Origin of the sequence: Tateyamaria sp. (genome assembly GCF_039940735.1) — a bacterium.
Classification (GTDB): domain Bacteria; phylum Pseudomonadota; class Alphaproteobacteria; order Rhodobacterales; family Rhodobacteraceae; genus Tateyamaria.
The window spans coordinates 1-48634 of sequence record NZ_JBDVGB010000021.1; the positions used below are offsets into that span (position 1 = coordinate 1).

General features: G+C 53.8%; 49 protein-coding genes, 2 tRNA genes and 1 pseudogene. 36 read left to right on the top strand and 16 right to left on the bottom strand.

The features are described 5' to 3' along the window. Positions 1 to 1560, bottom strand: a 1560-nt coding sequence (locus ABJF76_RS04300) for a hypothetical protein (protein WP_413822516.1), incomplete at its 3' end; no start/stop codon positions are given. Positions 1561 to 1577: 17 nt separating this feature from the next. Next, positions 1578 to 2111 (bottom strand): hypothetical protein, encoded by a 534-nt coding sequence (locus tag ABJF76_RS04305; protein ID WP_413821174.1) that lies wholly within the window; start codon positions 2109 to 2111, stop codon positions 1578 to 1580. Between the two features lie 486 nt (positions 2112 to 2597). Here ABJF76_RS04305 and ABJF76_RS04310 point away from each other — a divergent pair, with 486 nt between their 5' ends. The 3 genes from ABJF76_RS04310 to ABJF76_RS04320 all read left to right on the top strand — a co-directional run bounded on the left by ABJF76_RS04310 (position 2598) and on the right by ABJF76_RS04320 (position 6581). Next, on the top strand, positions 2598 to 3902 hold the full coding sequence (locus ABJF76_RS04310) for a tyrosine-type recombinase/integrase (RefSeq protein WP_413821589.1): 1305 nt from the start codon (positions 2598 to 2600) through the stop codon (positions 3900 to 3902). Between the two features lie 417 nt (positions 3903 to 4319). Next, on the top strand, positions 4320 to 4637 hold the full coding sequence (locus tag ABJF76_RS04315; protein WP_413821175.1) for a hypothetical protein: 318 nt from the start codon (positions 4320 to 4322) through the stop codon (positions 4635 to 4637). A 3-nt stretch (positions 4638 to 4640) separates the two neighbouring features. Next, on the top strand, positions 4641 to 6581 hold the full coding sequence (locus ABJF76_RS04320; protein WP_413821176.1) for a VapE domain-containing protein: 1941 nt from the start codon (positions 4641 to 4643) through the stop codon (positions 6579 to 6581). Positions 6582 to 7097: 516 nt separating this feature from the next. Here ABJF76_RS04320 and ABJF76_RS04325 read toward each other — a convergent pair. The 3 genes from ABJF76_RS04325 to ABJF76_RS04335 form a co-directional block, all read right to left on the bottom strand. Beyond that, a complete protein-coding gene (locus ABJF76_RS04325) occupies positions 7098 to 7676 on the bottom strand; it encodes a hypothetical protein (RefSeq protein ID WP_413821177.1) in 579 nt (192 codons plus the stop codon). Between the two features lie 463 nt (positions 7677 to 8139). Further along, positions 8140 to 8583, bottom strand: coding sequence for a hypothetical protein (locus ABJF76_RS04330; protein WP_413821178.1), 444 nt, complete (start codon positions 8581 to 8583; stop codon positions 8140 to 8142). A 129-nt stretch (positions 8584 to 8712) separates the two neighbouring features. Next, on the bottom strand, positions 8713 to 9864 hold the full coding sequence (locus tag ABJF76_RS04335; RefSeq protein WP_413821179.1) for a DUF2130 domain-containing protein: 1152 nt from the start codon (positions 9862 to 9864) through the stop codon (positions 8713 to 8715). Positions 9865 to 10147: 283 nt separating this feature from the next. Here ABJF76_RS04335 and ABJF76_RS04340 point away from each other — a divergent pair, with 283 nt between their 5' ends. After that, positions 10148 to 11977 (top strand): P-loop NTPase fold protein, encoded by a 1830-nt coding sequence (locus ABJF76_RS04340; protein ID WP_413821180.1) that lies wholly within the window; start codon positions 10148 to 10150, stop codon positions 11975 to 11977. 348 nt (positions 11978 to 12325) lie between these two features. Here the strand turns inward: ABJF76_RS04340 and ABJF76_RS04345 are convergent, their stop codons facing one another. Beyond that, positions 12326 to 13696, bottom strand: coding sequence for a PLP-dependent aminotransferase family protein (locus ABJF76_RS04345; protein WP_413821181.1), 1371 nt, complete (start codon positions 13694 to 13696; stop codon positions 12326 to 12328). A 264-nt stretch (positions 13697 to 13960) separates the two neighbouring features. Between ABJF76_RS04345 and ABJF76_RS04350 the strand changes: the two genes are divergently transcribed. From ABJF76_RS04350 to ABJF76_RS04385, 8 genes are all read left to right on the top strand, one after another. After that, positions 13961 to 14443 carry an MSMEG_0572/Sll0783 family nitrogen starvation response protein gene (locus ABJF76_RS04350; RefSeq protein ID WP_413821182.1) on the top strand — a complete coding sequence of 161 codons (483 nt, stop codon included), beginning with the start codon at positions 13961 to 13963 and terminating at the stop codon, positions 14441 to 14443. Between the two features lie 62 nt (positions 14444 to 14505). Continuing rightward, a complete protein-coding gene (locus tag ABJF76_RS04355) occupies positions 14506 to 15504 on the top strand; it encodes a Nit6803 family nitrilase (protein WP_413821183.1) in 999 nt (332 codons plus the stop codon). After that, positions 15494 to 16606 (top strand): MSMEG_0568 family radical SAM protein, encoded by a 1113-nt coding sequence (locus ABJF76_RS04360; RefSeq protein ID WP_413821184.1) that lies wholly within the window; start codon positions 15494 to 15496, stop codon positions 16604 to 16606. The genes ABJF76_RS04355 and ABJF76_RS04360 overlap by 11 nt, the downstream gene beginning before the upstream one ends. Beyond that, positions 16603 to 17118: an MSMEG_0567/Sll0786 family nitrogen starvation N-acetyltransferase gene (locus tag ABJF76_RS04365; protein ID WP_413821185.1), complete on the top strand. Its 516-nt coding sequence runs from the start codon at positions 16603 to 16605 to the stop codon at positions 17116 to 17118. Before ABJF76_RS04360 ends, ABJF76_RS04365 begins: the two co-directional genes overlap by 4 nt. Beyond that, the gene (locus ABJF76_RS04370) at positions 17115 to 18110 is read left to right on the top strand and encodes a sll0787 family AIR synthase-like protein (RefSeq protein WP_413821186.1); all 996 of its coding nucleotides are present in this window, start codon (positions 17115 to 17117) and stop codon (positions 18108 to 18110) included. The genes ABJF76_RS04365 and ABJF76_RS04370 overlap by 4 nt, the downstream gene beginning before the upstream one ends. After that, a complete protein-coding gene (locus tag ABJF76_RS04375; protein WP_413821187.1) occupies positions 18103 to 18414 on the top strand; it encodes an MSMEG_0570 family nitrogen starvation response protein in 312 nt (103 codons plus the stop codon). The genes ABJF76_RS04370 and ABJF76_RS04375 overlap by 8 nt, the downstream gene beginning before the upstream one ends. Next, positions 18411 to 19670, top strand: coding sequence for an MSMEG_0569 family flavin-dependent oxidoreductase (locus tag ABJF76_RS04380; RefSeq protein WP_413821188.1), 1260 nt, complete (start codon positions 18411 to 18413; stop codon positions 19668 to 19670). The genes ABJF76_RS04375 and ABJF76_RS04380 overlap by 4 nt, the downstream gene beginning before the upstream one ends. An 87-nt stretch (positions 19671 to 19757) precedes the next feature. Next, positions 19758 to 20240 (top strand): DUF1348 family protein, encoded by a 483-nt coding sequence (locus tag ABJF76_RS04385; RefSeq protein WP_413821189.1) that lies wholly within the window; start codon positions 19758 to 19760, stop codon positions 20238 to 20240. A 315-nt stretch (positions 20241 to 20555) separates the two neighbouring features. Here the strand turns inward: ABJF76_RS04385 and ABJF76_RS04390 are convergent, their stop codons facing one another. Next, a complete protein-coding gene (locus ABJF76_RS04390; protein WP_413821190.1) occupies positions 20556 to 21263 on the bottom strand; it encodes a GntR family transcriptional regulator in 708 nt (235 codons plus the stop codon). Positions 21264 to 21484: 221 nt separating this feature from the next. On the opposite strand from ABJF76_RS04390, the gene ABJF76_RS04395 reads away from it, so the two are divergent. From ABJF76_RS04395 to ABJF76_RS04415, 5 genes are read left to right on the top strand one after another with little or no spacing between them, the layout of a single operon-like run. Further along, complete coding sequence (locus ABJF76_RS04395) at positions 21485 to 22468, top strand: ABC transporter ATP-binding protein (protein ID WP_413821191.1); 984 nt, start codon at positions 21485 to 21487, stop codon at positions 22466 to 22468. A gap of 34 nt (positions 22469 to 22502) precedes the next feature. Then, the gene (locus tag ABJF76_RS04400) at positions 22503 to 23789 is read left to right on the top strand and encodes an ABC transporter substrate-binding protein (protein WP_413821192.1); all 1287 of its coding nucleotides are present in this window, start codon (positions 22503 to 22505) and stop codon (positions 23787 to 23789) included. A 58-nt stretch (positions 23790 to 23847) separates the two neighbouring features. Beyond that, positions 23848 to 24711, top strand: coding sequence for an ABC transporter permease (locus tag ABJF76_RS04405; protein ID WP_413821193.1), 864 nt, complete (start codon positions 23848 to 23850; stop codon positions 24709 to 24711). Next, positions 24711 to 25547: an ABC transporter permease gene (locus ABJF76_RS04410; RefSeq protein WP_413821194.1), complete on the top strand. Its 837-nt coding sequence runs from the start codon at positions 24711 to 24713 to the stop codon at positions 25545 to 25547. The genes ABJF76_RS04405 and ABJF76_RS04410 overlap by 1 nt, the downstream gene beginning before the upstream one ends. Beyond that, positions 25547 to 26182: an aspartate/glutamate racemase family protein gene (locus ABJF76_RS04415; protein ID WP_413821195.1), complete on the top strand. Its 636-nt coding sequence runs from the start codon at positions 25547 to 25549 to the stop codon at positions 26180 to 26182. Before ABJF76_RS04410 ends, ABJF76_RS04415 begins: the two co-directional genes overlap by 1 nt. A 305-nt stretch (positions 26183 to 26487) precedes the next feature. On the opposite strand, the gene ABJF76_RS04420 is transcribed toward ABJF76_RS04415, so the two are convergent. Both ABJF76_RS04420 and ABJF76_RS04425 read right to left on the bottom strand, forming a co-directional pair. After that, on the bottom strand, positions 26488 to 27873 hold the full coding sequence (locus tag ABJF76_RS04420) for a transposase (RefSeq protein WP_413821196.1): 1386 nt from the start codon (positions 27871 to 27873) through the stop codon (positions 26488 to 26490). A gap of 225 nt (positions 27874 to 28098) precedes the next feature. Further along, positions 28099 to 28182, bottom strand: a tRNA-Tyr gene (locus ABJF76_RS04425). A 122-nt stretch (positions 28183 to 28304) separates the two neighbouring features. Here ABJF76_RS04425 and rlmB point away from each other — a divergent pair. The 3 genes from rlmB to ABJF76_RS04440 all read left to right on the top strand — a co-directional run bounded on the left by rlmB (position 28305) and on the right by ABJF76_RS04440 (position 30090). Further along, complete coding sequence (gene rlmB, locus ABJF76_RS04430; RefSeq protein WP_413821197.1) at positions 28305 to 29081, top strand: 23S rRNA (guanosine(2251)-2'-O)-methyltransferase RlmB; 777 nt, start codon at positions 28305 to 28307, stop codon at positions 29079 to 29081. Between the two features lie 71 nt (positions 29082 to 29152). After that, positions 29153 to 29392, top strand: coding sequence for a hypothetical protein (locus ABJF76_RS04435; protein WP_413822517.1), 240 nt, complete (start codon positions 29153 to 29155; stop codon positions 29390 to 29392). Positions 29393 to 29616: 224 nt separating this feature from the next. Then, the gene (locus tag ABJF76_RS04440; protein WP_413821198.1) at positions 29617 to 30090 is read left to right on the top strand and encodes a CoA-binding protein; all 474 of its coding nucleotides are present in this window, start codon (positions 29617 to 29619) and stop codon (positions 30088 to 30090) included. Between the two features lie 73 nt (positions 30091 to 30163). Here the strand turns inward: ABJF76_RS04440 and ABJF76_RS04445 are convergent, their stop codons facing one another. Continuing rightward, on the bottom strand, positions 30164 to 30544 hold the full coding sequence (locus ABJF76_RS04445) for a DUF2147 domain-containing protein (RefSeq protein WP_413821199.1): 381 nt from the start codon (positions 30542 to 30544) through the stop codon (positions 30164 to 30166). Between the two features lie 134 nt (positions 30545 to 30678). On the opposite strand from ABJF76_RS04445, the gene hisA reads away from it, so the two are divergent. Beyond that, positions 30679 to 31398 (top strand): 1-(5-phosphoribosyl)-5-[(5-phosphoribosylamino)methylideneamino]imidazole-4-carboxamide isomerase, encoded by a 720-nt coding sequence (gene hisA / locus ABJF76_RS04450; RefSeq protein ID WP_413821200.1) that lies wholly within the window; start codon positions 30679 to 30681, stop codon positions 31396 to 31398. A 3-nt stretch (positions 31399 to 31401) separates the two neighbouring features. On the opposite strand, the gene ABJF76_RS04455 is transcribed toward hisA, so the two are convergent. Continuing rightward, entirely contained in the window at positions 31402 to 31860 is a 459-nt protein-coding gene (locus tag ABJF76_RS04455; RefSeq protein WP_413821201.1) for a DUF302 domain-containing protein, read from the bottom strand. A gap of 241 nt (positions 31861 to 32101) precedes the next feature. Here ABJF76_RS04455 and hisF point away from each other — a divergent pair, with 241 nt between their 5' ends. The 7 genes from hisF (at position 32102) to ABJF76_RS04490 (ending at position 39688) form a co-directional block, all read left to right on the top strand. Continuing rightward, positions 32102 to 32863, top strand: a complete 762-nt coding sequence (gene hisF, locus ABJF76_RS04460) for an imidazole glycerol phosphate synthase subunit HisF (RefSeq protein WP_413821202.1) — start codon at positions 32102 to 32104, stop codon at positions 32861 to 32863. After that, the gene (locus ABJF76_RS04465) at positions 32860 to 33279 is read left to right on the top strand and encodes a hypothetical protein (protein ID WP_413821203.1); all 420 of its coding nucleotides are present in this window, start codon (positions 32860 to 32862) and stop codon (positions 33277 to 33279) included. The genes hisF and ABJF76_RS04465 overlap by 4 nt, the downstream gene beginning before the upstream one ends. Then, a complete protein-coding gene (locus tag ABJF76_RS04470) occupies positions 33276 to 33581 on the top strand; it encodes a phosphoribosyl-ATP diphosphatase (RefSeq protein WP_413821204.1) in 306 nt (101 codons plus the stop codon). Before ABJF76_RS04465 ends, ABJF76_RS04470 begins: the two co-directional genes overlap by 4 nt. 127 nt (positions 33582 to 33708) lie before the next feature. Then, on the top strand, positions 33709 to 37155 hold the full coding sequence (locus ABJF76_RS04475; RefSeq protein ID WP_413821205.1) for a pyruvate carboxylase: 3447 nt from the start codon (positions 33709 to 33711) through the stop codon (positions 37153 to 37155). 67 nt (positions 37156 to 37222) lie between these two features. Further along, positions 37223 to 37945, top strand: a complete 723-nt coding sequence (locus tag ABJF76_RS04480) for an SH3 domain-containing protein (RefSeq protein WP_413821206.1) — start codon at positions 37223 to 37225, stop codon at positions 37943 to 37945. Between the two features lie 157 nt (positions 37946 to 38102). Then, positions 38103 to 39251 (top strand): MFS transporter, encoded by a 1149-nt coding sequence (locus tag ABJF76_RS04485; protein ID WP_413821207.1) that lies wholly within the window; start codon positions 38103 to 38105, stop codon positions 39249 to 39251. 44 nt (positions 39252 to 39295) lie between these two features. Further along, positions 39296 to 39688, top strand: a complete 393-nt coding sequence (locus tag ABJF76_RS04490; protein ID WP_413821208.1) for a VOC family protein — start codon at positions 39296 to 39298, stop codon at positions 39686 to 39688. Between the two features lie 78 nt (positions 39689 to 39766). Here the strand turns inward: ABJF76_RS04490 and ABJF76_RS04495 are convergent, their stop codons facing one another. Continuing rightward, positions 39767 to 40129 carry a hypothetical protein gene (locus ABJF76_RS04495; protein ID WP_413821209.1) on the bottom strand — a complete coding sequence of 121 codons (363 nt, stop codon included), beginning with the start codon at positions 40127 to 40129 and terminating at the stop codon, positions 39767 to 39769. 138 nt (positions 40130 to 40267) lie between these two features. On the opposite strand from ABJF76_RS04495, the gene ABJF76_RS04500 reads away from it, so the two are divergent. Both ABJF76_RS04500 and ABJF76_RS04505 read left to right on the top strand, forming a co-directional pair. Then, a tRNA-Gly gene (locus ABJF76_RS04500) sits at positions 40268 to 40342 on the top strand. A 517-nt stretch (positions 40343 to 40859) separates the two neighbouring features. Then, positions 40860 to 41408 carry a YaeQ family protein gene (locus ABJF76_RS04505; protein WP_413821210.1) on the top strand — a complete coding sequence of 183 codons (549 nt, stop codon included), beginning with the start codon at positions 40860 to 40862 and terminating at the stop codon, positions 41406 to 41408. 52 nt (positions 41409 to 41460) lie between these two features. On the opposite strand, the gene ABJF76_RS04510 is transcribed toward ABJF76_RS04505, so the two are convergent. Next, positions 41461 to 41775, bottom strand: coding sequence for a DUF4387 family protein (locus ABJF76_RS04510; RefSeq protein ID WP_413821211.1), 315 nt, complete (start codon positions 41773 to 41775; stop codon positions 41461 to 41463). Further along, a complete protein-coding gene (locus ABJF76_RS04515) occupies positions 41768 to 43126 on the bottom strand; it encodes an acyclic terpene utilization AtuA family protein (RefSeq protein ID WP_413821212.1) in 1359 nt (452 codons plus the stop codon). Before ABJF76_RS04515 ends, ABJF76_RS04510 begins: the two co-directional genes overlap by 8 nt. A gap of 150 nt (positions 43127 to 43276) precedes the next feature. Here ABJF76_RS04515 and ABJF76_RS04520 point away from each other — a divergent pair, with 150 nt between their 5' ends. The 3 genes from ABJF76_RS04520 to ABJF76_RS04530 are packed head-to-tail and all read left to right on the top strand — an operon-like array spanning position 43277 to position 46254. Continuing rightward, entirely contained in the window at positions 43277 to 44257 is a 981-nt protein-coding gene (locus ABJF76_RS04520) for a Bug family tripartite tricarboxylate transporter substrate binding protein (RefSeq protein WP_413821213.1), read from the top strand. Beyond that, positions 44257 to 44745, top strand: coding sequence for a tripartite tricarboxylate transporter TctB family protein (locus ABJF76_RS04525; protein ID WP_413821214.1), 489 nt, complete (start codon positions 44257 to 44259; stop codon positions 44743 to 44745). The genes ABJF76_RS04520 and ABJF76_RS04525 overlap by 1 nt, the downstream gene beginning before the upstream one ends. A 3-nt stretch (positions 44746 to 44748) precedes the next feature. Continuing rightward, positions 44749 to 46254 (top strand): tripartite tricarboxylate transporter permease, encoded by a 1506-nt coding sequence (locus ABJF76_RS04530; RefSeq protein ID WP_413821215.1) that lies wholly within the window; start codon positions 44749 to 44751, stop codon positions 46252 to 46254. Between the two features lie 86 nt (positions 46255 to 46340). Here ABJF76_RS04530 and ABJF76_RS04535 read toward each other — a convergent pair whose 3' ends face one another. Continuing rightward, on the bottom strand, positions 46341 to 46916 hold the full coding sequence (locus tag ABJF76_RS04535; protein WP_413821216.1) for a YceI family protein: 576 nt from the start codon (positions 46914 to 46916) through the stop codon (positions 46341 to 46343). A gap of 90 nt (positions 46917 to 47006) precedes the next feature. Between ABJF76_RS04535 and ABJF76_RS04540 the strand changes: the two genes are divergently transcribed. Next, on the top strand, positions 47007 to 47261 hold the full coding sequence (locus ABJF76_RS04540; protein ID WP_413821217.1) for a hypothetical protein: 255 nt from the start codon (positions 47007 to 47009) through the stop codon (positions 47259 to 47261). A 240-nt stretch (positions 47262 to 47501) separates the two neighbouring features. Here the strand turns inward: ABJF76_RS04540 and ABJF76_RS04545 are convergent, their stop codons facing one another. Beyond that, positions 47502 to 47741, bottom strand: coding sequence for an Lrp/AsnC family transcriptional regulator (locus ABJF76_RS04545; protein ID WP_413821218.1), 240 nt, complete (start codon positions 47739 to 47741; stop codon positions 47502 to 47504). Between the two features lie 138 nt (positions 47742 to 47879). Between ABJF76_RS04545 and hisB the strand changes: the two genes are divergently transcribed. Together hisB and ABJF76_RS04555 are read left to right on the top strand one after the other, a co-directional pair. Further along, on the top strand, positions 47880 to 48467 hold the full coding sequence (gene hisB, locus ABJF76_RS04550) for an imidazoleglycerol-phosphate dehydratase HisB (RefSeq protein ID WP_413821219.1): 588 nt from the start codon (positions 47880 to 47882) through the stop codon (positions 48465 to 48467). Further along, positions 48464 to 48634: pseudogene (locus ABJF76_RS04555) on the top strand (imidazole glycerol phosphate synthase subunit HisH); the annotation flags it as partial. The gene hisB and the pseudogene ABJF76_RS04555, both read left to right, overlap by 4 nt.

The window sequence follows — 48634 nt, forward strand, 5'->3', positions numbered from 1 at the left end:
ACTTTTGAGTGCGGCCCGTAGTTCGGTCGCAGCCTCGTCATCATCCGCTTCTTTATTAAGAACATGCCTCGCCGCATCGGTCAGGTTGTTATCCATTTCGTTATCAAATGCGATCGCTTCTGGCGTTCCTGCCAGCCCAAGCTTGAGCCGTTCACGCCCATAGCGTCGCTTTATCTTGTCATAAAGGTTCCGGCTGACGGCCAGGATCAGTTTTTGCAGTGGGTGACGGTCGCTGGGAATTGGTACTGGCTCGCCAAAGTTCTCCCATCGGACACGCGTTTCAACACCAAGATCCACGCCAAAAAGCTCGTTTCCCTCACCACGTTGAGTCGGAGAGCCGATGCCTTGATGCGGCGAGGTAGGGTATTTCAAAACCGGTGATGCATCCGGTGGCGATTCCGTCATTTCTTTAAGCATTGCGCGAAATTCTTTCAACTTGTCACGGGTTCTGAGAACTTCGGTTTTTACGATATCCAAACGTTTGATCAGATGATGACCATTTGCTAGGATAAGCTTTTGATTTGATACGGTTTCCTCCCAAATCCCCCCCTCAAAGAGAGCTTCGGTAATGATTAAATGTGCCTCGATCGCAGTCGACATTGCACCAGCCGGATGGTTACGCTTTTTGATTTCATCGTCTCTTAATTTGTGCATCGCGGCCTGGCCTGATGTCGCCCAAGCACCACGACGTTCTCTATGCAGACTACCTGTATGGCCGCTAATGGTATCGACTTGCGCGCTGGCCCAGATGATCATGTCAGTCGACGCGCGTACGCTTCTTTGCGCGTCCATCCAGTCGACGTCTTGACCATCAATTTTTGACGTTGCCCATTTGCCATCTGGGGGATCAAACGACCATTCCAGAAAAGTCATTGTCTCGGAAGTCTTGAGAAGTTCGTCGAGGCCAGTCCCCGAGCTCATCTTAGGTCGCTGCTCGGCCTTCACGCGGACGGCAGCGTCGATTTTTTTCTTTAGTGCGGGGTACAATTTATAGCCCGCGATGAGGTCCCCAAGGGTTTTCCGGGCATCTTCGAAGCCTGAATTGGTGGGATCGCGTGCGATTTCCAACAAGTCATGGACTTGATTATAGAAGTCGTCGTGTTTGGTCTCCCAGTATTCGATCAGATCAGCTTCTGATTCTTGCGTCGTCTCATATTTTGATGTGAATTTTGGCGGCGGATCACCTTGCCCGAACAGGGGGTTGAGGTCAGCACTGGACGGATGACCTGCGCTCGGTCCTTCTACCTCTTGGTCGCTGCTTTCGGGTGAAGCCGTCGGAGTGAGGGCAAGGTCGTCATCCTCGCTATCACTTGCGAAAGAGCCAGTCGGTGTGCTGGGTTTTTCCGTGTTCGGAGTAGTAGGACTGTCATCGTCTTGCGAGCCGCTGGACGGATCAATTTCGAGAATGTCAAAAGTGTTAGCTTGAGCCGGGCTAAGATCCATTTCGGCGACCGGTGGCGCAACGATGGGGCTTTCTTCGCCAAGAAGAACTTTCCGTTTCCGGGGGGGCGAGACGCCTTCCGGATTTTCATCTCTGGTTGAGGTATCGCGTTTTAACATTTTAGTCCGCTTTTTAATTAAGACGTTGTCAGGGCTGCACGAATGTCGCGCAAAACCTCTTTCATCGGTGCAACCACTGGCGTGCTGTCGTCAAAGCCATTTGCGTCGATCAAACCTGCGACGGGGTCGGTTTCAAGGTAGTGAGCATAGGCTTCAAGCGTCGCGAGGCTCGCTTGGGCATGTTTGGCGCGCGCGCTTTCGGTTTGCGCTGTTAACACGTCATCAAGCTGTGTGTGCAGTGTATCGTCCATGACACTCAGCACAGTATCCAACTTTTTCAGCCCGGTTTCGACCTGCTGCATAGCGTCGGGTTTTGATGCAAATACGGCACGGATCGCGGTCTTGAGCCGCAATACGCCGCCATCCAAGTTCGCGTGTTCTCGTTTCCAATCCAGTCGCGCCTTACCCAGCTTTTGGATCGACACAGCGATGGGTGATGAACCGCCCGTCTGAACCGCGGGGGTGGGGCCGGTTTGCGTCAAAGGAACAATAAATCGATGTATAAAATCTGTCTGAAGTTGGGTTAAGCCAGTTTCCAATGGAATATCCACGCATTTGCTCGCGCATTAATGTAGGCCTTCACATTGGCGAACTCCTTTCAAACTTGCAATAATTTCTACTTAAAAGGGTGTTCTTGCTGGAGCTTGTCAAAGCCAGAGTATGTTTTCGACGAGAAGGGGCCAAGTTCATTCATTACAGGCGACAACGTCTTGATTGAATAATTGGAGAACGGTTCAAGAAACGCCCCAAAGTTCACGCCTAGTTTGCAAACGGCTAACCTATCGCCGGTGGGCGAAAATCGACACCATATGCCTTAAAACCCGCTTTAAACGGACGCTCATCAAAACCTAGGAGTAAATGGTGGGCGACCCTGCCACCTTGAGTAAACGTCGGACCAATTCTTTAAGCTTTTTCTGGCAGCTGGGACGAAAGAGACTTTCCAAGAAGCGGAAAAAAGCGGAAGTTATAGGGGGTCCCAAAGATCACATAGCCTCCTAACAAATGAGAATAACATGCCCAGACGCTCCGTAGACGAAATGACCGTGTCCACTTTGAACCGCGTTGTGCGAGACATAGAGGCTGACAAGCAAAAGCCGGGTCTCATACGTGTCGGTGGTGTTGGTGGGTTAGCACTAAATGTTCGGAAACGAGAGTATGCTTCAGGAACTGCTTTGTCTGCATCATGGGTTCTCAGACGTACCTTTGAAGGGAAGCGGCGAGATTTTGCATTGGGGCCTTGGCCTGAGGTTTCACTAGCACAAGCGCGAGAACGTGGGCGTGTTATGTTGGACAAGCTCTGGCAGGGTATTGACCCCGCTGAAGAGCGGAGGCGGGAAGTCGCGGCCAAAGTAATTTCGCCAACTGTCAGGAAAGCCGCCTTGGCATACTTTGACCGGCAAGTTCGTGGCAAGATCAATGCGCGAGACGAGGCTAAGTGGTTGAACGATCTAGAAAGCTTCGCCTTCCCATTCATAGGTGACCTGAATGTCGATATGGTCGAAACCAGCCACATTATGCAAATCGTGGACCAACAGCATACAAAGTATGGGACAACAGAGGAAAAGAGACTTTGGGAGTCAGTGCCGGAACGCGCATCGCGAATGCTGAAGAAAATTGAAGTCATCTTGGCCGCTGAAGCACGGCTTGGCCATCGTGATGCAAACAACCCTGCCGCTTGGAAAGACCACCTTTGCCATCTCCTGCCGAAACCCTCGACCATTAAGACTCCGAACCGTCAGGCTGCGTTGCCCTATGAGCAATTGCCCCAGTTTGTGAAAGCGCTGCGTTCTCGTATGCCTTCTCCCTCAAGCCAAGCATTGGAATATTTGATTTTGACGGCTAGCCGGTCTGGAGAGGTTCGTGGGGCAAGGTGGTCTGAAATCGACTTGGAGCGAGGCTTATGGACAATTCCTGATAGCAGAATGAAAGCGGGCCGCGAACATCGTGTGGCATTGTCCAAGGCTGCGATTGATATTCTGAAGAGCACAAAACGCATGGCATCTACTGACCTCATCTGGCCGGGACAGGGCTTGAACAAACCAATGAGCGACGCGACGCTTGCTGCTCTGGTCAAAAAAATGCACCTAGCGGAAACCAAGGTTGGGAATGTTGGCTGGCATGACCCTAAGACAGGCAGACCGGCTGTTCCCCATGGCTTTCGGTCAACGTTTAGGGACTGGGTTGCTGAAACAACTGAATACCCGTCAGAAATGGCAGAGATCGCGCTAGCGCACGAAGTCGGTACGTCTGTTGAACGCGCTTACCGGCGAGGTGATATGGTGGAACGTCGCCGTGCGATGATGGAAGACTGGGCAAGTTTTATTGCGCCAATTGGTGAATAAAACCACGAACAATGAAGCATATGGCCGCAAGTTTTCGAGCCATTCTCAACAGAACTCGGGGTTTGTTAGCCGTATTTCATAATCCAATTTATTTCCGGAAACTTCAGAAAAACCGTAAGTTCAGTGGGTTGAATTCTTTTTTTCTTGTTTCTACATGTCTTTTGTGGCAGTTGAAAGTTAATGAGCCGCAATTGAACCGGATATCAGTGCAACAAACGGCCATTGAGTGAAGTCATCGTAACGCGGGGTCGATGCCCGCGCACGGACCACTAGCCCCTCACAAGGGCCGCTGCGGAACCGGTCAATCCAGCAGCAATGGACAGGTCTTCAATCGTAACTTGGATTTTATCCAACGAAGCGTGAGGAAGGCATATTTTCTAACCTTCTTCAGCTTCGATTTGAATGGAGAAGAAGGCTATGACCATCCGACAAGAAGCCGAAAACAACAAGAGGGCTTATCGCTCAAGTGAGCGCCCTAATCCCGCAATCCCTAAATATCGATCAGGTAAAGACTGGTCCCAAATGCCAGACTACGCGAAACTTCCCGACTATTCCCTGTTAGGAATAGCAGAGGTTTCTATCCTCACAGGTATGTCCACTTCAGTAATCGAGCGCCGTATAAAAAGTAATAAGTTTGCAGCTCCGAACTACCATGGGAAAGACCGTGTTTGGTCTTTGGGATATGTCCGCCAATGGTGCGAGCAATTTGCGCAATCATTGAATGAGGGGGCGTGAGAAATGACAAATGTTCTTAAAGGCTCCTTTAATTCAACAGATAGAGACAGACCGCACTGGGATGCGAACACTACAGAAATAGCTAGTTATGAGTACCATAGGGCGGACGGGAAATATGCCTACACCAAAGTGCGTGGGGAGAATTCTGACGGGGAAAAGGTCTTCACGACCAGACGCAAAAACGTCTTGTCGTTCGACGAACGTTTTGAGCCAGAAGACAAACGTGATTGGTTTTCTGGTCAAGGTGACGAGCCTAACGTACCCTACAGATTGCCTGAGTTGGTTGAGGCAACCTCTGGGCCTGATGCTTTGGTTCTGGTTGTTGAGGGCGAAAAAGATTGCGAGACAGCCCGCAAACTTGGCTTTACGGCTACGACTAATCCTAATGGTGCCTTGAAGTGGGAAGATAGCTACTCTCAATATCTGAAAGATTGCAATGTGGCCATCGTTCCTGACAACGACGAACGTGGTCTGCAGCATGCTGAAAAGGTTGCAAAATCTGCGTTTCCGGTTGCATCGTCTGTTAAGATCTTAACTTTGCCAGACCTAGCTGAAAAAGGTGATTTAACAGATTGGGTCCTTTCTAAAGGTGACGCTGCAGCAGATGATCTAAGGCAATTAATCGCGTCGGCTTCTGAGTATCAGGAACCGCAAAAGGGCAATAATATCGCCAACGTCGACAATGTCGCACAGATCTTGGAAAGCAATCCTGTTTGGGCCAATGTCATGGCTTATGACGAGTTTGCGGATCAGTTGATGTTGCTAAAACCGGTACCGGGGACGAAAGCTCCAAAGTCACGCTTTCGTCCCAGACAATGGACTGACAATGATGACATTAGCGCTTTGCGCTGGTTCAATCGGAACGGTTTCCCTCGTGTTTCCAAAGCCATAATCTCGGATGCGATAAAGGACGTTGCGCAAAGGTCAATGATATCGCCGGTCGCCGATTATCTTTTACCTCTTGAATGGGATGGAATAGAGCGACTCAGCCGTTGGTTGATCGATTATGGTGGTGCGGAGACTGACGACGATGATTTGAACTTCGACGTTGCGAAGCATGAATATGTTTGTGAAGTCGGTCGCCGTTGGATGATATCAGCTGTCGCACGTGCGCTGGATCCGGGAAACAAAGTCGATTCATGTCTCATTCTGGAGGGGCCGCAAGGAGTGGGCAAGTCGACATTGCTCCGCGTATTGGCTGATGGATCGTTCTTGCCTAGCGGACGAGCCTCTTGGTTCAGTGACTCTCTGCAGCAATTCGCGGGCCGAGATGCACAATCTGCACTTAGGGGTTGCTGGATTTTAGAACTTCCAGAATTGGCGGCAATGCGTCGTTCCGAGGTTGAGACCATCAAGGCTTATCTTTCGAAACAAGAAGATCGTTACCGACCAGCGTATGGCCGCTACGAAGTTCAGATGCCGCGTAGATGTGTATTCGCTGGGACAACAAATCGAACAGATTATTTGCGTGACGAGACTGGCAACAGACGATTTTGGCCTGTCACTCTGACCAAGGTCGAGTTCGAACAGCTGGGTGAAGATCGGGACCAACTCTGGGCTGAGGCGGTACGTGCGTTCCAAGCCGGTGAGCTGTGGCACCTCTCAGGCAACGCGGAAAGGTATCAGAAATCCATCGCCAACGAACGCACTGAAGAAGAACCGTGGGCGCATGTCCTGAAACATCTACCCGACATCAAGGAGGTCACCACACGTGATGTTCTTAGTCTCTTGGGGAAGGCGCTCAAAGATCAGAGTAAGAACGACGCGATCCGTGCCGGCGGCATGCTGCAGCGTGCAGGCTGGCACAAGCATGGAAGAATCACGTCTGGCCCGAACAGGGGAATGGGTCGGTACGTGAATCCCAATGCTGACGCAGTAGCAGCATTGACCGAAGAAGACATTTCGATGATTCAGAATAAGTTGAAAGAAGAAGACATAATGTAACATTATGGTTGGCGCGTTTTGGGATCAGGTGGTTTAGTCTGGTTCCAATCGCGCCAGCTATTCCCTTATATTCCATGAGTGCATTTTAAGTTATTGGTATGTATGTATAAATATCATCCATGTCGAAGAGTAGGAATATAGGTAAGCGTCTTGCGTTAACCTTGTTCTAAATCTCTTTCAAAGTTTCTTGGAACTTGGCGCGTTCCTGTGGTCGCAAAACGGAAACACTAGTTTGGGGGCGGAGTCCCCCGCCAAGTCATAAGTGAATGTCACACAAAATAAGGGGCTTGTGTTAGCTGAAATTCAAGGACCCTCTATAGGGAATCCTTTCCAGTCACGGGTGCCCATCAAATTTTCTCCACCCTTAAAAATGGACGGTCTGGTGTTCCCTATGGAGAACGGCGCAAACCGGACTGAACCGTATGCTTTTATTGGGTAAACCTACAATCTCTGTGGGTTGAAAATTCCGCTCTCTATATGATCGGCGGTAGGTAGGGTCCTTTTCGGTTTTTCCAACTAGAAATCAAGCTCAATCAGTTGCCATGTGTCGGCGTCGGGATCACGTTCCATTAGAGCTTGATATTGGGTTCTGATCTGTGCGCCAAAGCCATTTTGAGCATCGACATAAGCGTCAACGCGGAAACGGCAACTGCCCACGGATGTTACGCGTATTGAACTAAAGCTCGGAAAATCTGCGGTGGATGGTGCGCGCAATGTGGTCGAAACTGGGTTTTGGGACATTACGAAGGCGCTAATATGTTGCCTTTCTCCGCATTCTCTGGCCCGACGATCCCGTTCGGCTTGTTCCCTCACGGCTTCTTCTCTGTCTGCGCGCGACAACTCCCATTCTTCCGACGACGCGACCCCAGCTTCACCCGCAGCAACTAGGTCCAGATGATCTAAATACCCTGCCTTTTGGGCCGCGACATCAAGTTTTGCTTTTTCGGCGCTCTGAACAACGGCAAAGGCGGCGAAAGCACCAACTAACACAAACGCGGCACGCTTTCTAAATTTCTTTTTGAAAAGGCCGACAACAGCGGCCACAATCAACAGTGACAATAGTCCAGCAATTATACTCATTTTATAAACTCCCATATGGCATCGGCCCAACGGCCAGAAATGAAAAAGGCCACCAAAGGAATACTCTGGTGACCGGGGAGTTAGTAAGCCGCCAAGAGACGACCGCGCTGGCCTTTAGGCCGAAGCCCTGGACATACGCCAGTGCCTCCCCGACCATAAAGGCTGAGGAGGTGTCATCACGGTCGACACCGACCGCTCTTGGAGGGGTTACTACGCCCCGGAGCCATCGCTTTCAGGCGACCCTACCCAAAGTCTAAGCCAAGCTGTAGGCGGCGGCAAATGTATAAATGCGCTTAGCTGGGAAAAGCTTTGGTGAATTTATTGAGCCAGACTAAATGAACCCAACCAATTAGCCAAAGAACGATATATTATATACTTAATGAGCAGCGAGCGGCCCAGAGCCGACATCCAGCGGTGTTCCCCAATGCTGCGGTCGCTGCCCGCATTGCCGACATTCGCGCAGCCACAAAGCCAAGACCTACCTAAATTGAACAATGTCACGACTAAGATGCCTCGCCCATGCTTTGTCAAACTTTTCGCTCAGATCTTTGCGCTTAGCTTTGCGAAGGATCACCCCAATACGTCTGGGGTGCCCAGGCGGTGGGTTTGAGCCAGATTGACGGAACTCGTCAAAGAGACTTCGACAAATTTCAACCATCTTCCCCAGATCATTTTTTATTTGTTTTCGGCGTTCTTTGTCGGCTGCAAAAAACTCCTTTAGCGCAGCGTAATCGTCTTCGTTTGGATGAAAGGTCGGGCTACCTCTTGGGTCGATAATCCAAGACATAAAAGCTTCCCGCTTTTTCTCTCCTCTAACACGGTGAAGCTTTCCTGCCTCAGCGTCCGTGAGCGGTGTAATCATTTCCAGATAGCTTAAAAGATCCCCAAGTGCTGCTAGGTCTTTGTCTGCAATACTTGACATAATGGACGCTCTCTTTTCTACAAATCAACCTCGGCGAGGTTCTCAGCCACCATCTGACTGAATTCAGCTTACGCTAAGTCTCGACTTCGGTTGGTGACACTCCCGGCTCTTTTTAGCCATTTTCCTCCCTTATTCATCCTTGGCAATCAATAACGCCTCAACGCTTTCGATTTCAGGCATCGACCGGCCTGCGATCCCTTGTAAATCACCGTGCATCCCAACTGTTGATGCGATCACCAGATCAATCTGTTTGGCCCGCAACGCCCATTGCTTTTCGATAAAAACACGTTCCTTGCGCAGGTTGTCCTGCATGTCCTCGAAGCGTTCGACGATCGCATCGACACGCTGCTTGAATTGCGTTCCAGTCAGGTAGTCATAGATCATTTCCATTTTGGTTTCCTGGCCTATAGCGCGACCCTTGGCGCTTGCTACGTCGATCAGACCCTGGCGCAAAGACGATGCCAGCGGAACCGCGTAGCGTGGGGCACAAACCCAGATACCGTCAACTATTCCGAAGCTGTCTATCCCCTCAGGTAAGGCCTGGGAAGTAATCACAGCTACCTCGCATCCCGAGGCTCGCTGGTCATTGCGCAATTTAGCCAACCAGCTGGCGGTCCAGTTCTTAGTACGTTTGCTTTCCCATAGGATACTGCCTGCAATGCCGTTGACTGCGGTCACGCCTTGACGCAAATCTGCTCCGCTGACGCCTTTGGCAACGGGCACGAGGGCATCCATCGGAAAAGCCGCGCCGAGGGTTTCTTCCAACACAATCTCTGCGGCTTCACCTTGGGTCTGCATCGAACCTTGCTCGGATTTCTGTTTCAGCGCTTCGATTTGGCGTTTCATGCCCAGCATGACTTGCTCTTGTTCGGCGAGTCTCAACTCGGCTTTCTCATTCGCCTCTCGGGTCAGTTTTTCGGTCAATGCCGGACGTTCTGCCGCGAGCATTTTTTGCAAGGTCAGCTCCATCTCGGCCTCCTTGTCTTTAAGCTCTTGTTCCCGCTTCAATGCGTCAGCTTGAGCCTTTTGCGCCTCGCGCAGTTTTTCCTCCTGCGCCTTGAGGCGGCCCTCAAGGGCTGCTTGTTCTGCCGCTATTTCTACCTTGGCTGTCTCCTTGGCCTGTGCTTGTGCGGCGGCAAGCGCTTTGGCCGCTTGTGCCTCTTGCTTGGCCAGCTCATCATTGAAGGACGCTTGAAGATCGGCCAGCATCGGCCCAGCCAGTTGCTCCGTCAGCTCAATTTCGTTGGAACACTTAGGGCACTGGATCTTCAACTCGGGCATGCGCTCACCTTATGAATTAAGAGAACGAAAAAACTACCACGGAACTGAATGCGCCTCCAGAGCCGTTACTTCCCGTCGATCCTGCTACTCCTGATCATCCGGCCCAAAGCTGCCGTTCGTCATGCTGTAGCAATGTTGCGTCTGCAGCCCGCATTGCCGACTTTGGCGGCGAAATCGAAAACTGATGCTTTTTGAAGCTAGAAGCCGGACGGGTTGATCAACTTCAAAAAGGGCTTTTACGTGCCTAAATATGATTCAGCGTTCAAACCTCGAAAGGTAGCGTGTGCCAAACTCGATAGCGGAACAAATTCTAAACGAATACCTTACCACTCCTGATCCGAGGCATGCCCTACTAATCAACGCCCCTTGGGGAGCGGGAAAAACTGCGTTCATTAAGCATCAGACCAAGTATGAAACGGATCAGAATTTTCTGTATCTCAGTCTGTTCGGGATCAACTCGGTGGAAGCTTTCAATGAGGCTTTGTTGGCCGCAATTCTCAAAAGTCCCGGGAACGAAACAATTAAGACTGCCCGCAATGTCGGAGAGAAAATCAAAAACATCATTTCAAGCAGTCGCGCTATGGGTTTTTCTATCAACCTCAGCAGCCTGTCACTTCTTGAGGGGCTTAAGAAGGACCTGCCACCTAACCTCATCTTTGATGATCTGGAGCGGATATCGATGCCGCAGACCACGATGTCGGGCTTGTTGAACCAGTTCATTGAACATGACAAACGGCGAGTCATCCTGATTGCAAACACCGATGGGATTGTTGAGGGCGAGAAAGAGACCTTTGATACCACGAAAGAAAAACGCATCGGGCAGACTGTCGAAATCTTGCCGGATGTTGAGGCGGTTCTGCTGTCCTTTTGGGTGGATATCCCCAGTGGGCGGGGCAAGACCTATTTGAAAGACCACCAAGACCTTATCAAAGAGGTTTTCGATCAAGGGGCGCATAAGAACCTAAGGTTGCTGCAATATGCAATGCGCGCGACCGCCGCATTGCTTGATAAATCTGACGAGCGATTTTTTGGTTTTGAAAGGGCTTTTGAGACACTGGTGCGAACGTTCATGGCGTTGCACATGGCCTATGGTGGCGGATTGATTGGTAAGGATGAGCTACGTAATCGGGGTAATAGTAAAGCTTTTGGTGAAAGTATTATTGGAAAGGCGACGCCGGAAGACGCAGTTCCTTCGCTCATCGAATTGGCTAATGCACATCCTGAGTGTGACATTCGTATTCCGTTTAATGGCTCACCCTTGGATGTCGATTTGGGCTGGACCCTGATCGCGCAGGGCTATGCGAGTGCTGAGATGATCAATCAGCATTTGAGCCAATCGCATCACTTTAGAGATCAGCTCGATGATCCTAATTGGATCAAGCTCTGGAATTGGGACGACCAGTCCATCAGCGAGATTACAGATGTGTTGGAACAGTTGACGGCCAAACTAAAGGCCAACGAAATCACAAACCCCGGTGAATTCATCCAAATTTTTGGCGCGATGGATTTTTTGGTTAGGTTTGATGGACTTGAAGAAACGCGCGAGGAACTGGCCGACAGGTTTATCGGTTACATTGACAGCCTCGTGGCGGACAACAACATCAAGCCGAGCAATCCTTCGGGTCAATGGCGCAATAGACATGTATTCGAACATGATATGGGGCGAGTCAGATATGGCGGTTATTCGTTCGAGCCAGACGAAACCACGTCCAAAGTTGTCGAAAGGTTAAAGGCGGAGATGGACGCGGCTTATAATGCGAACCTTTCGAATGCTGCGTCGGGCTTGCTCGACACTTTCGAGGCGACCCCCGAAGCCTTCCTTGACCAGCTAGATTACAGTCAACACGACGCCGAATATGCATCTGCGCCAATCCTGCATCTATTAGACAAAGATCGATTTGCAGAGCGGCTTTTGGACCTAATCCAAGCTGACCGCGAAACAGCAATGCAGCTGGCGGATAGGCTCAAAGGCAGACGTCATGAAGGCAGGATTGAGCTGAAGGATGAACATGACTGGATCGATGAATTGAAGGAAGTCTTGCAGACAAAGGCATCGGCCAGATCGAAGTTGGAAGGGGCGCAGGTAAGGTTGTTTATTCGACGTGGGTTATGAGCGCCTGAGCAAGACTTGCTGAGGCTATTAAGTCATTTAGAGAATAGGGTGTCTGCTCCGGCAGTTTCAGTATCTTATCGTCGCAACCGCAGCGAGTGAGCGCAATCCACCCTTGTGTGGCTCGTCGCTCACGGCCCTTACCGGACATTCGTCGCACTTTGGATTAAGGTGGGTCGGTTCCCGTAAGCGGACGTTGGTGGATAGCGCAGCATTTTCACCTCCGCTATGGCAACTGAGCGAGCCTCAGCGGCCATAGACGTAACGCGCCTTTTTGACATTACTTTTATTCGCATCTTAAGTAACGAGATTATGTCGCAACATGTCTATTTCAATTCAGGAATGGTTAAATCACTCTGCCCAGAGCCCGTAGTCGAGAGTATGACCAAGAAATTCTAATTGCTCGCGCAGGTTATCTCTTGAGATTGGTCCGCCAAGACAGATCCGAAGCTGTTCGTGCGCCTGACCTGAAACAACGAATGCATCGCTTGGGACAATTCCGAGCCCACGTCCTGCCATGCGCCCCATGATGTCGGCCCGATGCCAACCATGGGGAAGTGTTAGCCAAATATTGAATGCCTCAGGATCAGAAACGAAATTCGCGTTTGGCAAATATTGGCTGGCAATCTTTTGGCGTGCCAAGGCTTCTTTTCGAACAAAACGACGGATGCGGTCGGCGGTGCCGTCCGTGATCCATCGGGTCACAATTGCCATAGTCACAGGCGATGCCATCACGGCGGTTGTCTTGATAGCCTGTTCCAACGACAATGCTTGGCGGCTGTCGGGAGACACTACATATGCCAGCCGGAGCCCAGCGCCAATACATTTTGCCAGCCCTCCGATGTGCCAAGTCAGATCTGGAACCATTGTGGCAAGTGGTGCGGGTGCGCGCGCTGGCACAAATCCATAAGCGTCATCTTCGATGAGCGGCAACTGGTGGCGTCGCAGAATATCGGCAATGGTCATACGCCGTTCGGTAGTCATCGTGCGTGTGGTGGGATTGTTCAGTGTCGGGTTCAGATATAAAGCCTTCGGGTTATGTAATGCGATGACATCAGACAAAGCGTCGGGAAGGATACCTTCGTCATCAACATCAATCCCAACTAGATTGAGACGCATGTGTTTGCATATTTTACGGATGCCGGGATAAGTGATTGCCTCACACACAATGGTATCGTTGGGGGTGGTCAAAACATCTAGCGCAGCCATGATGGCCGGATGTGCGCCCGGCGTAATGGCCACACGATCAAGTCTTGGGACCATGCCGCGCATAGAGAGCCACACGGACGCGGCCTCTTTATCCTTTTCACTCCCAATGCCCGATTGATATCGGAGCAATGACACCATATTCGCCGACACATCGGCGAGGCCGCCGCGCATCCGATCGATCAAATCGGGGTCGTCGGGCTCAGGTGGCAAGTTCATCGAAAGGTCGACTTGTGCGCTGCGCAACGGATCGTCCTGTCGTCCGTCTTTCTGTGCCCCTCGAATGAATGTACCGCGCCCGACTTGGCTTTCAACCAACCCACGTCGCGCGGCCTCTGTGTAAGCTCGCGATACAGTCGTGAAGTCCAGCCCCAACCCTGCTGCAAGTTTGCGTTGCGGAGGAAGGCGATCGCCAGATTGAAGCTGTCCCGTCTCCATATCACGCGCAATGGCATCAGCAATGGAGAGGTACACGGGCCCAGAAGAGGCGGGAAGTTCTGGTATCCAGGCTGTCATTGAGAATGCTCCATACAATTAAAACAATTTAGCATAAATTCCCCATACACGTCAATTGTCTGGATTGATGGATTACGTCCAAAATTTAGAAAAAAGCGCTTTAAAATAAGGCATATTTTCACGAATTGGGGGTAAAAATGTGGCAAAACTTCAATGTGGTTGGGTGATTTTTATACATACAATTGTGAATCAATTTTGAAGGCGTTTTCATAACTTGAGCGCAAGAATCATGCGCTGAAACATTCAAACGAGGAGACTGACCGCATGCCTGAGGTCAAAATGGAAAAACACAAAGATGGTGACTACTTTGTGGATTATGAAAACAAAGTATTTGAGGATGTGCAGGCCAAACCTGGTGAAAAAGCCCTCGTCACATTCCACACGGTAGCCTTTGAAGGGTCTATTGGCCTGGTCAACATTTTGGTCAGTCAACGTCTGTTAAAGAAGGGGTTCGATACGTCGATCCTGTTGTACGGTCCGGGCGTCACGCTTGGCATTCAGCGCGGCTTTCCAACTTTAGGCGATGATGCGTTCCCGGGCCACCAGAACTTCTCGGCGAACTTGAAAAAGTTCATGGACAAGGGCGGCAAAGTGTATTGCTGCCGTTTCGCCTTGCAAGCACTTTACGGGCATGGCGAGCAGTCTTTGCTTCCCGGCATCATCCCAATTGCGCCGCAAGATGTGCTCGACATCACGCTACTGCATCGTCAGGAAAATGCGTTCATCCTGGATACTTGGACACTCTAAGAACTTGTGGCGCAGGTCAGTCGGCCTGCGCCATTCCTGCTTGCCAAGGAAGGCCTAAACATATGTCCGCCCCACGAATTGTCCGCGCTGCGGCTGTCCAAATCTCACCTGACCTCACGTCGCGTGCTGGCACTTTGTCGAAGGTGAAAGATGCAATGTCTGACGCGGCAGCTCAAGGTGCACAGATCGTTGTCTTCCCCGAGACTTTCGTCCCGTGGTACCCCTACTTTTCCTTTGTTTTACCACCGATGCTACAAGGTGCCGAACATCTTCGCCTGTATGAAGAGGCCGTCACCATCCCATCCCCTGAGTCGGATGCAATTGCTGCCCTATCTCGTGATCTGGGAATTGTTACGGTGTTGGGCGTGAATGAGCGTGACAAGGGATCGTTGTACAATACGCAGCTCGTTTTTGACGCGGATGGGCAGATGGCGCTAAAGCGTCGCAAGATTACGCCAACCTATCATGAACGCATGATCTGGGGGCAAGGTGATGGCTCTGGGTTGAAGGTTGTCGAAACAGCCGTCGGCCGTGTCGGTGCGTTGGCTTGTTGGGAGCACTACAACCCGCTCGCGCGATACGCATTGATGGCGCAACACGAAGAAATTCATGTGGCGCAGTTTCCGGGCTCGCTTGTTGGACCGATATTTGGCGAACAGATCGAAGTCTCGATGCGACATCACGCTCTAGAATCGGGATGTTTTGTGATTAATGCTACCGGATGGCTCACAGAGAATCAGATCACATCGATAAGTGATGATCCCAAGCTACAAAAAGGTCTGCGTGACGGTTGCATGACGTGCATGATCACGCCCGAAGGCCGTCATGTCGTCCCTCCGCTTACCGAAGGCGAGGGCATTTTGATCGGCGACCTTGATATGAAACTGATCACCAAACGCAAACGCATGATGGACAGCGTTGGGCATTATGCCCGTCCTGAGCTTTTGCATTTGGTTCATGACGCAAGCCCCACTCAGACACGCCAAACCACGGGTGTGCAAGTGGTCGCACCGACACCCCCCGTTGACCTTACATCTGAGGAGACCCCCCTTGTACAATGAAGCCCTCATAAACGAATTGCAGACCAAGGGGATGCGACTGGTTGATCCAACTGTCGGACATCAAAGCCGTCGGGGTGGTGCAGGCCCAACAGATCACAAGGCCGTAACGATTGGCGATATGACCGTGATGATCCCGGTTCACACGGCCCCATCCTTCGAAAGCCCATATGTCGTGGATGCACCCGACGGGGATGGGACATCTTTGATCCGCAAGAACGGTGAAGACGTGGCACGGGTCTCGTTCCCGGCCAAGCCAAAGTTTTCGGACCTGACGACGGCTGACGGCGTGCCCTACAGCCAAATTGCCGTGCTACATGGGCGGGATGTGCTTGCCACCACAGTTTTACAAACCTGCATTCGCTATCAAAGCCGTACAAAAACCTGCCAGTTTTGCGCCATCGGACAATCTTTGGCTGCGGGCCGCACAACCGCTCACAAAACCCCGGCGCAATTGGCCGAAGTCGCCAAGGCCGCTGTTGAGCTTGATGGCGTTAAGCACATGGTGATGACGACTGGCACGCCTAAAGGCTCTGATCGTGGTGCCGCTGTGCTGGCGGAAAGTGCGGCGGCGATTAAGGCAGCGGTTGATTTGCCCTTGCAGGCCCAATGTGAGCCCCCAGAGGATGATATCTGGCTGCAACGTATGAAAGATGCGGGCGTGGATTCATTGGGAATGCATCTTGAAGCCGTCTCTGACGAAGTTCGCCACCGGATTATGCCCGGCAAGGCCCAAGTGAGCGTCGAAAAGTACTTTGAGTCCTTCAAAGCTGCCGTGCCTATCTTTGGGCATGGGCAGGTGTCGACCTATATCCTTGCAGGGCTTGGTGATACTGTTGAGCAAATCCTCAATGTGTCGCGCCGCCTCGTCGATATCGGTGTATATCCGTTTGTGGTACCCTTTGTGCCGGTGTCTGGCACACCCTTGGAAAGTCACCCATCGCCCTCTAGTGAATTCATGGATGCCATTTTAGGACCATTGTCCAAAATGATTATCGAAAGCGGTCTTGGGGCGACTAAGGCCAAGGCCGGTTGCGCCAAATGTGGTGCCTGTTCGGCCCTGTCTACTTACGAAAAGTTCCAGCTCAAGAAGGTGGCATCATGAGCTTTCATGGCCTCCCTGCGGACCTTTCCACTTACGAGGTAAAGTTGGCCGAAACCGCCGCAGAGCTTGCGGCTGCAGCCGTTCTGCGGCGTGCGGTTTTTTGTGAGGAACAGAGCTTATTTGAGGGCGATGATCGTGATTCAATCGACGATTACGCCGAAACGATTGTCGCCTTGAACCCTGAGGGCGAGGTCGTTGGAACTGTCCGCATCCATGAGGAGGCCCCCCGGCTTTGGTGGGGATCGCGTTTGGCGGTTGATCGGCGTTATCGCCGGATCGCCCAGCTTGGCGCGGGGTTGATCCGCTGTGCCGTCTCAACTGCAAATGGCCGCGGATGTGATCAGTTTCTTGCCCTTGTTCAGGCGCAGAACGAGCCGTTGTTTCACCGCCTTCAGTGGGAGAGCCTAGCTTTCGAAGACCACCACGGCATGCCGCACGTGAAGATGCAAGCCGACCTTGCTGCTTATCCTGTTGGGATGGACCTGCGGCCCTGTGTTTTGGCGGCGGAATGACTGACATAGAAACAAAATCAGGGCTCGATAGCTTCACAGCCCAGCTTGCTGCGGCGCGTGGCGTCACGGGTAAGACTGACATCGCAGCAACGGTTGCGGCTTTGGGGTTGAGCGCGCATGCCCAAGGCCGCCCGGGCGACGATTGTGCCGCCCTTCCTGACGGTCGCGGTGGTTGGACACTTTTCGCAGGCGAAGGCTTTATTCCCGCATTTGTAAAAGCCGACCCATGGTTCGCAGGTTGGTGCGGGGTGATGGTCAATATCTCAGATGTGTTGGCTATGGGCGGCAAACCCACAGCTGTGGTGAATGCCATCTGGGCACCGGACGCAGAGGCGGTACAACCGGTTCTGGAAGGTATGGCCGCCGCATCTCTGGCTTACGGCGTGCCAATCGTTGGAGGCCACAGCAACCTTAGTGCAGACGATCTAAACCTGTCAGTGTCGATCCTTGGTCATGCAACGCATTTGATGACCAGCTTTGATGCTAGGGCCGGTGACGTCCTCCTTTGTGCCGTCGATCATCGCGGGTCGTACCGTGCACCTTTCGATAATTGGCAGGCCGCTTTGGATGCGCCACATGACCGGTTACGCAGTGACGCCGCATTCATGGCGGAACTGGCGGCAACAGGATACGTGACGGCCTGCAAAGACATTAGCCAGGCTGGAATTCCGGGCACAGCCTTGATGCTCGCAGAGTGTTCTGGTGTTGGTATCGATATTGATGTGACCTCTGTTCCAGTGCCAGAGGGCGTCATGCTGGATCGTTGGTTGCGCAGTTTTCCCAGCTTTGGCTTCTTGATTTCAGTTGCACCTGAAAATGTTACGCGCGTGATTAAGGCGTTCACGGATCAAGGGATTTCTGCTGCCGCCATCGGCAGGATCAACGACAGCCGCAAAGTTTCGTTATCCGCACATGGAAATACATCGACCTTCTGGGACTTCCAAGAGGACCCATATATGACCCTTTCATCAGCGGAGGCAGACCATGCCTGAAGTCCATTTTCGCGTTCAGTGGCCTGATGGCGTCGTCGAGCAATGCTACTCTCCGTCCTCGGTCATAGCGGAGTATATCTCCCCCGGAACAGAGTACACTGTCGCCGACTTTATGAATCGAACCCGACGCGCATTGGCCCAAGCCAGTAAGCGGGTCGAACAAATTTATGGACACCCATGCAGTCTGGCGCAGGCACAAGCCAGCGCGATCGAGAACCGATACGCGGCTGGTTCATTTGCGGACACCAACATCGTGACGTGCCTTGAAATGTCTCCCACACCAAGCAAAGGAGCCAAAAAATGAACTCTCAAGCAACCTCGATTGCCTGCGTTATCATCGGCGCTGGTCAGGCTGGCCTGTCAGCCAGTTATCATCTGAAAGCGCGTGGCATCGAACACGTTGTGCTGGAAAAACACAAGATTGCTCATGCATGGCGCAATCAACGTTGGGATACGTTTTGTCTGGTCACGCCCAACTGGCAATGTCGCCTGCCGGACTTTCCTTATGCTGGAAATGACCCTGACGGCTATATGCTTAAAGACGAGATTATTGATTACCTCGAAGCCTTCGTAGGCAGCTTTGACCCGCCCGTCATCGAAAGTGTTACCGTTCAAAAAGTATCGCGCCGTGTTGACGGCAGGTTTGATATCACAAGCACGGCCGGGAACTGGATTGCAGATGAGGTCGTTATTGCGACGGGCGGTTATGACACCCCGATCATCCCGGATTATGCCGCAAATCTTGACCCGTCGATTTTGCAAATGCAGACCACGGATTATCGAAATCCTGAAACTATGCCAGATGGCGCGACCTTGATCGTGGGAACTGGGCAGTCCGGTGTGCAATTGATGGAAGACATGCGTATCAAAGGTCGCGATGTCCATTTGGCCGTTGGTCCCGCTCCACGCTCCCCTCGGATGTATCGCGGGCGTGACGCAACCGATTGGCTTTACGAAATGGGGCATTACGCCCTCACCGTCGACAATCATCCCTTGGGGATCGACGCTCGAGCAAAGACGAACCACTACATGACAGGCCGCGATGGTGGTCACGAAATCGACTTGCGAAAATTCGCGTTGGATGGCCTGAATCTTTACGGAAGCCTTGCAGGATTTGATGGAACTAAGGCGCAGTTCCTTCCTGATTTGGAAACCAACCTTGATGACGCAGACAAAAGCTATTGCGGCATACGTGATGCAATTGACGCCTATATTGACAAAAACGGCATCGAGGCTCCCGCAGAACCCGCATTCCAAAAAGTTTGGCGTCCAGAGACTGAGATATCAGAGATCGATCTGGCCGAGAAAGGGATCACTTCGGTCTTGTGGTGTATCGGGTTTAGACCAGATTACAGCTGGATCGACCTTGACGTTTTTGATGATCACGGCAGGCCCGTCTTCGATCGCGGCATTTGTGACGTGCCTGGTGCATATTTCTTAGGACTGGGATGGCTGAACACATGGGGCTCAGGACGTTTTCTAGCCGTTGGTGAAGACGCAGATTATTTGGCAAGTTGTATCGCCGCGCGACGTAACGGCGCCCAGAAAATGGCTTCATAAAGTTGTGAACGCACGGGACAAGACAAGCCGTGACTTCGACAGTTTGAAACCGATCGATAAAAACAAATGAAAATGACAGGCCACTAAATGACAAGTATAAATACGCCCCGCCTTCCGTTGCCCCCCTTCAGTTATGAAGACGCTGTTACAAAAGTACGTATGGCCGAAAACGCATGGAATAGTCGCGATGTGGCAAAGGTCGCCATGGCCTATACCCCTGAAACCCGTTGGCGGAATCGGTCGCAGTTTATAAATGGCCGTGCTGAAGTCGAAACCTTCTTGGTCGACAAATGGTCGACCGAAACAGATTATCGCCTGATCAAAGAAATTTGGGCCCACAACGGCAATCGTATCGCGGTAAGGTTTTGCTACGAATACCACGACGCAGACGGTCAATGGTTTCGCGCCCATGGCAACGAAAACTGGGAATTCGATGAAAACGGCTACATGGCCATGCGGCACGCGTCGATTAATGACGTCCCAATCCCAGAAGACCAACGCTTGTTTCATTGGCCAGTACTTGGCCCACGGCCAGACGACCATCCCAGCTTAAGTGAGCTTGGCCTTTAACCAAACATTCAAATTCACATTAAAGAAATCGCAGATAGTTAAGATGCGTACCGGTAAGGAAGAAGTTTGTTGAACACTTTGAGGTCGGGCTTCCGCCATTAGCGCTGGCCGAGACGAACAGCCCATTCCCGCCATCTACGGCTAGGTCGAGATGCTGCGGTGGCAACCCACATAGCCGCCGTGTGCTGCACTTGCTCGATTTGGGTTGTAGCCTAGGTTCGCTGCGGGGCGCGAAGCGCCTGTGCAATAGCGATAAACACACGCCAGTGTCCCACCAAAAGGAAGCCTTCCATAGACCAGTTTCAGACCGGTTTTCTATTCATGTGACGTTTGCAGCAATTCCCGCAGGTTTTGCGCTTGAATGGGGCGATCACGTAAATCGAGGGCCGAGTTTAGATCCACGAGATGGCTTTGCATCAGTTCTTCCGCGTTTTGTTCGTCTCCATCGGCAATAGCTTGCACCAGTGCATGATGGGCGTGGCTTTCGCACAAAGCACTTTCGCGCCGCCAATAAAGCGCGATGACTAGCGAGGAGCGAGCGATCAGCGTTTCAATAAACCGCCCAATCGTGTCCTGATCCGCAATCCGCGCGATTTCGATATGGAAGCGCCCTGACAGGTTTAGCGCACGACCATTGTCACCAGCATCGATGGCCGCATGTTCTCGGGTAATGTGTTCGTTCAGAATTTCAATGTCGTTTGGCGTGGCGCGGCCGGCCGCGGAACGGGCAGTGCGCGGTTCCAATAAAGCACGCGCTTCAAATACTTCGCGAGCCTCGCGTGGGGTAGGACTTGCGACAAAGGCCCCTTTATTACGCTGAATTTCCACAAGCTGAATATGTGCAAGAGATTGGAGTGCTGCGCGTACAACTGTGCGAGATACGTTGTAGATTTCACCGATTTCATCCTCGCCCAGCTTCGTTCTCGGCGCGAGACGATGTTCATGGATCGCCAAGGCCAACGCATCAACCACTTTTTGTGTGGCATCTTGTGGCTTGGGCGTGGAAATGTGCATGGCCGACATAGGTGTTTCCTTCAGAATCACAGATGCCAGAGACATGATGCGTGAACAAGGCATGCCATTATTGTATACAATAATGCGTCACCATTGTGTTCAGTAATTGCGCATTTTGGAATTGATCCGCTCATTTTTTTGCCATTTCCCTGACTTCTCTTTGGAAACCGCAGGCACTATTTGAAATCACGTCATCAGGGCACTCCGGTGGTTTCAACACAGGAGCGTACATGACTGCGAAACATGATCTGGAATTGGTGGATGTCACCAAACGCTATGGACCGACGGTTGCGGTAGATGCGATTCAGCATCGGTTCCAGCCGTCCTCTTATACCTGTTTGCTCGGTCCATCGGGGTGTGGCAAATCATCAACGCTACGAATGATCGCTGGCCATGAAAGTGTGACTGAGGGAGCAATTTTGCTGTCAGGCCGTGACATTTCCACCCTTCCGCCCGCGCAGCGTGGCACAGCGATGATGTTTCAGAACTACGCTTTATTTCCTCATCTTAACGTACGCGACAACATCGCTTTCAGTTTGAAAATGAAGGGGATTGATACAAAAGAACGTTACACCAAAGCAGGCGAGATGCTGGAACTGGTAGACCTGAGCGTATTGGCCGATCGTCTGCCTGACCAGTTGTCAGGAGGGCAGCAACAACGTGTTGCGCTGGCCAGAGCGCTGATCACGCGCCCTGAGGTCTTGTTGCTGGATGAACCGCTGTCTGCACTTGATCCCTTTTTACGCATTCGAATGCGCGGCGAACTTAAAAAACTGCAAAAGGAACTAGGGATCAGTTTTCTCCATGTCACCCACGGACAAGACGAAGCTCTAGCGTTGGCAGATGAAATCGTCGTGATGAATGACGCAGTAATCGAACAGGCAGGCCCGGCACGCGATGTGTTCAACGCGCCTAAAACCCGTTTCGTGGCGCAGTTTATGGGCTGCCACAACGTTATCGCGCTGCCCAATGGGAGCTTCGCAATTCGCACTGATGCAGTGACCGTCACTGGTCAGGAAAAGGGCACGTTGAACGCACAGGTGACTGATGTTGAATACCAAGGCACCCACGTCTCTTTGAGGTCGCGCATTGCAGGCGACCAAGAAGTGACAGCCATCGTACCCGAAGCAGATTACTTTACGACCCCGCATCAGCCTGGCGACCAGATTGGTCTGCATTGGGATGCCAAAAACCTTCACCCACTGACCGCATAAACGCGGCATTTCACAACCGACAAGGAGACGACGAATGACAAAGTTTACTTCCCGTACTGGCTTAAGCCGCCGCACATTGTTGAAAGGTGCTGCGTCCACAGCAATCGCTGCCGGATCAACAACATTAGGCGCGCCCATGCTTTGGGCGCAAAACATCAAGGATGTCACTATTCGCCAGTTCGGCACCGGTGTGTCCAACCTCAATGATGTAGCCAATAAAGTTAAAGAAGATCTTGGGTTTACGCTTGAGATGACCGCGTTGGATACGGACAGTGTGACACAACGTGCAGCCACACAACCCAACAGCTTCGATATTGCTGACATCGAGTATTTTATCTGTAAAAAGGTTTGGGCCGCCGGCAACATGCAGGCAATGGACACGTCCAAAATCGCCAATTACGACAAGATCGCCGGCACGTTCCGCAGCGGTCTTTTGACACCTGAGAGCACAATTGCTCAAGGCACAGCGCCGCACACGGTTGGCTTTACGTCTGGCCCGAACGGCAAGGACTTTGTACAAGAAGAGTCCGGTTGGATGACCTTGATCCCGACGATCTATAACGCCGATACACTGGGCATCCGCCCCGATCTGATCGGACGTCCGATCAAAAATTGGTCCGAACTTTTGAACCCTGAATTTAAGGGGAAGGCCTCGATCCTTGATATCTCATCCATCGGGATCATGGACATGGCAATGGTCGTGGAATCTATGGGGGAATACACTTACCCCGACAAAGGCAACATGACCAAAGAAGAGATTGATCTGACACTCGGCATCTTTACTGAAGCCAAGAAAAACGGCCAGTTCCGCGCATTCTGGAAATCCTTTGACGAAAGCGTCAACCTGATGGCGTCCGGCGAAGTTGTTATCCAGTCCATGTGGTCCCCTGCGATCACAGCCGTCAAATCGCAAGGTGTCCCATGCGTCTACCAGCCTTTGGAAGAAGGTTACCGCTCGTGGGGCGGTGGTTTGGGCATCTCTGCTGCACTGTCTGGTCTGGAGCTTGAAGCTGCCTATGAATACATCAACTGGTACCTCTCTGGTTGGGTTGGCGGCTATCTGATGCGTCAGGGCTATTACTCTGCTGTGCCAGAAACGTCGAAAGAGTTCATGACAGCAGACGAATGGGGCTTTTGGTACGAAGGCAAAGCCGCCGAAGGTGACATCTTGTCCCCGACTGGCGACAAACTGGCCGGTGCAGGTGAAGTTCGCGATGGTGGGGCCTTCCTTGATCGTATGGGATCAGTTGTGTGCTGGAACTCCGTCATGGACGAAAACCAATACATGGTCCGCAAGTGGAACGAATTTATTGCCGCTTAAAAACGACCAACGGGTGCGCCAAACGGCGCACCCACCCCAATCAATACAAAGAATACTCATGAAAAAGCTGTTAGAAAATCGCAATGTAACCGGATGGCTGATGGTGTCTCCTCTTGCGGCTGTGCTGCTGGTTTTTCTTGTGATGCCGATTGTCCTAATCCTAGTTGTCAGCTTTTGGCGTGCGACCGAATTTTCCATCATTCCGGCCTTTGAATGGGACAATTACGCGTTCCTGTTTGGGTCACCCGTCATCTACACCGTATTTTTCAACACGTTCAAATATGCATTCATTACATGGGCCTTTACCTTGGTCATCGGGTTTACCGTTGCGTACTATTTGGCATTCCATATTCGTAGCCTGACATGGCAAATCGCACTTTTCCTGTTGTGCACAATCCCGTTCTGGACCTCTAATATCATCCGCATGATCAGCTGGATCCCATTTCTCGGTCGCAATGGCATCGCCAATTCCACGCTGATGTCTTGGGGCATAATAGACGAACCGGTAGAATGGCTGTTGTTCTCAGATTTCGCCGTCATCCTCGCATTTGTTCACCTCTACACCTTGTTCATGGTCGTACCGATCTTCAACACGATGATGCGGATCGACAAATCCCTGATCGAAGCTGCGCGGGATGCAGGTGCAAACGGCGCACAAATCTTGTGGAACGTCATTATACCGTTGACCAAGCCAGGGATTATGATTGGCACCATTTTCGTTGTCACACTGGTGATGGGCGATTTCATAACAGTTCGTTTCATGTCGGGCAGCCAATCCGCGAACGTCGGTCGTTTGATCTCAAACGACATCGCTTTGCTGCAATACCCAAGCGCGTCGGCCACGGCAATTGTATTGCTGGCGACAGTACTGATCACCATCGGCATCCTTTTACGCTTTGTCGACATTCGGAAGGAACTGTAATGGAACCGCGCCCAAAATCATTCTACGTCCTCTCCGCTTTCTTCGCGCTGTTTGTGCTGTTCCTTTACGGTCCGACCCTGACGATTGGCATACTGTCGTTCCAAGGCGAAGGTGGTGGGCTTACATTTCCGATGCGTGGCGTATCCATGTATTGGTTCTACGACCTGTTCGAACAACAGGCCGTCGGTGACATTTGGGGCAGCTTTCGCCGTTCAATCGTGTTGGGCCTGATGGTCATGGTCACAACTGTGGTCGCCTCAGTTATGGGTGGCTTAGCCTTTCGCAAGAAATTCGCAGGCTCTCGCATCCTGTTCTACCTGATCATTACGGCGCTGGTGATCCCGTCAATCCTTGTGTCGTTGGGCGTTGGGTTGCTGTTTTCGCAAAGTGGGCTCGATGTGCATTGGTCGACCTCCGGCTTTGGCGCACAGCTGACATGGACGCTGCCCTTCGGCCTGCTGATCATGTTCGCGGTTTTTAACCGTTTCGACAAAAGCTTCGAAGAAGCCGCCCGCGATCTAGGGGCATCCCCTTGGCAAACAATCCGCCATGTTGTTTTGCCAATAATTGCACCCTCGCTGATTGGCGTCGCATTGTTTGGTTTCACGCTCAGCTATGACGAATTCGCGCGCACTTTGTTAACGGCAGGTAGCTACAACACTTTGCCACTCGAAATTTACGGGATGACGACCAATGTGACCTCGCCCGTGCTGTATGCTCTTGGCACGCTGACAACGTTATTCTCGCTTTTGATCATTGGTGTGTTCCTCGCCCTCGCACTCCTCAGCAATCGCCGTAAAGCGCGCGCAGGCAGCGACGCGGGAAAGGCCGTCTGATGATTGTCCTGATCAACCCCAACTGCACAGAGGCTATGACGCAAGTGATGGTGGAAACGGCATCGAAAGCGGGCGTCGCGCTGGAGGGCTGGACCTCCCACAATGGACCCGCCGCCATCCAAGGCGCTGAGGACGGCGCGGCCTGCATTCCCCCTTTGCTGACGCTGGTGCGTCAAGCATCTGATGCAGGCGCAAAGGCGATTATCATCGGCTGCTTTGATGATACAGGGCTGGACGCCGCCCGCGACATTGCGTCATGTCCAGTCATTGGTATCGGCCAAGCCGCATATCACATGGCTGTACTTTCAGGGCACCGATTTTCAGTCGTAACCACCCTGTCTGTTTCTGTGCCTATTCTGGAAAGCAACATCGATGCCTACGGCTTCACGTCACAACTGGCCCGCGTCCGCGCCTGTGGTGTACCTGTTTTAGATCTAGAGACAGACCCAACCGGAACCGCACCTGCCGTCGTGCGTGAAATCTATCGTGCTGTCTCTGAAGACAAAGTTGAGACAGTCGTCCTTGGCTGTGCCGGTATGGTCCATATCCCAGAATATCTTAGTGAAACTGGAACTGTTCGGTTAATTGACGGTGTCCGATCAGCTGCGCAGCTCGCGGTGCTTCTGGCCAAGTAGCGCCTGTTCTAAGATAGAGGTGCCGCTCATAATCAAGATTGCCAGCCAACAATGAACGAAGACACATCTGCGCTTGCAGGAATTCACTCAGACTGGAGTATCAGGCAAAGTGGGTTCCTTGCGGACCCGAGCTGCGTTTGCATATTCAAAAGACCGTATCGTCGCTAGGAATGACCGCTTTTTTCGCGCTGTGCAATCTGGTTTGTACCCGCAGCGAAGGTCTAGTTTCCGCCCATTCTGTGGAAAAACACTGTGTTGCTAGCGCAGAAAGTCGCCCCTTGTATGGGGCGTAAGCGCCTTTTTTGTCAGGCCTTGCGCGTTTGCTGCAGTGCAGGAAAGATCTTGGATAGTTTACGAAGGTTTTGGGCGGTTGCGGCGAGGAGAAATTCATCGTTTGCACCGCATGGTCCACGTAATCGCAGCCTTCCGAGGCCGAGAATGCGTTTGAGGTGGGCGAAGAGCATTTCCACTTTCTTTCTGAGCCGCATCGAGATGACATATTGTTTGGTCTTGGATATGTCGCGGGCAACCTGGCGGGCGCCTTCGTTTGGTTCACGGTTTATCGTTCGTGTGTCGCTATCTGGGCAACATTGAGCTTTCGAGGGACAGGCCTGACATGTCAGTTTAAGTGAACGATACCTCGCTGTCCCTTTGCCGGTTGGCCCTCGGTTCGGGTCTGAGTAATTGCGACGGAATTGTTTAAGATCATGACCTTCAGGGCAGATGTAACGATCACTTTCCGGATCCCATGTGAAGGCATCTCTGGTCCAAACGCCTTCTGCTCGTTTCGCTTGATCAATCACTGGAATATGTGGCGCGATCCCACGCTTGACCAACCAGCCAAGCATTGGGCCTGATCCGTAAGCGGTATCTGCTATGATGCGTTCAGGATGCAGATCAAATGTGTCCTTGACCCGATCCAACATCGTGCGAACAGACCCAACTTCAGCTTGCCGGATCGACCGTGTCGCTTCAACGTCAACAATTACGCTGTAATCCGTATCGATGAGATAATTTGTGGAATAGCTAAAGAACGCGGGGCCTTTGCGTGCCGCAGTCCACTGGCTTGCAGGGTCAGAGTGGGATGTGAACTTGGGTTCCACCTCGGATGCCGCGCCGAAGGCCGCATCGTCAAGAACGTCGAGATACTCACGCACGGCGCGCGGCGCATCCTCTGGCTTGATGGTGCCAGTGTCCCAATCTTCCTTCCGTGTCGAGTTCTGTTTGTTGGCACCCGCCTCGATCAAACTGGCATCTGCCGCAAAGCGTTGGCCACTGACGAGACCGTCTGCAATGCAACGTGCCACACTCGTTTCAAACAAGTGACGCAGAAGACCACTATCGCGGAAACGCCCGTGCCGGTTCTTCGAAAACGTCGAATGGTTCGGTACTGGGTCCGCAAGGTCAAGGCGGCAGAACCAGCGGTAGGCAAGGTTGAGATGCACCTCTTCGCAAAGCCTGCGCTCGGACCTGATGCCGAGGCAATACCCAACAAGAAGCATGCGGATCAGTAGTTCTGGATCAATAGATGGACGGCCAGTGTGGCTGTAGGATTCTGCAAGATGTGCCCGAATGCTGCTCAGGTCCACAAACCGATCAATCGAACGTAGCAGATGATCTTGAGGCACATGATCGTCAATCGAGAACTCATAAAACAACGCGCCTTGCGCCTCTTGCTTTGGTCCTAACATCGTCAATCCCCCTGCATTTACAGGTAAATTGAATCAGTGATAGCACTTCAAATCAACAAGAGTTTTTCAACAGAATTAGCCAAAACTTCCGTTTAATTTTCTGACTGTTAAGACGTTTTCCGGGCTAACTAGTTAGCCATCACGAAAGCAATCTTTTAAATGGAAGACCCATAGGGGGTACCGTCGCGTGCGCGCCCTCTAAGCGGTTGTTTTTAAAATATTAAGTGGTGGGCGACCCTGGAATCGAACCAGGCGTGCGTCTCCGCGAGGGAGTTACAGTCCCCTGCCACACCTTGCGGCCTGTCGCCCACTACGCCATTAGGTCGTTAAACCCGAACTGGCGTGAGCGCGTGACTATCGCCACGGTATTGAAGGGTCAAGGCAGAAAATCAGTGCGCCGGTAACATGGCCCGCGCATCAGTGAGGTTGAGATGAAAAAACCCAAATGGGTCGTCCAGAAAGAACAGTCGAAAAGGGCGGATGCCGCAGCCACGGTTTGGCTGTTTGGGCATCACGCCGTGCGCGATGCACTGGTGAACCCCAATCGCATCAAAGTGCGGCTGATTGTGACGCTGAATGCGCAAAACAAGCTGGCCGATGCAATCGAAGCTGCGGGTATCACGCCCGAAGTGGTCGATGCGCGCAAGTTTACAGCGCCTCTTGATCCGGGGTCGGTGCACCAAGGGGCTGCGTTAGAAGTTAAGCCATTAGAGTGGGGCAATCTTGCCGATGTGGCGATTGGGGCGGAAAATCCGCGCCTGATTCTGCTCGATCGTGTGACGGACCCGCACAATGTTGGCGCGATTCTTCGATCGGCCGAAGTGCTGGGGGCCTCTGCCGTTATCGGGATGCGCCATCATGCAGCACCTGAAACCGGCGCGCTGGCCAAGACCGCCTCGGGTGCGCTGGAACGTCAGCCTTACGTACGAGTGCGCAATTTGGCGGATGCGATCATTGAACTTCAGGGCATGGGCTATCTAGTGCTCGGGCTCGACGGCGAGGCAGATCACACCATAGAAACGGCCCTGCAAGGGGGCAAAGATCGTCCCATCGCATTGGTTCTGGGTGCCGAAGGGCCGGGTCTGCGCCAAAAGACGCGCGAAACCTGCGATATGTTGGTGCGGATTGACGCACATGCTGGGTTTGGGTCGCTCAATGTCTCAAATGCGGCGGCGATTGCCCTATATGCATCTAAGGATCACGCATAAAAGGGGGCAAAGACATCGCTTATCCGACCAAAATTGCCACTTGCTGCTATTGCGGCACCCGTGCGGCATTGGTGCTCAGCGCAGCGACGCGCCACGAATTGGCCTGTTCGGGGTGCGGGGCACCGTTGCACGATCTCAAGATGTTGCCGCGCCACCATTCAGGCGATCGCGAATTGGTGGGTCCGTCAAGGGTGCGCAGTTTCGCCAACAAGCCCAAGAAACAAAAAAAGTCTAAAACCAAACGCAAGAAATCCCCTTGGGGAGAGATGTTTGAAGACGCGTTTGAGATTATCGAAGATATTTTTGACTGATTTTGTAACAAAGCGCTCAAAACCTCTCTTTTTCAAACGTTCGTTCACAGCTTTGAGAGACTCACTATCTCTTTGCACTCAAAGCCGTATCTTCAATTCATGAACTGTAGGCACGGAACTCCTGCAGACTTTTTCACTGTCCCTCGTTCCATACCTTTTACGCCCCTTTCGCTTTGCGATCGGGGCGTTTTTTTGTCAGCATGGCCCCAACGGCAGGGGGAAATATGAACGAAACCTATTCGGATCAGCATTTACGCGATGTGCTAAAGGGCGCAAAATCAGTGGCCGTCGTGGGCGTGTCGACCAATCCGGTACGGCCCAGCTATTTTGTGGCGCGCTATCTTGGCCTTAAAGGGTACACTGTGTTTCCAGTGAATCCAGTCTATGAAGGGCAAACGTTATTGGGCAAACCCGTCGTCGCAAGCCTTGGCGATCTGACACCGCCCATAGACATGGTCGACATCTTTCGCCGATCTGACGCGGTGCCTGAGATTGTCGACGAAGCATTGGCCACTTTTCCGGCCCTCAAAACCATTTGGATGCAAATCGGCGTGTTCCACGCACAAGCCGCAGAAAAGGCGCGCGCGCGCGGTGTGACGGTGATCCAAAATCGCTGTCCAAAGATCGAATACCAACGCTTGTTTGGTGAATTGCGCATGGGTGGCTTCAATACGGGAATAATTTCGTCAAAGTTGTAAACGGGCAGGGGGCATAAAAAAACCCGCACCTATGCGGCGCGGGTTTTAAAAACGGTCCAAGTGTTTGGGTGACTTAGTTCACCCGTGACCATGTCTGTTTTTTGCAAAAAGGGCCGACACAGCCCGACACGTTCAGTGTATTACCGCTTAGCGCCATCTTTGATTTAAAGACCTTGCCGGTTGAGGGTTGCCAGATTTTGCCCGACCCATAGTTGCCATTGCCGCCCGGCACCATGTCCCAAACCAGCTGTTTTCCGATGTTCTCGGACGCAATCGGGCCGTTGGCGTCAAAGGCTTTGGCGATTGTTCCACAGATTTTGGCGCCACATGTCGTCATGGCGACATGGGCAAAAGCGCCATCGTCAACTTGCGTTTTCCATGTGCCCTCGACCGGATCGGCCAAAGCCGTGCCTGCCAAAACTGTCATTGCCGCTGCAATTATCATATGTTTCATGCGTGTTCTCCTCCACTATGGGCGAAACCTTGCGGCAACCTGCCATTCCAAATCAACAATGACCTAGGGTCGCGTTGCAAATCGTGACGCAAGGTGACAAACGACGCGCAACTGCTGCGAAAGGCCAACACACCATGATCCTATACCCCGCCATCGACCTTAAAGACGGGCAGGCCGTGCGCCTAGTACATGGCGACATGGACAGCGCAACTGTGTTCAACGACGACCCTGCCGCGCAGGCGCGGGCCTTTGTGGAAGCGGGCTGCACGTGGCTGCATCTGGTTGATCTGAACGGCGCATTTGCTGGCGCACCGATCAACGCGGCCCCGGTCGAAGCAATTCTAAAAGCCTGCCCGGTCCCGGCCCAATTGGGCGGCGGTATCCGGGACATGGCCACGATCGAGATGTGGCTCGACAAGGGGTTAGAACGCGTCATTCTTGGCACCGTCGCCGTCGAGAACCCCGATTTGGTGCGCGAAGCGGCACGCGCATTCCCCGGCCATGTAGCAGTCGGCATCGATGCACGTGGCGGGAAAGTCGCGACCAAAGGCTGGGCGAACGAGACGGATGTGGATGCCACAGACCTTGCCAAGTCGTTCGAGGATGCAGGCGTCGCGGCCATCATCTACACCGACATCAACCGCGATGGTGCAATGGGCGGGCCAAACATCAATGCCACCGAGGCGTTGGCAAGCGCCGTCAGCATTCCCGTGATTGCATCGGGGGGTGTGTCATCGGTGCAGGATTTGCGCGCGCTCAAGGCCACCAACATTATCGCAGGCGCGATATCGGGGCGGGCCTTGTATGACGGGGCCATTGATCTGGCCGCCGCCCTTGATGTGTTGAAAAGCTAAAGCTTATTCAGCCACGCCATCGGTGAATTTCGCCAATGCACCTGTCATAACAGCCAGATAGGGGGCGTCTTCAGACACGCCACCCAACTTACCAAGGTTCGCTTTGGGCGTTTCATAGGCGATCATCGTCTTGCCCTCGGCATCTTCATAGACCAACACCTTGAGCGGCAAAAACAATCCCGAAATGCGGTCATCTTTGATGGCAGGTGTACCCACTTTGGGATTGCCAAAGATCAACAGCTGCGATGCGCCAACATCTTCACCAATCGACTGGGCACCAGCCCCGTGATCGATGCGGGCAAAGATCTTCAGACCCGCACCTTCCATCGTGGCCACTAATTGGTCCACAGTTTCCACAACGCCTGCCTTGGCGGCTTTGCGCACGATGTCTTTGCTGTGATCCTCGGCCATAGCCGTTCCTCCCAAAACCAAGCTGAGCGCCAGCGCGATCAACATTTTCATAACGTTATCTCCTCATTGTCGTACAAAATATTAAGCAAACCGTACTGATACGCTTTCCTGACAGAACAACGCACCTTGTCAGTGATCATGCACAGCCACACCCATTAGGCAAACATGACGTCGTTGCATGGACGAACACATTTGCTTCATTGTTCTACAAATACTCAATTCCACCGCTCAAATGTATCGCCACCCCAGCGTGCCCTTTTCACCGAGGCCAAAGCGCTCTATCAGACACTCCATGCTTAAAACCCGTATCATTCCCTGTCTGGATGTCGCCGATGGCCGCGTTGTCAAAGGCGTTAATTTTGTCGATCTTGTGGATGCAGGCGACCCTGTCGAAGCTGCGCGCGCCTATGATGCGGCGGGCGCGGACGAGCTTTGCTTTCTCGATATCCACGCGACCCACGAAAACCGCGGCACAATGTTTGATCTGGTGCGGCGCACCGCTGAACAGTGTTTTATCCCACTCACAGTGGGGGGCGGCGTGCGCGAGGTGGCGGATGTGCGCGCGCTTTTGTTGGCGGGCGCTGACAAGGTGTCGTTCAACTCGGCCGCTGTGGCGGACCCGGATGTGCTGACACGCGCGGCTGATCAGTTTGGCAGCCAGTGTATCGTGTGCGCGATCGACGCCAAAACCGTCAGCCCCGGCAAATGGGAGATCTTTACCCACGGGGGCCGCAAACCAACTGGCATCGATGCCGTGGATTTTGCACGCATGGCGGCAGCAAAAGGGGCAGGGGAAATCCTTTTGACCTCAATGGATCGTGACGGAACGCGCGCAGGTTTCAACCTGCCACTGACGCGCGCCATTTCTGATGCGGTTTCTATCCCCGTCATCGCGTCGGGCGGCGTCGGCACTCTTGATCACCTCGTGGACGGCGTGACGCAAGGTGGTGCTTCTGCGGTGCTGGCCGCGTCGATTTTTCACTTTGGGGATTTCACAATTGCACAGGCCAAGGCCCACATGGCGGCCGCAGGCCTCGCCATGAGGCTGACATGACACAGGTCTGGGAACAGATCACTGTTCTCGAAGGCGATCACGAGCAGATTCCGTGCGATTGCTGTGGTAAAACAACGACAAAGATCAGCGGAGACATCGAAGGCCCCAATGGTTGGCTTGGATTTTACTTCGTGCGCTTTTCAGGTGCGCATCCAGAACACCCAGCTGTGTTTCGCATCGCGACCGGGGATTGGAGTGACGGGGCTCTGGCGGAAAACCGGTGGGTTTTCGATTTAGAATATAATGTCGAGACAGAAGGTTTCCGCGTCTTGGATACGAAAAGCCAAGGCGATGGGGCATCGGCAACTTATCTGGACAGGGCAGACATCGTTGGGTCTTCTTTTGCGCCCGAGGCGTTTGCAATGGTGGATGCGATTTTTATGAAAGATACCCGTTTGGCGGAGTTGCACAGATGACCTTAGACGACCTATTTGCCACGATCCAAGCCCGCAAAGGCGCAGACCCTGACAGTTCTTGGACAGCAAAACTGTTCGCCAAGGGCCCCGAAAAATGTGCCGAGAAATTCGGGGAAGAAGCGATCGAGGCCATCATCGAAGCCATAAAGGATGACAAGGCGGCGCTGACCAGCGAAGCGGCAGATGTTTTGTACCACTTGTTGGTGATGCTGGCCGCGCGCGATGTGGACCTGTCGGACGTGATGACAGAGCTGGCGCGCCGTCAAGGCACGTCCGGGATCGCAGAAAAGGCCGCGCGATAACCGTAAATGGCCCATTTCTACCCAGAACTACGAGTTGCTGAGCGCAAGCAAACGCCTTAATAAGTGCTGCAACTGCACAATCAAAGATTTGCTGCACCTGCAAAGACCGCATTGGAGTATCCGTACTATGCCCGAATTTAACAAAATCCTCATTGCAAACCGGGGCGAAATTGCGATCCGCATCATGCGCGCCGCCAATGAGATGGGCAAGAAAACGGTCGCCGTCTACGCCGAAGAAGACAAACTAGGTCTGCACCGCTTCAAGGCTGACGAAGCCTACCGCATCGGCGAGGGGCTGGGCCCGGTTGCCGCCTACCTCAGCATCGAAGAAATGATCCGCGTGGCGCGCGAAAGTGGCGCTGATGCGATCCACCCGGGCTATGGTCTGCTGTCGGAAAACCCTGAATTCGTGGATGCCTGCGAACAAAACGGCATCACCTTTATTGGCCCGCGCGCCGAAACCATGCGCGCGCTGGGCGACAAAGCTTCGGCGCGTCGCGTGGCAGTCGAGGCTGGCGTGCCCGTCATTCCAGCCACAGAAGTGCTGGGCGACGACATGAAAGCGATCAAAGCCGAGGCCAAAGAAGTTGGATACCCGTTGATGCTTAAGGCGTCATGGGGCGGCGGCGGGCGCGGGATGCGCCCCATCGCAGACGAATCCGAGGTCGAGGAAAAGGTGCTTGAGGGTCGCCGCGAAGCCGAAGCCGCCTTTGGCAACGGCGAGGGATATCTTGAAAAGATGATCCTCAAGGCGCGCCACGTTGAGGTGCAAATTCTTGGCGACAAACATGGCGGCATGTACCACCTGTTTGAACGCGACTGTTCTGTGCAGCGGCGCAACCAAAAGGTCGTTGAACGCGCACCCGCACCGTACCTGACCGAAAAGCAGCGCAAAGATATCTGCGAATTGGGTCACAAAATCTGTAAGCACGTGGGTTATGAATGCGCCGGCACCGTCGAATTCCTGATGGATATGGATGACGGCAAATTCTATTTCATCGAGGTAAACCCCCGCGTCCAAGTCGAACACACCGTGACCGAAGAAGTCACCGGCATCGACATCGTGCGCGCCCAAATTCTGATCGCCGAAGGCAAAACCATTGCCGAAGCCACCGGAAAAGACAGCCAAGATGATGTGCGTTTGACTGGTCACGCCCTGCAAACCCGGATCACCACCGAAGACCCACAAAACAACTTTATTCCCGATTATGGTCGTCTAACGGCCTATCGTTCGGCCACGGGCATGGGCATTCGTCTGGATGGCGGCACTGCTTATGCTGGCGGCGTCATCACGCGCTATTACGACAGCCTGCTGACCAAAGTCACCGCCAAGGCACCGACCCCTGAAATGGCGATCGCGCGCATGGACCGCGCGCTGCGTGAATTCCGTATTCGCGGCGTCAGTACCAACATCTCTTTTGTCGAAAACTTGCTCAAGCACCCGACGTTCCTTGATAACACCTACCACACCAAGTTCATCGACGAGACGCCGGACCTGTTCCAATTCAAGCGCCGTCGCGACCGTGGCACCAAGGTGCTGACCTATATCGCCGACATCACTGTGAACGGGCACCCCGAGGTCAAAGACCGCCCACGCCCCCGCACGGATCTGAAACAGCCAAAACCACCGGCCTTGCAGGCGGATCCGTCGCATCAAATGGGGACCCGTAATCTGTTGGAACAAAAGGGTCCGCAGGCGGTTGCCGATTGGATGAAGCAACAACAACAACTGCTGATCACCGACACAACGATGCGCGACGGGCACCAATCTTTGCTGGCTACGCGTATGCGCAGCCACGACATGATCAAGGTCGCACCGGCCTATGCCGCCAACTTGCCGCAACTGTTCAGCATGGAATGCTGGGGTGGGGCGACGTTTGATGTGGCTTATCGCTTTTTGCAGGAATGCCCATGGCAGCGCCTGCGCGATCTGCGTGAACGCATGCCGAACCTGATGACGCAAATGCTGCTGCGCGGTGCCAATGGGGTGGGCTACACCAACTATCCCGACAACGTGGTGCAAGAATTTGTGCGCGTTGCCGCCGACACAGGCGTGGATGTGTTCCGCGTGTTTGACAGCCTCAACTGGGTGGAAAACATGCGCGTCGCTATGGATGCGGTGCAAGAGCAGAACAAAATCTGCGAAGGTACAATTTGCTATACCGGCGATATCCTGAACCCGGATCGTGCGAAATATGACCTGAAATACTATGTGGAGATGGGCAACCAGCTCAAAGATGCAGGCGCACATGTGCTGGGCCTCAAGGACATGGCCGGGCTGCTGAAACCTGCCGCTGCACGCGTGCTGGTCAAGGCGTTGAAACAAGAAGTCGGCCTGCCGATCCACTTCCACACACACGACACCGCGGGCATTGCGACGGCCACTATTCTGGCGGCAGCCGAGGCTGGCGTGGACGCCGTCGATTGTGCCATGGACGCGCTGTCGGGCAATACATCCCAAGCCACGCTTGGTTCAGTTGTCGAGGCGTTGCAGAATTCAGACCGCGACACGGGCCTTGATATCGATGCGGTGCGTGACATTTCGGACTATTGGGAATCGGTGCGCGAGCACTACGCGGCCTTTGAAAGCGGCATGCAGGCCCCAAGTTCCGAAGTGTATTTGCACGAAATGCCCGGCGGGCAGTTCACCAACCTCAAGGCACAGGCGCGATCACTTGGGCTTGAGGAACGCTGGCACGAAGTGGCGCGCACCTATGCGGATGTGAACGACATGTTTGGCGACATCGTCAAAGTTACGCCGTCTTCCAAAGTGGTGGGGGACATGGCGCTGATGATGGTGTCTCAGGGGCTGACGCGCACCGAGGTGGAAGACCCGGAAAAAGACGTGGCATTCCCGGATTCAGTTGTCGACATGATGCGTGGCAATTTGGGCCAACCTCCCGGTGGTTTCCCGGTTGATATCCAATCAAAAATCCTGAAAGGCGAAGAGCCCAACCTGTCACGCCCCGGCGCGGATGTGCCTGCCGTCGACTTTGAAGCGACGCGCACGGACTTGTCCGAACAATTGGAAGGACGCGAGGTCGATGACGAGGATCTGTCGGGATATCTGATGTATCCCAAGGTGTTCCTTGATTACATGGGCCGTCACCGCACATACGGTCCCGTCCGGGTGCTGCCGACCAAGACGTTCTTTTACGGCATGGAGCCGGGTGAAGAAATCTCGGCCGAGATTGACCCAGGCAAGATTTTGGAAATCCGTTTGCAGGCCGTTGGTGAAACCAACGAAGATGGTGAAGCCAAGGTGTTCTTTGAACTGAACGGTGCACCCCGTGTGATCCGCGTGCCGAACCGCATGGTGAAATCGACCACCGTGCAACGCCCCAAGGCCGAAGCCGGCAACGCAGACCACATCGGCGCCCCAATGCCGGGCGTGGTGGCCAGCGTGGGCGTGCAAGTCGGCCAAAAGGTCAGCGAAGGCGATCTGTTGCTGACCATCGAGGCGATGAAAATGGAAACGGGCATCCATGCCGAACGTGATGCGGTCGTGAAGGCGGTGCATGTGGCACCCGGCGGGCAGATTGACGCCAAGGACTTGCTGGTCGAATTGGAGTGATACCAAGCGTTAACGCTTGCGAATTGTGTTAACCAATTGTTAACCTCCAACTGGAGGTTGATTTTCGATGGGTGTGTTTAAATGGACTGGCTATGGGATGGTGGGGCTTTTTGGGCTTGGCCTTGTGCTGGGTGACGAGTCGGGTGGACCTGACACCTCAGTTTTATCCACCCCTTCAGCGCATGTGGTCGTGAAGGCCGACAAAATTACGGCGTTGCCCAATGACCCCGAAAAAGAGGCGCTGTTTTCAGAAACCGCGCAACCTGTGGCTTTCCGTAGTACCACGTCAGTGCCCGAAACCCGTACGCCCGCATATGTATATGTCACTGGCAGCCGAGTAAATGTGCGCGCTGGGCCTGGTACTTCCAATGCACGCGTCGGCGCCTTTGGTCGCGGCACCAAACTTGTTGTGCTGGAATCACAAGCAGGATGGAGCCGTGTAAGAGGCTCTGTCTCGGGCATTATGACGGTGGGTTGGATGTCTCAAGATTACCTGAGCAACCGCAAACCGGCGCCTGTTGCAGTGTCCGCGCCACGACGTGAGCGCGCGATTTCCGCCCCCTCAAGGCCAGACATTCAAAATGCCAATAAGGTGCTGATATCACAAAGTATTTCGGTGTATCCGGGCAATTGTCCGTGCCCGTACAACAGGGATCGAGCAGGACGCCGGTGTGGACAACGCAGCGCATGGTCAAAGCCAGGTGGTCGTTCGCCCCTGTGTTATGACAGTGATATTACCCGTTCACACTTGTCTGCATATTTCAAACGCATTGGGCAGCAATACCCGTAGCGGCACTTTGATGCTTTGATGCATAAGATGCACATCTGTTTGCAGATTGAAACAAAGCTTCGAACCGGTTTGAAAATCCCTTGTGTCAGCACACGAGCGGGGCTCAGGGTGCGCTGGGGCAGGCTTTTGCCCATTTCAACTGGCTGGGATCGCGCCTGTGCAACCACATACAAACCGCACCACTTGGACCGCCGTTTCTGCCATGTTTGTCTTGAACGGGGCGCTTTATGGCATTTGGGCGTCTCGCATTCCGGCGATTGCGCAGCTTTATGATCTTGATGCAGGCGATTTGGGGTGGCTGTTGTTGTTGCTGGCCGCAGGTGCGATTGCAGCTTTTCCTCTGGCGGGGCGCTATGCCGACCGTTTGGGCGCGGCCTTTGTCACATTAAGGATCGCAGTTCTGTACACTGTGGCCTTGGGTTTGATCGCGATAGCGCCCAATGTGGCGACGCTGGCTGTGGCGCTGGCGTTGTTTGGGGCAGCGCATGGGGCGATGGATGTGGCGATGAACACATGGGCGGGCGAGGCCGAGACCCACATCGGCCGTCCGGTTATGTCGTCCTTTCATGCGATGTTCAGTCTGGGTGCCGGTCTGGGGGCCGCCAGCGGGTTTGCCGCGGAACATTGGGGCATTGGGATCACTTTGCATTTTATCGCTGTGGGTTTGGTCTTTGCCGTGATCACACTGGCGTGGGCACGCATCGGTTGGATGTCGCCGACCCGAAACATTAGCAAGGACATGCCACTGTTTCCTTTGCCTCGGGGGCCGTTGGTGGCTGTGGGGGTGATCGCGTTTTGCACGTCGATGGGCGAGGGGGCGATGGTGGACTGGAGCGCGCTGTTGCTGATTGAAATGACGCACGCCACGGCTGCACATGCGGCCTTGGGTTATAGCGTGTTCTCGATCTCCATGGTGATCACACGGCTGTTGGGCGATCAGGTCACGCGCGCGCTGGGGCCAACCCCGACGGCGCGCATCGCGGGCGGGATTGCGACCGCGGGCGCGCTATACGCGATCGTCTCGGCCAATTACGGCGCGACACTTTTTGGCTTTGCGCTGATGGGGGTGGGCTATGCTGTTATCATGCCACTGGCGTTTTCGCGCGCTGCACGCGATCCGCATTTGTCGCCGGGCACGGCCATCGCTTCGGTGTCGACGCTTGGCTACGGAGGGTTGCTGCTTGGCCCGCCGTTGATCGGCTTTGTGGCCCATGCGACAACGTTGCGTACCGGCTTTGCGGTGCTTGTGGTGCTGGCCGCGTTGACTGTGGTGTTGGCGGGTGCTGTGCGGGCGGGGCGGGCCTAAAGCAACCCTTGCGCGCGGGGCCGTGGACTGGCAATTTTGGCGGCATGCAACTTGCCTCAGTCTCTTTGATCGTACCGGATTATGACGTCGCGATTGATTTTTATTGCACTCAGATGGGGTTCGAACTGATCGCCGATATCGATCAGGGGCGCAAACGCTGGGTCGAAGTCCGGCCTCCGGGGGGAGGGGGCACGTTTGTGCTGGCCCGCGCAGACGGGGCGGATCAGGAAGCGGCCATTGGCAATCAAGGTGCCGGGCGGGTTTGGCTGTTTTTGCAAACGGATGACTTTGTTCGCGACCACGCCAAACTGCGCGCGGCGGGCGTCACCTTCGAAGAAGACCCACGTTACGAGGTGTACGGCACAGTCGCGGTGTTTCGCGATTTGTTTGGAAACCGTTGGGACTTGATTGAAAAGAAGCCTGAGGTTTCTGATTAAGCCGGATCACCGCATTGAACCCGCAGCTCGCAGTGATCGATCAGCGTCGCGCGATCGTTTTTATTCGCCATTCTCGCCTTACGGTTTTGGCACAACATTCAATGTGCTCTGACCCACCAGCCCAAAATCCAACGTAAGCGTAAATGAGGCCGGAGGCGGGGCAGAAAACCTTAGAACAGCCTCGACCGTCACGTCTTGGGCAAAATTCACAGTGATCGGATCAAATACAATGGGTTGTGCGCCAACGGCAGATAGACTCGTCAAAGCCAATGGACCGCCTGCACCTGTCACCGTCAGCGATAGCGCCACGTCTTGTCCCATTACGGTCGCTGAATTTACGACTGCCAACACATCGGGCGCATGGGTTCCTTCGTGCGCTTGCGTGGCAGGCGCGATCAGAACCATAAAAAGCGTAACGATAAGGTGTAAAAAGCGGTGCATGGGGCGGCTTATCTCTTTTTGAAGGGCGGGGTTCGGCATTCTGTCGTGCTGTTTTCTGGTTCTAACAACTTTTTTCCGTTCCGTGTGATTTTCCACTTGCAGGGCCGGACGGGTGAAAGTATCTCACGCCTCAAGGAAGCGGGCGTAGCTCAGGGGTAGAGCATAACCTTGCCAAGGTTAGGGTCGGGCGTTCGAATCGCCTCGCCCGCTCCAAATTAACCAGCAAACCCAGCTGGTTACGATAAGGGTCACCTTCGGGTGGCCCTTCGTCGTTCTGAGCTACGGTGTTGTTTTGGTAAGGATAAAGCGCGCTTTAACCTCCATCTCTGTTCACTTGTTTGGCTATTTCCGACGTCGCGGACACATTCAAGGCTCTCGTATAATCCTTATTGATTATGGCTTGGGCGGCCGAAAGAGGGCGGACAGAACAATTGCCGCGTTGTCGTTTTTGACGTCCTCAGGCTGAAGGTGACCGGTTTGGCCATCAAACGCCTGACTTGCCAATTCAAGGGTTTGAGCGTTCCGGTCAAAAGGTCACTGACGACGATCGTCTCCGCAATCTTTGCAAACAACTATTTCTACCATTCCACATCGACGTGCCGTATCTTCCGCCCGCCTTGTTGAAAGACGCCCGGGGGACCTTCATCCTGCACGGGCGCGGTGTTTATCTGCTTCCACATTGCCGCCAAACGCACTAGGCAACGCTATCTTTGCTGTTGTGGGGCATATCATGGCGCTAAAATCGACCATCTACAAAGTTGAACTGTCCGTCTCTGATATGGATCGCCATTATTACGAGACCCACAAGCTGACCATTGCCAAACACCCGTCTGAGACGGATGAGCGGTTGATGGTGCGCATCCTTGCATTTGCGCTGAATGCGCACGAGCAACTGGAAATGACAAAGGGGCTGTCAACGGATGATGAACCCGACATTTGGCAAAAAAGCCTAAGCGGAGAACTTGAGTTGTGGGTCGCTTTAGGGCTGCCGAGTGACAAAGTTGTGCGTCAATCTTGCGGCAAAGCGGACAAGGTCATTGTCTATCCCTATGGCGGCAGAACGGCCGAGATGTGGTGGGACAAGATCAAAGACAGCACCACCCGCTTTGGCAATCTAGAGGTCACAAGTTTGCCCGAAAGCGACACGTTAGAACTGGCAAAATTGGCCAGTCGCGCGATGAAGCTTCAGGTCAACATTCAGGATGGGGACGTGATGGTCAGCGTGGATGACAGCATCGTTTACCTGACGCCTGTGATTTGGAAAAACGCTGATCAGTGATTGGGGCAATCGCCGGCGCGCATTGATAGGGGTGCACGCTGGGGCGCGCTTGTTAGTCCGACAGCGCAGGAATGTCCATTTCAGCCAATAGGTTGGCCCATTGGGCACCGTGCATGTCGCGGTCGTCTCGGGTGCCTTGGATCGTGGGCCGCGGCACTGAAATTTTGACGACATCCAGATCCGCAATATCAAAGCGTTTCAGCTGCGCGACAGGCGTTGCCAGCAGTTCGGCGATTTTGGCGTCATCAAGGTGCCGCGTGATATGTGCAAAGCGTGCGGGCGCGCCGCAAAAGATGTCGATGGTCAGCCAAAAGGGCCCGGCATTTTTTGATCTGACTTTGTCAGCGATCTGTCCTAGTTCAGGCATGGGCCACCTCGTGCGTCTCTAACTTAAATGCCGCCATCGGATCGTCCAAGGTCAGAATATGGTGCAGACAGAATTCATAAATCGCCCCACGCGCCATTTCGGGGGGCGAGAACGGAAAGGCAAAGGTCGGCATCGGCTCGTCTTCCTCTAGGGGGTGATGCAGCAGATAGGGGTTCAGCATTTTGTTGATTTCAAGGGCAAGGTCTGCGCTTGGGGCTGTCACCACGCCCATGACGCCGACCTCGTGCGGGGACGACGTTTGTGTTTCCAGTGCACCCAGCACGGCGTTGACACCAATCAGGCGCAGGTCGATCTGAAAGTCGGCGGGGTCCAGCCCCATCCGGTCAACGACTTTGGCGCGACATTTGGCGGTGATATCGTCAGCCCAGCTTTGCGCGTTTTCCACATAGCGCCGCTCGCGCAGCATGGCGATACTGACGCTTTGATAACCCGCAACCCGCGCGCCTTCGATCTTGACTGTGTAGGGGCCGGGCACCCAGATCGATCCTTCGACCCGAACAGAACGCGCATCAAGCGCGGCATAGGTCGCATGCGTCACGTCCAGATGACCGCCCGGTTCATAAAGCTCAAACGGGTCAGAATTTTCATAGAGCATATGCGCCGAAACGCTGCCCGGTGTGGCATAGGTGTTTGCCGCAAGGGGTTCGATCGTAAAGCCGGTCTTGTCAAAATCGATCTGAATCACGCCAGTGTTGGGCCGGCTGGTGGCAAGAGCGCCGCATTCCCCGACTTTGGCGCCGTGCCAAGCGGCCCCTGGATGATCGCCGCGCAGCAAGGGCAGGGCGGCAATGGTGGCGGTGTCAGTTGCGCGCCCGGCGATGATCACGTCGGCCCCGGTTTTCAACGCGGCTTGGATTTGTTCGGCCCCAGCAAGGGCGACGATATTGGTACAGCTTTCGATGATCTGTGCGTCGATGTCGGGCGCGGCGGGCAAAGGCTGCAATGTGCCGCCATGCAAGGCGCGCGCGATGTCTTTTGGCGCTTGCCCCGAATACAGCAAAGCGATTTTTAAGGTCAGCCCTTCGGCCTTGGCGATCTGTTTTGTCAGATCAAACAACCAATCCACAGTGCTGTCGGCCCCGCATGTCCCGGCGGTGCCGATCACCAAGGGCACGCCCGCTTGCGCGCGCGCCAACAACAAGGCGCGCCATTCCACCCGTGTAGATGCGGCGGAATATTTCGACACTCCTTGCCCTAAATACGCAGGCCCGCTGTCGGTCGACCCACCGTCAATGGCAATGATATCCGGCCTGTTTGCGATGCCTCGCATCAAAGCATCGTGGTCAAATCCCAACCCAAGAGCCCCCGATGGGATCAACACGCGTGTCATAAGCTATTTCGCCTTTGAAGCCTTTGAATTCGCCGAAGGTGCTTAAGAATTCTTGCAAATGCGCACCAATCGCGACAAGCTTGATGCAGTTTACGTACAGAGTAAACGGTTTAGGCGGAGACAACCGCTTGGACAAACCTGGGAGGAACTATGAAACAACGTCTTTTTAAGGCGCTTTTGACGAGCGCAGTCGTTGCCGTTTCGGCGACAACACTCACAACAACCACAGCCAGCGCGGCCGAATGCATCGCGCCTGCCAACCCCGGTGGTGGCTGGGATTTCACATGCCGTCAGATCGGTAAAATTTTGTTTGATATCGGTGCAGTCGACAAGCCTGTGCAAGTAACCAACATGCCCGGTGCAGGTGGTGGTTTGGCCTATGGCAACGTCGTCAATGAACGCAGCGACGATGCCGATCTGATCGTGGCCGCATCAAGCGCGACAACCACGCGTCTGGCCCAAAACGCCTATGCTGGCATGACCGCAGACCAAGTGCGCTTTGTCGGTGCTATCGGTGCCGACCCCGGCGTGATCGTTGTGGCTGCAGACAGCCCGTTCCAGACCCTTGGTGACATGGTCGACGCGATCAAATCTGATCCCGGTTCGGTTGCCTTTGCAGGTGGTTCGGCTGTGGGTGGGTTTGACCACCTCAAACCACTTATGATCTTGAAAGAAGGTGGTTTCACCGACATCACAAAGGTCAAATATATCGGCGTTGACGGTGGTGCAGACGCGATCACGCAAACAGTCGGTGGCTTTACCCAAGCGATGACGGGCGACATGTCTGAAGTCGTCAGCTTTTTGGCCAATGGTGACATCCGCGTTCTGGCAGTTCTGACAGATGAACGCGTGCCGGGCTTTGACGACATCGCAACAGCCACCGAACAGGGCTTTCCTGTTGTCGCGGTGAACTGGCGTGGTCTGTACGTGCCCAAAGGTATCTCGGACGCCAAGTTCGACGAATGGGCCGGTAAGCTGCAACAGGTGGCCGACAGCCCTGAATGGGCTGAAGCCATGGCCGCAAACGGTCTGGCCCCGTTCACACGGGTTGGCGGCGACTTCCAATCTTATGTCGACGGTCTGGTTGCTGACATTGCAACCATGTCCAAAGAGCTTGGGGTCACTCAGTAATGCCATCAGACCGTATTTTCGGTCTGGTCACTCTGATCACGGCAGTCGCGTATATCGCGGCTGCCACTCAGATTCAGACAAATTTCTTTTCCGGTGAATTCCTGCCCAAACTGTTCCCGTTGCTGATTGGGGCAGTGGCGGCGTTGGCATCGCTGGTTTTGGTGTTCAAACCCGATCCTGACCCTGAATGGCCCGATGGGCGCACATGGGGGAACTTGGCAATCGCGGTTGTTGTACTTGCCTTTTATTCGGTGCTGATGGCGCCCTTGGGCTTTATCTTGCCCACGGCCGTTGCTGCGACGATCCTAAGCTATCAGATTTCACCGAATGCCAAAAAGGCAATCATGGCCGGCATTGGTTTGTCGCTTGGGCTGTTTGTGGTGTTCAAGTTCATTCTGATGCTGGGCAATGTTGTGGCCTATCGCATTCCGACACCCGCAAAGCTGTGGGAAGCGATTTCAATCCTCATTCCATTTGTAGGGCACTGATCTATGGACACGCTTGCAAACCTCGCCCTTGGCTTTTCGGTTGCCTTATCGCCCTACACGCTGATGCTGGCGGTGATCGGGTGCTTTATCGGCACCATTATCGGGGCGCTGCCGGGCCTCGGCCCGTCGAACGGCGTTGCGATCCTTATTCCCATTTCCTTTGCCCTTGGCCTTGATGCCACAGCGGCGCTGGTTTTGATGACGTCCGTCTATTACGGCGCGATGTATGGGGGGCGGATCAGCTCGATCTTGCTGAATATCCCCGGTGATGAACCGGCGTTGATGACAACGCTTGATGGCTATCCGATGGCGAAACGGGGCGAGGCGGGCAATGCGCTGGTGCTGTCGGGGGCGGCATCCTTTGTAGGCGCGCTGTTGGCGACGATAGGCTTGATTCTGTTGGCGCCCGTGCTGGCACGCGTGGCCTTTCTGTTTGGCCCAGCCGAATATTTTGCGCTGTACCTGCTGGCGTTTTGTACGCTCGGGGGAATGGCCTCCAATAACCAAGCCAAGTCCGCCATTGCCGCGTGCATTGGCCTTGGCATCGCGATGATCGGGGTGGACCAATCTTCGGGGTTGCCGCGCCTGACGGGGGGAAACCTGCACTTATACGACGGGGTCGATTTCCTTGTGGCCATTGTCGGGTTGTTCGCGATCGCCGAGCTGTTCTTTTTCATCGAAAAACACGGCAAGGGATCGTCGATTGGCGTTGTACTTGAAAAAGTGACGATCCCTTGGAAATACATCAAGGAAACGGTTCCGACGATGCTGCGCGCCTCTGGCGTTGGGTTTATCGCAGGTGTGCTGCCGGGGGCAGGGGCGTCGCTGGGGTCGTTCCTTGCCTACATGACTGAAAAATCCATCGCCGGTAAGGACGGTGGATTTGGCACAGGGGTGCCCAAAGGCATCGCCGCACCGGAGGCGGGGAATAACGCGGCGGCTGGCGGGGCCTTGGTTCCGATGCTGACGCTGGGTGTGCCCGGCTCAGGCACCACGGCCGTCTTGCTGGCGTTGCTGATGACTTTAAACATCACACCGGGGCCCACATTGTTTCGCGATAACCCGGATGTTGTCTGGGGGTTGATCGCATCGCTGTTGATCGCCAACGTGGTCTTGTTGGTCATGAACGTGCCGATGGTGAAGATCTTTGTGAAAATCCTACAGGTGCCTGCGTGGATCCTGTTGCCCGGCGTTACGATGATTTCAACGACCGGGATTTTCGCACTCACGGGCAGCTATTTCGATCTGTTGATGCTGGTTGGCTTTGGTATTCTTGGCTATTTCCTGCGCAAGCTCGATGTGCCGACGGTGCCGGTGATCCTTGGCATCCTGCTGGGGGGTAACATGGAGGACGCGTTGCGACGCGCCATGACCCTGTCGGATGGTGATCCGACTTACCTTTTCTCAAGCCCTATTGCGATTGGATTGTGGGTGGCAGCCATTGCCGGGTTTGTGGCACCCATGTTCCTGCGCGGGATTTTGAAAAAGCCTGACGCCGTAAAGGACTAAGTGCGGTGATATAATGGGTGCGGTTTAAGTTTGTGCCGCATGGTCAGTGGAAGAGGCGGCGCGATGGCCGCCCCTTGCTGGCGTTGTTATTCAGCTTTCATTTCGGTCGCGATATCGAACGACAAAACGCCGACAGGGACAGCAAAGCCAAATGGGGCTGTGTCGATTTCAGCTTTGGCGTGGAAGCCCAACCATTCACCGTTGTAGTAGTCAAAGAATTGCGCGGTGGGGTGCGCTCCTTGGTGAATCAGCTCGACTTTCAAGGTGGCAGGAACCGTCACACCACGCAACGTGACTTCGCCTTCGACATCGGCGGTGCTGTCACCGATTTGGTTGACTGAGGTTGAAACGAAACGGATCGATGGGTAGTCCTCCACTTTCAAAAAATCCCCGCTTTTTACGTGTTTGTCCAATGGTTCGAACCCTGTGGACACAGATGCGGCGTCGATCGTCACATCTAGCTTGGCGGAGCTAAGGTCAGCGGTGTCTATGGACAACACGCCTTCTGCTTCGTCGAACTCGCCGTGTTGGGTGCTGACACCCACGTGGTTCCATCCAAAGCGAACCTCGGTGTGGCCTGCGTCGGTTTTATATGTTTGGGTTTCGGCGAAAGCAGGCAAGGCAAGCGTGGCCAAAAGGATTGGCGTGATGAGGGTACGCATGTTGATCTCCGGACAAAGTTATTTGATGGCGCCAACTAAAGGGTCGGTGATCGCCCGATTGCTAGGGTAAAAAAGGGCAATCACGTTGACGTGACAAAATCCGTGAGCGGGAGCATACCTGAGCCACATCCCGATCCGGCTTTTGTCGCGATATGGAATGTTTTAAACGCGCATTCCCGTGGCGCTGATGCTGCGCTTAGACAAGTAAGGCCATTTGGCGAGCCTATGGGACCAAACTTGAAAAAAGGCCTTGTTCCACTTGCGCAACTCCCCGATCCAGAGGCAATCGTCAAAGCGTTGGAAAAAGTTGTCGATCCATCTTTGGTTTGGCGGCGGCAAAATTGACCACGTGCGGCCTAAGGTGGTTGGATGGCACTCGGAAGGGGTTTAACTTTGTTATCGGCTTCTGAAATGGGTACGAGCCGTAAAACCATCTGCAATCAGGGCGCATGCGTAATGACCGGACCGATTGGCCAAGACTGCCCCTTGTGTAAGCCGCGACATCAGGTTTTGATTTCCAAGGTGCCGCTCGCGGCCCTCTGAATGAATGGCGAGCACGCGGTCATTTTGATCTTCAGGACTGTCTTAAAACACCTTGAATGTCATCGTGGTCATCGACCGCTCAATTCCGTCGATATCTAGCAGGTGCTCGTTGATGAACTTGCCCACATCCTGATCGGCAGGCACATAAAGCTTCATCAGCAAGTCATAGTCACCCGAGGTCGAATACAGCTCAGAATGGATTTCGCGCAAGGCGATCTGTTCGGCGACATCATAGGTGGTACCGGGACGGCAACGGATTTGGACAAAAACGCATGTGGACATCTCTAGGCGGCCTTTCGCATGGGGTGCCGATTTAGTGACATGTTCACCCGGCAAGGCGCAAGGGTGCGCGCACAGGTCTTGGCGTCCTGCACGCCCACCCCTATAGAGACCACAACATGTTTTTGTGAAAGGCAGCCCATGCGCCGCGCGACCCTGACCCGCACCACAGCCGAGACCGACATCTCGGTCGAATTGAACCTTGATGGCACTGGTATCTATGACAACCAGACTGGCGTTGGTTTTTTTGACCACATGCTGGATCAGCTTGCACGCCATGCGTTGATCGACATGACGGTGCGCTGCAAGGGTGATTTGCACATCGATGATCACCACACGGTCGAAGACGTGGGCATTGCCATCGGTCAGGCGCTGGCCAGTGCTGTTGGTGACAAAAAAGGCATCCAGCGGTATGGGTCATTTTTGTTGGCAATGGATGATGCCCTTGTGCGCTGTGCTTTGGATCTGTCGGGACGCCCGTTTCTTGTGTGGAATGTGGATTTGCCGACGCCCAAAATTGGTACCTTCGATACGGAACTTGTGCGCGAATTCTTTCAAGCGCTGTCGACGCACGGGGGCATCACGCTGCATGTGGATATGCTGCACGGGATAAACAGCCACCACATCGCCGAGGCCGCGTTTAAATCCGTCGCGCGCAGCTTGCGTTTGGCTCTGGAAGTCGACCCGCGCATGGCCAACGCCATCCCGTCGACAAAGGGTGCGCTATGAGCCTGACGGCCCTGATCGATTACGAAAGCGGCAACCTGCATTCGGCGGAAAAAGCGTTTCAAAAGATGGCCACGGACGTGGGCGCAGGCACGGTCGTTGTGACATCCGACGCCGATGTGGTGGCGCGCGCTGACCGGATCGTATTACCCGGCGACGGCGCATTCCCT

Excerpts from the sequence above, each read along its gene's own strand:
- ABJF76_RS04310 (WP_413821589.1), top strand. The coding sequence starts at position 2,598 with ATGACCGTGTCCACTTTGAACCGCGTTGTGCGAGACATAGAGGCTGAC.
- ABJF76_RS04315 (WP_413821175.1), top strand. The coding sequence starts at position 4,320 with ATGACCATCCGACAAGAAGCCGAAAACAACAAGAGGGCTTATCGCTCA.
- ABJF76_RS04320 (WP_413821176.1), top strand. The coding sequence starts at position 4,641 with ATGACAAATGTTCTTAAAGGCTCCTTTAATTCAACAGATAGAGACAGA.
- ABJF76_RS04325 (WP_413821177.1), bottom strand. The coding sequence starts at position 7,676 with ATGGGAGTTTATAAAATGAGTATAATTGCTGGACTATTGTCACTGTTG.
- ABJF76_RS04330 (WP_413821178.1), bottom strand. The coding sequence starts at position 8,583 with ATGTCAAGTATTGCAGACAAAGACCTAGCAGCACTTGGGGATCTTTTA.
- ABJF76_RS04335 (WP_413821179.1), bottom strand. The coding sequence starts at position 9,864 with ATGCCCGAGTTGAAGATCCAGTGCCCTAAGTGTTCCAACGAAATTGAG.
- ABJF76_RS04345 (WP_413821181.1), bottom strand. The coding sequence starts at position 13,696 with ATGACAGCCTGGATACCAGAACTTCCCGCCTCTTCTGGGCCCGTGTAC.
- ABJF76_RS04350 (WP_413821182.1), top strand. The coding sequence starts at position 13,961 with ATGCCTGAGGTCAAAATGGAAAAACACAAAGATGGTGACTACTTTGTG.
- ABJF76_RS04355 (WP_413821183.1), top strand. The coding sequence starts at position 14,506 with ATGTCCGCCCCACGAATTGTCCGCGCTGCGGCTGTCCAAATCTCACCT.
- ABJF76_RS04365 (WP_413821185.1), top strand. The coding sequence starts at position 16,603 with ATGAGCTTTCATGGCCTCCCTGCGGACCTTTCCACTTACGAGGTAAAG.
- ABJF76_RS04370 (WP_413821186.1), top strand. The coding sequence starts at position 17,115 with ATGACTGACATAGAAACAAAATCAGGGCTCGATAGCTTCACAGCCCAG.
- ABJF76_RS04375 (WP_413821187.1), top strand. The coding sequence starts at position 18,103 with ATGCCTGAAGTCCATTTTCGCGTTCAGTGGCCTGATGGCGTCGTCGAG.
- ABJF76_RS04380 (WP_413821188.1), top strand. The coding sequence starts at position 18,411 with ATGAACTCTCAAGCAACCTCGATTGCCTGCGTTATCATCGGCGCTGGT.
- ABJF76_RS04385 (WP_413821189.1), top strand. The coding sequence starts at position 19,758 with ATGACAAGTATAAATACGCCCCGCCTTCCGTTGCCCCCCTTCAGTTAT.
- ABJF76_RS04390 (WP_413821190.1), bottom strand. The coding sequence starts at position 21,263 with ATGTCGGCCATGCACATTTCCACGCCCAAGCCACAAGATGCCACACAA.
- ABJF76_RS04395 (WP_413821191.1), top strand. The coding sequence starts at position 21,485 with ATGACTGCGAAACATGATCTGGAATTGGTGGATGTCACCAAACGCTAT.
- ABJF76_RS04400 (WP_413821192.1), top strand. The coding sequence starts at position 22,503 with ATGACAAAGTTTACTTCCCGTACTGGCTTAAGCCGCCGCACATTGTTG.
- ABJF76_RS04405 (WP_413821193.1), top strand. The coding sequence starts at position 23,848 with ATGAAAAAGCTGTTAGAAAATCGCAATGTAACCGGATGGCTGATGGTG.
- ABJF76_RS04410 (WP_413821194.1), top strand. The coding sequence starts at position 24,711 with ATGGAACCGCGCCCAAAATCATTCTACGTCCTCTCCGCTTTCTTCGCG.
- ABJF76_RS04415 (WP_413821195.1), top strand. The coding sequence starts at position 25,547 with ATGATTGTCCTGATCAACCCCAACTGCACAGAGGCTATGACGCAAGTG.
- ABJF76_RS04420 (WP_413821196.1), bottom strand. The coding sequence starts at position 27,873 with ATGTTAGGACCAAAGCAAGAGGCGCAAGGCGCGTTGTTTTATGAGTTC.
- rlmB (WP_413821197.1), top strand. The coding sequence starts at position 28,305 with ATGAAAAAACCCAAATGGGTCGTCCAGAAAGAACAGTCGAAAAGGGCG.
- ABJF76_RS04440 (WP_413821198.1), top strand. The coding sequence starts at position 29,617 with ATGAACGAAACCTATTCGGATCAGCATTTACGCGATGTGCTAAAGGGC.
- ABJF76_RS04445 (WP_413821199.1), bottom strand. The coding sequence starts at position 30,544 with ATGAAACATATGATAATTGCAGCGGCAATGACAGTTTTGGCAGGCACG.
- hisA (WP_413821200.1), top strand. The coding sequence starts at position 30,679 with ATGATCCTATACCCCGCCATCGACCTTAAAGACGGGCAGGCCGTGCGC.
- ABJF76_RS04455 (WP_413821201.1), bottom strand. The coding sequence starts at position 31,860 with ATGAAAATGTTGATCGCGCTGGCGCTCAGCTTGGTTTTGGGAGGAACG.
- hisF (WP_413821202.1), top strand. The coding sequence starts at position 32,102 with ATGCTTAAAACCCGTATCATTCCCTGTCTGGATGTCGCCGATGGCCGC.
- ABJF76_RS04465 (WP_413821203.1), top strand. The coding sequence starts at position 32,860 with ATGACACAGGTCTGGGAACAGATCACTGTTCTCGAAGGCGATCACGAG.
- ABJF76_RS04470 (WP_413821204.1), top strand. The coding sequence starts at position 33,276 with ATGACCTTAGACGACCTATTTGCCACGATCCAAGCCCGCAAAGGCGCA.
- ABJF76_RS04475 (WP_413821205.1), top strand. The coding sequence starts at position 33,709 with ATGCCCGAATTTAACAAAATCCTCATTGCAAACCGGGGCGAAATTGCG.
- ABJF76_RS04480 (WP_413821206.1), top strand. The coding sequence starts at position 37,223 with ATGGGTGTGTTTAAATGGACTGGCTATGGGATGGTGGGGCTTTTTGGG.
- ABJF76_RS04490 (WP_413821208.1), top strand. The coding sequence starts at position 39,296 with ATGCAACTTGCCTCAGTCTCTTTGATCGTACCGGATTATGACGTCGCG.
- ABJF76_RS04495 (WP_413821209.1), bottom strand. The coding sequence starts at position 40,129 with ATGCACCGCTTTTTACACCTTATCGTTACGCTTTTTATGGTTCTGATC.
- ABJF76_RS04505 (WP_413821210.1), top strand. The coding sequence starts at position 40,860 with ATGGCGCTAAAATCGACCATCTACAAAGTTGAACTGTCCGTCTCTGAT.
- ABJF76_RS04510 (WP_413821211.1), bottom strand. The coding sequence starts at position 41,775 with ATGCCTGAACTAGGACAGATCGCTGACAAAGTCAGATCAAAAAATGCC.
- ABJF76_RS04515 (WP_413821212.1), bottom strand. The coding sequence starts at position 43,126 with ATGACACGCGTGTTGATCCCATCGGGGGCTCTTGGGTTGGGATTTGAC.
- ABJF76_RS04520 (WP_413821213.1), top strand. The coding sequence starts at position 43,277 with ATGAAACAACGTCTTTTTAAGGCGCTTTTGACGAGCGCAGTCGTTGCC.
- ABJF76_RS04525 (WP_413821214.1), top strand. The coding sequence starts at position 44,257 with ATGCCATCAGACCGTATTTTCGGTCTGGTCACTCTGATCACGGCAGTC.
- ABJF76_RS04530 (WP_413821215.1), top strand. The coding sequence starts at position 44,749 with ATGGACACGCTTGCAAACCTCGCCCTTGGCTTTTCGGTTGCCTTATCG.
- ABJF76_RS04535 (WP_413821216.1), bottom strand. The coding sequence starts at position 46,916 with ATGCGTACCCTCATCACGCCAATCCTTTTGGCCACGCTTGCCTTGCCT.
- ABJF76_RS04545 (WP_413821218.1), bottom strand. The coding sequence starts at position 47,741 with ATGTCCACATGCGTTTTTGTCCAAATCCGTTGCCGTCCCGGTACCACC.
- hisB (WP_413821219.1), top strand. The coding sequence starts at position 47,880 with ATGCGCCGCGCGACCCTGACCCGCACCACAGCCGAGACCGACATCTCG.